Origin of the sequence: Actinocatenispora rupis, assembly GCF_016861975.1 — a bacterium.
Taxonomy (GTDB): domain Bacteria; phylum Actinomycetota; class Actinomycetes; order Mycobacteriales; family Micromonosporaceae; genus Actinocatenispora; species Actinocatenispora rupis.
On record NZ_BOMB01000016.1, the window covers coordinates 1 to 55,589 of the forward strand.

Annotated in this window: 54 protein-coding genes and 1 riboswitch (1 of these 55 running past the window's edge); of the genes, 31 read left to right on the forward strand and 23 right to left on the reverse strand. The window is 72.8% G+C overall.

Annotated elements, in window-relative coordinates; genetic code table 11:
- The first annotated feature begins 1,591 nt into the window (after nucleotides 1-1,591).
- On the forward strand, nucleotides 1,592-2,731 hold the full coding sequence (locus Aru02nite_RS14200) for a tetratricopeptide repeat protein (protein WP_203657979.1): 1,140 nt from the start codon (nucleotides 1,592-1,594) through the stop codon (nucleotides 2,729-2,731).
- Nucleotides 2,728-3,753 (forward strand): HAD-IIA family hydrolase, encoded by a 1,026-nt coding sequence (locus Aru02nite_RS14205; protein ID WP_239076677.1) that lies wholly within the window; start codon nucleotides 2,728-2,730, stop codon nucleotides 3,751-3,753. The genes Aru02nite_RS14200 and Aru02nite_RS14205 overlap by 4 nt, the downstream gene beginning before the upstream one ends.
- Before the next feature lie 248 nt (nucleotides 3,754-4,001).
- Here the strand turns inward: Aru02nite_RS14205 and Aru02nite_RS14210 are convergent, their stop codons facing one another.
- Entirely contained in the window at nucleotides 4,002-4,340 is a 339-nt protein-coding gene (locus Aru02nite_RS14210; RefSeq protein WP_203657980.1) for an SCP2 sterol-binding domain-containing protein, read from the reverse strand.
- Nucleotides 4,341-4,471: 131 nt separating this feature from the next.
- Here Aru02nite_RS14210 and Aru02nite_RS14215 point away from each other — a divergent pair, with 131 nt between their 5' ends.
- From Aru02nite_RS14215 to Aru02nite_RS14270, 12 genes are all read left to right on the forward strand, one after another.
- Nucleotides 4,472-4,954 (forward strand): phasin family protein, encoded by a 483-nt coding sequence (locus Aru02nite_RS14215; RefSeq protein ID WP_203657981.1) that lies wholly within the window; start codon nucleotides 4,472-4,474, stop codon nucleotides 4,952-4,954.
- Nucleotides 4,951-5,307: a hypothetical protein gene (locus Aru02nite_RS14220; protein ID WP_203658098.1), complete on the forward strand. Its 357-nt coding sequence runs from the start codon at nucleotides 4,951-4,953 to the stop codon at nucleotides 5,305-5,307. Before Aru02nite_RS14215 ends, Aru02nite_RS14220 begins: the two co-directional genes overlap by 4 nt.
- 9 nt (nucleotides 5,308-5,316) lie before the next feature.
- Nucleotides 5,317-6,126, forward strand: coding sequence for a TlyA family RNA methyltransferase (locus Aru02nite_RS14225; protein ID WP_203657982.1), 810 nt, complete (start codon nucleotides 5,317-5,319; stop codon nucleotides 6,124-6,126).
- Nucleotides 6,123-7,007, forward strand: coding sequence for an NAD kinase (locus Aru02nite_RS14230; protein WP_203657983.1), 885 nt, complete (start codon nucleotides 6,123-6,125; stop codon nucleotides 7,005-7,007). Before Aru02nite_RS14225 ends, Aru02nite_RS14230 begins: the two co-directional genes overlap by 4 nt.
- A gap of 103 nt (nucleotides 7,008-7,110) precedes the next feature.
- Nucleotides 7,111-8,874 (forward strand): DNA repair protein RecN, encoded by a 1,764-nt coding sequence (gene recN / locus Aru02nite_RS14235; RefSeq protein ID WP_203657984.1) that lies wholly within the window; start codon nucleotides 7,111-7,113, stop codon nucleotides 8,872-8,874.
- 296 nt (nucleotides 8,875-9,170) lie between these two features.
- Nucleotides 9,171-10,352, forward strand: coding sequence for a putative cytokinetic ring protein SteA (gene steA, locus Aru02nite_RS14240; protein ID WP_203657985.1), 1,182 nt, complete (start codon nucleotides 9,171-9,173; stop codon nucleotides 10,350-10,352).
- Nucleotides 10,349-11,275: a copper transporter gene (locus tag Aru02nite_RS14245; protein WP_203657986.1), complete on the forward strand. Its 927-nt coding sequence runs from the start codon at nucleotides 10,349-10,351 to the stop codon at nucleotides 11,273-11,275. Before steA ends, Aru02nite_RS14245 begins: the two co-directional genes overlap by 4 nt.
- Nucleotides 11,272-12,105, forward strand: coding sequence for a hypothetical protein (locus Aru02nite_RS14250; RefSeq protein WP_239076678.1), 834 nt, complete (start codon nucleotides 11,272-11,274; stop codon nucleotides 12,103-12,105). The genes Aru02nite_RS14245 and Aru02nite_RS14250 overlap by 4 nt, the downstream gene beginning before the upstream one ends.
- 562 nt (nucleotides 12,106-12,667) lie before the next feature.
- The gene (locus Aru02nite_RS14255) at nucleotides 12,668-13,777 is read left to right on the forward strand and encodes a glycosyltransferase family 4 protein (RefSeq protein WP_203657987.1); all 1,110 of its coding nucleotides are present in this window, start codon (nucleotides 12,668-12,670) and stop codon (nucleotides 13,775-13,777) included.
- Nucleotides 13,774-15,828, forward strand: a complete 2,055-nt coding sequence (locus Aru02nite_RS14260; protein ID WP_203657988.1) for a hypothetical protein — start codon at nucleotides 13,774-13,776, stop codon at nucleotides 15,826-15,828. The genes Aru02nite_RS14255 and Aru02nite_RS14260 overlap by 4 nt, the downstream gene beginning before the upstream one ends.
- Nucleotides 15,829-16,072: 244 nt before the next feature.
- Nucleotides 16,073-17,794: a CTP synthase gene (gene pyrG / locus Aru02nite_RS14265; protein WP_239076679.1), complete on the forward strand. Its 1,722-nt coding sequence runs from the start codon at nucleotides 16,073-16,075 to the stop codon at nucleotides 17,792-17,794.
- Nucleotides 17,791-18,381, forward strand: coding sequence for an NUDIX domain-containing protein (locus tag Aru02nite_RS14270; protein ID WP_203657990.1), 591 nt, complete (start codon nucleotides 17,791-17,793; stop codon nucleotides 18,379-18,381). The genes pyrG and Aru02nite_RS14270 overlap by 4 nt, the downstream gene beginning before the upstream one ends.
- Before the next feature lie 141 nt (nucleotides 18,382-18,522).
- Here the strand turns inward: Aru02nite_RS14270 and Aru02nite_RS36630 are convergent, their stop codons facing one another.
- Nucleotides 18,523-19,125, reverse strand: coding sequence for a TM2 domain-containing protein (locus Aru02nite_RS36630; protein ID WP_239076680.1), 603 nt, complete (start codon nucleotides 19,123-19,125; stop codon nucleotides 18,523-18,525).
- A 136-nt stretch (nucleotides 19,126-19,261) separates the two neighbouring features.
- On the opposite strand from Aru02nite_RS36630, the gene xerD reads away from it, so the two are divergent.
- The 4 genes from xerD to Aru02nite_RS14295 all read left to right on the forward strand — a co-directional run bounded on the left by xerD (nucleotide 19,262) and on the right by Aru02nite_RS14295 (nucleotide 23,333).
- A complete protein-coding gene (gene xerD / locus Aru02nite_RS14280; protein WP_203658083.1) occupies nucleotides 19,262-20,272 on the forward strand; it encodes a site-specific tyrosine recombinase XerD in 1,011 nt (336 codons plus the stop codon).
- 314 nt (nucleotides 20,273-20,586) lie between these two features.
- Nucleotides 20,587-21,468, forward strand: coding sequence for a ParA family protein (locus tag Aru02nite_RS14285; RefSeq protein ID WP_203658084.1), 882 nt, complete (start codon nucleotides 20,587-20,589; stop codon nucleotides 21,466-21,468).
- Nucleotides 21,469-21,474: 6 nt separating this feature from the next.
- Nucleotides 21,475-22,158, forward strand: coding sequence for a hypothetical protein (locus Aru02nite_RS14290; protein WP_203657991.1), 684 nt, complete (start codon nucleotides 21,475-21,477; stop codon nucleotides 22,156-22,158).
- A 179-nt stretch (nucleotides 22,159-22,337) separates the two neighbouring features.
- Nucleotides 22,338-23,333, forward strand: coding sequence for a segregation and condensation protein A (locus tag Aru02nite_RS14295; protein ID WP_203658085.1), 996 nt, complete (start codon nucleotides 22,338-22,340; stop codon nucleotides 23,331-23,333).
- A gap of 151 nt (nucleotides 23,334-23,484) precedes the next feature.
- On the opposite strand, the gene Aru02nite_RS14300 is transcribed toward Aru02nite_RS14295, so the two are convergent.
- Nucleotides 23,485-23,682, reverse strand: coding sequence for a hypothetical protein (locus Aru02nite_RS14300; protein ID WP_203657992.1), 198 nt, complete (start codon nucleotides 23,680-23,682; stop codon nucleotides 23,485-23,487).
- 240 nt (nucleotides 23,683-23,922) lie between these two features.
- Here Aru02nite_RS14300 and scpB point away from each other — a divergent pair, with 240 nt between their 5' ends.
- A complete protein-coding gene (gene scpB, locus Aru02nite_RS37565; RefSeq protein WP_373324866.1) occupies nucleotides 23,923-25,044 on the forward strand; it encodes an SMC-Scp complex subunit ScpB in 1,122 nt (373 codons plus the stop codon).
- On the forward strand, nucleotides 25,044-25,778 hold the full coding sequence (locus Aru02nite_RS14310) for a pseudouridine synthase (protein ID WP_203657993.1): 735 nt from the start codon (nucleotides 25,044-25,046) through the stop codon (nucleotides 25,776-25,778). The genes scpB and Aru02nite_RS14310 overlap by 1 nt, the downstream gene beginning before the upstream one ends.
- A 20-nt stretch (nucleotides 25,779-25,798) precedes the next feature.
- On the opposite strand, the gene Aru02nite_RS14315 is transcribed toward Aru02nite_RS14310, so the two are convergent.
- The gene (locus Aru02nite_RS14315; RefSeq protein ID WP_203657994.1) at nucleotides 25,799-26,149 is read right to left on the reverse strand and encodes a MerR family transcriptional regulator; all 351 of its coding nucleotides are present in this window, start codon (nucleotides 26,147-26,149) and stop codon (nucleotides 25,799-25,801) included.
- A gap of 78 nt (nucleotides 26,150-26,227) precedes the next feature.
- Here Aru02nite_RS14315 and Aru02nite_RS14320 point away from each other — a divergent pair, with 78 nt between their 5' ends.
- Nucleotides 26,228-27,007, forward strand: a complete 780-nt coding sequence (locus Aru02nite_RS14320; protein ID WP_203657995.1) for an amidohydrolase family protein — start codon at nucleotides 26,228-26,230, stop codon at nucleotides 27,005-27,007.
- Nucleotides 27,008-27,010: 3 nt separating this feature from the next.
- Here the strand turns inward: Aru02nite_RS14320 and Aru02nite_RS14325 are convergent, their stop codons facing one another.
- From Aru02nite_RS14325 to Aru02nite_RS14360, 8 genes are all read right to left on the reverse strand, one after another.
- Entirely contained in the window at nucleotides 27,011-27,751 is a 741-nt protein-coding gene (locus Aru02nite_RS14325; protein WP_203657996.1) for a class I SAM-dependent methyltransferase, read from the reverse strand.
- Nucleotides 27,741-28,088, reverse strand: a complete 348-nt coding sequence (locus Aru02nite_RS14330) for a tRNA-binding protein (RefSeq protein ID WP_203657997.1) — start codon at nucleotides 28,086-28,088, stop codon at nucleotides 27,741-27,743. The genes Aru02nite_RS14325 and Aru02nite_RS14330 overlap by 11 nt, the downstream gene beginning before the upstream one ends.
- A gap of 61 nt (nucleotides 28,089-28,149) precedes the next feature.
- Complete coding sequence (locus Aru02nite_RS14335) at nucleotides 28,150-29,247, reverse strand: hypothetical protein (protein ID WP_203657998.1); 1,098 nt, start codon at nucleotides 29,245-29,247, stop codon at nucleotides 28,150-28,152.
- A 110-nt stretch (nucleotides 29,248-29,357) separates the two neighbouring features.
- Nucleotides 29,358-30,128 (reverse strand): ABC transporter ATP-binding protein, encoded by a 771-nt coding sequence (locus tag Aru02nite_RS14340; RefSeq protein WP_203657999.1) that lies wholly within the window; start codon nucleotides 30,126-30,128, stop codon nucleotides 29,358-29,360.
- Nucleotides 30,125-31,153, reverse strand: a complete 1,029-nt coding sequence (locus Aru02nite_RS14345) for an ABC transporter ATP-binding protein (protein WP_203658000.1) — start codon at nucleotides 31,151-31,153, stop codon at nucleotides 30,125-30,127. Before Aru02nite_RS14345 ends, Aru02nite_RS14340 begins: the two co-directional genes overlap by 4 nt.
- Nucleotides 31,150-32,037, reverse strand: coding sequence for an ABC transporter permease (locus Aru02nite_RS14350; protein ID WP_203658001.1), 888 nt, complete (start codon nucleotides 32,035-32,037; stop codon nucleotides 31,150-31,152). The genes Aru02nite_RS14345 and Aru02nite_RS14350 overlap by 4 nt, the downstream gene beginning before the upstream one ends.
- A complete protein-coding gene (locus tag Aru02nite_RS14355) occupies nucleotides 32,037-33,101 on the reverse strand; it encodes an ABC transporter permease (RefSeq protein WP_203658002.1) in 1,065 nt (354 codons plus the stop codon). Before Aru02nite_RS14355 ends, Aru02nite_RS14350 begins: the two co-directional genes overlap by 1 nt.
- Nucleotides 33,102-33,132: 31 nt before the next feature.
- Nucleotides 33,133-34,893, reverse strand: coding sequence for an ABC transporter substrate-binding protein (locus Aru02nite_RS14360; protein ID WP_203658003.1), 1,761 nt, complete (start codon nucleotides 34,891-34,893; stop codon nucleotides 33,133-33,135).
- Between the two features lie 437 nt (nucleotides 34,894-35,330).
- Here Aru02nite_RS14360 and cmk point away from each other — a divergent pair, with 437 nt between their 5' ends.
- Both cmk and der read left to right on the forward strand, forming a co-directional pair.
- Nucleotides 35,331-36,044 carry a (d)CMP kinase gene (gene cmk / locus Aru02nite_RS14365; RefSeq protein ID WP_239076681.1) on the forward strand — a complete coding sequence of 238 codons (714 nt, stop codon included), beginning with the start codon at nucleotides 35,331-35,333 and terminating at the stop codon, nucleotides 36,042-36,044.
- Between the two features lie 76 nt (nucleotides 36,045-36,120).
- Nucleotides 36,121-37,569: a ribosome biogenesis GTPase Der gene (gene der / locus Aru02nite_RS14370; RefSeq protein ID WP_239076682.1), complete on the forward strand. Its 1,449-nt coding sequence runs from the start codon at nucleotides 36,121-36,123 to the stop codon at nucleotides 37,567-37,569.
- Between the two features lie 37 nt (nucleotides 37,570-37,606).
- On the opposite strand, the gene Aru02nite_RS14375 is transcribed toward der, so the two are convergent.
- On the reverse strand, nucleotides 37,607-38,371 hold the full coding sequence (locus Aru02nite_RS14375) for a DUF427 domain-containing protein (protein WP_203658004.1): 765 nt from the start codon (nucleotides 38,369-38,371) through the stop codon (nucleotides 37,607-37,609).
- A gap of 5 nt (nucleotides 38,372-38,376) precedes the next feature.
- The gene (locus tag Aru02nite_RS14380) at nucleotides 38,377-39,357 is read right to left on the reverse strand and encodes a LysR family transcriptional regulator (RefSeq protein ID WP_373324867.1); all 981 of its coding nucleotides are present in this window, start codon (nucleotides 39,355-39,357) and stop codon (nucleotides 38,377-38,379) included.
- 84 nt (nucleotides 39,358-39,441) lie between these two features.
- Between Aru02nite_RS14380 and Aru02nite_RS14385 the strand changes: the two genes are divergently transcribed.
- Genes Aru02nite_RS14385 through Aru02nite_RS14395 form a run of 3 tightly spaced genes read left to right on the forward strand, consistent with a single transcriptional unit; the run spans nucleotide 39,442 to nucleotide 42,907 of the window.
- A complete protein-coding gene (locus Aru02nite_RS14385; RefSeq protein ID WP_275408637.1) occupies nucleotides 39,442-40,146 on the forward strand; it encodes a succinate dehydrogenase cytochrome b subunit in 705 nt (234 codons plus the stop codon).
- 2 nt (nucleotides 40,147-40,148) lie between these two features.
- Nucleotides 40,149-42,161, forward strand: coding sequence for a fumarate reductase/succinate dehydrogenase flavoprotein subunit (locus Aru02nite_RS14390; RefSeq protein ID WP_203658089.1), 2,013 nt, complete (start codon nucleotides 40,149-40,151; stop codon nucleotides 42,159-42,161).
- The gene (locus tag Aru02nite_RS14395; RefSeq protein ID WP_203658007.1) at nucleotides 42,161-42,907 is read left to right on the forward strand and encodes a succinate dehydrogenase/fumarate reductase iron-sulfur subunit; all 747 of its coding nucleotides are present in this window, start codon (nucleotides 42,161-42,163) and stop codon (nucleotides 42,905-42,907) included. Before Aru02nite_RS14390 ends, Aru02nite_RS14395 begins: the two co-directional genes overlap by 1 nt.
- Before the next feature lie 306 nt (nucleotides 42,908-43,213).
- On the opposite strand, the gene Aru02nite_RS14400 is transcribed toward Aru02nite_RS14395, so the two are convergent.
- Nucleotides 43,214-43,678, reverse strand: coding sequence for a MarR family winged helix-turn-helix transcriptional regulator (locus Aru02nite_RS14400; RefSeq protein WP_203658008.1), 465 nt, complete (start codon nucleotides 43,676-43,678; stop codon nucleotides 43,214-43,216).
- A gap of 172 nt (nucleotides 43,679-43,850) precedes the next feature.
- Nucleotides 43,851-43,977, forward strand: a riboswitch (FMN riboswitch).
- Between the two features lie 64 nt (nucleotides 43,978-44,041).
- Between Aru02nite_RS14400 and pnuC the strand changes: the two genes are divergently transcribed.
- Nucleotides 44,042-44,683 carry a nicotinamide riboside transporter PnuC gene (gene pnuC / locus Aru02nite_RS14405; protein ID WP_203658009.1) on the forward strand — a complete coding sequence of 214 codons (642 nt, stop codon included), beginning with the start codon at nucleotides 44,042-44,044 and terminating at the stop codon, nucleotides 44,681-44,683.
- A gap of 52 nt (nucleotides 44,684-44,735) precedes the next feature.
- Here the strand turns inward: pnuC and Aru02nite_RS14410 are convergent, their stop codons facing one another.
- Nucleotides 44,736-46,340, reverse strand: coding sequence for a phospholipase C (locus tag Aru02nite_RS14410; RefSeq protein WP_203658010.1), 1,605 nt, complete (start codon nucleotides 46,338-46,340; stop codon nucleotides 44,736-44,738).
- A gap of 92 nt (nucleotides 46,341-46,432) precedes the next feature.
- The gene (locus Aru02nite_RS14415) at nucleotides 46,433-46,828 is read right to left on the reverse strand and encodes a VOC family protein (RefSeq protein ID WP_203658011.1); all 396 of its coding nucleotides are present in this window, start codon (nucleotides 46,826-46,828) and stop codon (nucleotides 46,433-46,435) included.
- Nucleotides 46,829-46,872: 44 nt separating this feature from the next.
- On the opposite strand from Aru02nite_RS14415, the gene Aru02nite_RS14420 reads away from it, so the two are divergent.
- The gene (locus Aru02nite_RS14420) at nucleotides 46,873-47,304 is read left to right on the forward strand and encodes a MarR family winged helix-turn-helix transcriptional regulator (protein ID WP_203658012.1); all 432 of its coding nucleotides are present in this window, start codon (nucleotides 46,873-46,875) and stop codon (nucleotides 47,302-47,304) included.
- Between the two features lie 228 nt (nucleotides 47,305-47,532).
- Here the strand turns inward: Aru02nite_RS14420 and Aru02nite_RS14425 are convergent, their stop codons facing one another.
- A complete protein-coding gene (locus tag Aru02nite_RS14425) occupies nucleotides 47,533-48,132 on the reverse strand; it encodes a TetR/AcrR family transcriptional regulator (protein WP_203658013.1) in 600 nt (199 codons plus the stop codon).
- Between the two features lie 353 nt (nucleotides 48,133-48,485).
- Here Aru02nite_RS14425 and Aru02nite_RS14430 point away from each other — a divergent pair, with 353 nt between their 5' ends.
- Together Aru02nite_RS14430 and Aru02nite_RS14435 are read left to right on the forward strand one after the other, a co-directional pair.
- Nucleotides 48,486-49,406, forward strand: a complete 921-nt coding sequence (locus tag Aru02nite_RS14430; protein ID WP_203658014.1) for a sigma-70 family RNA polymerase sigma factor — start codon at nucleotides 48,486-48,488, stop codon at nucleotides 49,404-49,406.
- A gap of 74 nt (nucleotides 49,407-49,480) precedes the next feature.
- Nucleotides 49,481-50,452, forward strand: coding sequence for a TerC/Alx family metal homeostasis membrane protein (locus Aru02nite_RS14435; protein WP_203658015.1), 972 nt, complete (start codon nucleotides 49,481-49,483; stop codon nucleotides 50,450-50,452).
- Here Aru02nite_RS14435 and rhmD read toward each other — a convergent pair.
- The 5 genes from rhmD to Aru02nite_RS14460 are packed head-to-tail and all read right to left on the reverse strand — an operon-like array spanning nucleotide 50,406 to nucleotide 54,996.
- A complete protein-coding gene (gene rhmD / locus Aru02nite_RS14440; protein WP_203658016.1) occupies nucleotides 50,406-51,590 on the reverse strand; it encodes an L-rhamnonate dehydratase in 1,185 nt (394 codons plus the stop codon). The genes Aru02nite_RS14435 and rhmD overlap by 47 nt on opposite strands.
- Nucleotides 51,590-52,612 carry a zinc-dependent alcohol dehydrogenase gene (locus Aru02nite_RS14445; protein WP_203658017.1) on the reverse strand — a complete coding sequence of 341 codons (1,023 nt, stop codon included), beginning with the start codon at nucleotides 52,610-52,612 and terminating at the stop codon, nucleotides 51,590-51,592. The genes rhmD and Aru02nite_RS14445 overlap by 1 nt, the downstream gene beginning before the upstream one ends.
- A gap of 9 nt (nucleotides 52,613-52,621) precedes the next feature.
- On the reverse strand, nucleotides 52,622-53,401 hold the full coding sequence (locus Aru02nite_RS14450; protein WP_203658018.1) for an SDR family NAD(P)-dependent oxidoreductase: 780 nt from the start codon (nucleotides 53,399-53,401) through the stop codon (nucleotides 52,622-52,624).
- Entirely contained in the window at nucleotides 53,398-54,171 is a 774-nt protein-coding gene (locus tag Aru02nite_RS14455) for an MBL fold metallo-hydrolase (RefSeq protein ID WP_203658019.1), read from the reverse strand. Before Aru02nite_RS14455 ends, Aru02nite_RS14450 begins: the two co-directional genes overlap by 4 nt.
- A 36-nt stretch (nucleotides 54,172-54,207) precedes the next feature.
- On the reverse strand, nucleotides 54,208-54,996 hold the full coding sequence (locus Aru02nite_RS14460; RefSeq protein WP_203658020.1) for an IclR family transcriptional regulator: 789 nt from the start codon (nucleotides 54,994-54,996) through the stop codon (nucleotides 54,208-54,210).
- 90 nt (nucleotides 54,997-55,086) lie between these two features.
- Here Aru02nite_RS14460 and Aru02nite_RS14465 point away from each other — a divergent pair, with 90 nt between their 5' ends.
- Nucleotides 55,087-55,589, forward strand: the start of a protein-coding gene (locus Aru02nite_RS14465; protein WP_203658021.1) for a glycosylhydrolase-like jelly roll fold domain-containing protein. The gene runs 3,412 nt beyond the window's last position; only the first 503 of its 3,915 coding nucleotides appear in the window; the start codon lies at nucleotides 55,087-55,089; its stop codon lies off the right edge, out of view.

The following is a 55,589-nucleotide window of genomic DNA, read 5'->3' on the forward strand; positions in this document are numbered from 1 at the left end:
GGAAGGCGCCGGAGAGTTGGAGCTTCAAGCTTCAGCACTCCGGCGCCTTTCTTGTGTCCGTAGGGCGTGACGATGGCCGGTCCATGCGCTGTATGACCGGAGACCGAGTGGTCCGACGGACTGGCGGAGCGAATACTGGAACGTGCCGGGACGACCCGAGGGCGAGCAGCTCTTGGGTGTGGGTCGGGCAGTCGGTGACTAGAGGAAGATGTCGGTCGTGCCATCCAACTTTGAACAGCGCGGCGCGCGCCGTGATCGTGACGACCAGTCCGGTCGTGGGCCGGAACGCCGTAATGGTGGCTCCGAGCGGTGGCGTGGTTCGGGCGCCAACAAGGGACGTTCCTCGGGAACGAGTGGCCGGGATGGGCGTGACGGCGGGGCCGGGCGTCCGGATCGTCGGGATTCCTCGGCGCAGCGCGGCCGACTGACTGGTGGTTCGGGACGGCGCGACGGTTCGGGTGGATCGAACTGGCAGCCACGTGATGGCCGGCATCAGGGCGGCCAGGGTGGTCGCGACGAGCGACCCGTACGACGTGAGTGGAGTCCTCGGCAGGATCGGGACGACCGTCGGGGTGGGCGTCCGGAGACCGGCCAGCGTGGTTACGGAGGCCGTGACCAGCGTGATCGTCCGCGCGAGTCGTGGGGCCGTGACGGTCGGCCGGGCCAGGATCGGCGCCCGTCGTATCGGTCGGGTTCGTCCGGGCCGTATCGGCAGGGTGCGTCCGGCGGTGAGCGGTCGGGCTCGTCGTACCGGGGTTCGGACCAGCGGGATCGCGGGCACGCGTCGGACGGCGGGTACCGGGGTGGCCGCGGTGACGGGCGCCCGACGTACCGGGGGACGGGTGGCGGGTTCCGTGATCGGGACCAGCAGCAGGGCCGGTCGTGGAACCAGGGCGACCGTGGCGCGCGGGACGATCGGCGTGGACAGGGCTTTGGCGGCCGGGGCGAGTCTGACCGGCGGGGGAACGACGCCCGCGGTACGGGTGAGCGCGGTGGATTCCGGCGCGAGGGCGGCGGGTACCGACCGGCTGGTGGAGACCGGGATCGGCGTACGGGTGGGCCCGGGCGCGGTGACGTAGGTCGGGGCGATGCGCGTGGTCGCCGGGACGACGGTCGAAGCCGCCCCGAGGGCGCGCGTGGCCGTCAGGACGACGGCCGGGGTCGCGCGGACGACGGGCGAGGTCGGTGGAACGACGGGCGCGGTCGCCCGGACGGCGCCCGCGACAGGCGCGATGACGGCCGTGGTCGGCGCGACGATGCGCGGGGTTCGCGTGGGCCCGTGCGCGACCAGCGTGGACCTGTGCGCGACCAGCGTGGAACCGGGCGCGACCAGCGTGGCGCACCGCGCGATGACCGCCGCGGGTCGTACCAGGATCGGCGTGGACCGCAGCAGGATCGGCGCGATGACCGGCGTGGGGCGTACCAGGGGCAGCGGGACGATCGGCGGGGTTCGCAGCAGGGCCGGCGGGACGATCGGCGGGGGCCGCAGCAGGATCGACGTGGACCGCGGCAGGACCGTACGGAGGAGCGACGGATCGAGCGCGCGCCGCGGCGTAGCGATGTCAGTTCGGATCCGGAGCTGCCGGATGCCGTGGCCGCGAACGAACTCGACCGTGAAGTACGCGCGGAGCTGCGGTCGCTGTCGAAGACGAGTGCGGACACGGTGTCGCGTCGGCTGGTCGCCTCCGGCGAACTGCTGAACGTGGACCCCGAGCTGGCGCTGCGGCACGCGATGGCGGCGCGGAAGATCGCGTCGCGGATCGCCGCGGTACGCGAGGCGGTCGGGCTGGCGGCGTACCAGTGTGGGCAGTGGCAGCTGGCGATCTCGGAGCTGCGGGCGTTCCAGCGGATGACCGGTCGGCGTACGCACATGGCGGTCATGGCGGACGCCGAGCGCGGGCTGGGCCGGCCGGAGCGGGCCGTGGACATGTTCCGGCACACCGATCGCAAGTCGGTGGCGCCGGCGGAGTGGATCGAGCTGCTGATCGTCGCCGCCGGGGCGCGGCGCGACATGGGGCAGCACGCGGCGGCCGTGACGATGCTGCAGATCCCGGCGCTGGAGGTCAACGGGACCGAGGCGTGGCGGCCGCGGCTGCGGTACGCGTACGCGGACTCGTTGGTGGAGGCGGGGCGGATCGAGGAGGCGTACCGGTGGTTCGCCCGGACGATCGAACTGGATCCGCAGGGCGACACGGATGCGGTGGATCGCCTGCTGGCGCTGGAAGGCGTCGTCATCGAGGGTGACGACCTGCCCGACGACACCGACGACGAGGACGAGGCGGAGCAGCCGGCCGGCCGGTCGCGGTCGACCGGGTCGTACGACGGGGCTCGGGATCGGCGTCCGGTGGATGACGTCGACGATGCCGCACCGGCGGAGTCGGCCGAGGTCAGCGGGTCGGACCGGGCCGAGAGCCGCGACGACGATTCGGCGGACGACCACGCGGTCGCCTCCGCGACGCGGGTCGGCGCCGACTCCGACGAGGTTGGTCCTGGGGCGCGGACCGGCGGCGACTCGGACGAGGTTGGTGCTGAGGCGCGGACCGGCGGCGGCTCCGACGAGGTTGGTGCTGAGGCGCGAATCGACGGCGGCTCCGACGAGGTCGGTCTTGAGGCTCGGGTCGGCGGCGACTCTGACGAGGACGGGGTCGGTTCCGGGGCACGGGTCGACGGAGCGGACGCGGACGGCTCGGGCGGGGCCGCCGGGGAGGGCCGGCCGGAGGGCGGGCGGTGACCGGCGGATCCCTGCTGGGCTGCGACGATCCGCTGGTCCCGGCGTACGACGTGGTGCTGTTGGACCTCGACGGCGTGGTGTACCTGGGGGACGAGGCGATTCCGTACGCGGCGGAGTCGCTCGCCGAGGTGCGGTCCCGTGGTGGCGCCGTGCACTTCGTGACGAACAACGCCGCGCGGCGCGCCGACACGGTGGCGGAGCGTCTACGCGGGTTCGGGGTCGCGGCCGAGCCGGACGAGGTGACCACGTCGGCGCAGGGTGCCGGCGCGCTCCTGGCCGAGCGGTGGCCGGCCGGGTCGCTGATCCTCGTGATCGGCTCGGACGCGCTGGCGGCGGAGATCGCCGACGCCGGCCTGGTGCCGACCCGGACCGCGGACGACAAGCCGGTCGCCGTCGTGCAGGGGTACGGCCGCGAGGTCGGCTGGGAGCAGCTCGCCGAGGCCACCGTCGCGGTCCGCGCCGGCGCGACGTGGGTCGCGACGAACCTGGACAGTACGTTGCCGTCGCCGCGGGGACCGTTGCCCGGCAACGGATCCATCGTGGCGGCCGTGGCACACGCGACCGGCCGGCGGCCCGACGCCGTCGTCGGCAAACCCGAGCCCGCACTGTTCGAACAGGCCGCGCGGCGCCGGCACGCCGACCGCCCGCTCGTGGTGGGCGACCGCCTCGACACCGACATCGAGGGCGGCAACCGCGCCGGCATGGCCAGCCTGCTCGTCATGACCGGCGTCACCACCGCCGCCGAGCTGCTCGCCGCACCACCGGAGCTGCGCCCCTCGTACCTGGCGGCGGACCTGCGCGGACTGCTCGTCCCGCACGAGATTCCGTCGTACGAGGGCGGTGTGGTCGGGTGCGGTGGCTGGTCGGTGCGCCGCGCGAACGGGGAGTGGCGACTCGCCGGGAACGGTGACGAGGTGACGGCGTTGCGCGCGCTGTGCGTGGCGTACTGGAGCGAGGCGGGACGGGTGGTCGGCGCGGACACCGCCGCCACCGACGTACTCACCGGGCTCGGCCTGTCCTGACCCGCGTCGAAGTTTCCTGACCAGCGGCGAATCCGCCTGCCAGCGTCGGATCCGACTGATCGGCGTCGGAGCCTTGAGACGGTCGGCCGGGGACCGTTGGTGGGAGTACCCGGAGCTGGTGGGGCGACGCTCGTGCTCGGCCGTGCTGAGCCGGTGGGTGGAGAAGGCCGGTGCCGTGGACCGGCGTGCGGGGGCCGAGGATTCTGGCTCAGCGAGGGCGGATCCGGCGCTCGCCCGCGGTGGGGCGGTCAGAGGAGTTTGCGGAGCTTCACCAGGTCGAGGACGTTCGCCTTGACGGCGAGGCGGCCGCTGGCCCAGGCGCGGGCGAAGTCGAGATCGCCGGCGACGAGGGCGACGAGGTCGTCACTGGTGAGTTCGAGACTGATCTTGGCGTCGGGGTCGTCGCCCTGCTCGATGTCGACGAACGCGCCGTCCTTGAGCCGGCCGTGGAACGCCTCGCCGAGATCACGCAGCCGGCATGCGATGGGCCGGTCGAGGTTGGCCTTTCCGCGCAGCTCGGCGGCGTGCGCGGTCATGCGCTCGGACAGGGTGTCCAGCGCGGCGCGGCACTCCTCGATGGTGGCCATGGGCACCTCCGGCTCGGGTCGGACACTCGATCGGCACGGTACCGCACGGTGTCCGAGGAACGCCCGGTAGCGTTCAGGGTGGACGAGATCGGATGGACGGTCGGCGAGGAACCCGGCACGAGGGGGCTCACATGCAGCAGGACGCCTGGCGCACGTACCTGGAGCTGGCGTTGGGGTTGACGGAGAAGCCGCGTAAACGGGCGAAGCAGGTCATGGACTCCCTCGCCGCGCAGAGCGGGGCGAGCGTCGAGCAGATCCGTTCGATGACCGAGGAACTGGTGGAGACCAGCCTGGCGAACCGGGAGGCGGTGTCGAAGCTGGTCCGGTCCGAGCTGGACCGTGCGTTGACCCGGGTCGGCCTGGCGAACGCGGAGGAACTCGCCGAGCTGCGGTCCCGGATCGACGACCTGGAGAAGCGGCTCGCCGTGGCCGAGGGTGGTACGGCGCCGGCCGCGAAGAAGGCGGCGCCGGCCCGTAAGGCGGCTGGGGCGGCGGGCGTCGCCAAGGCCGCGCCGAAGACGGCGAAGAAGGCCGCGGCCAAGAAGACGACGGCGAAGAAGGCCACGGCGAAGAAGACGACCGCGAAGAAGGCGACGCCGGGAGCCGACGGATGAGCGGGCCGACACCGCGCCCCGGGCCGCACCTGTTCGGCCGTCCCGCCGTGCCGTCCCCGAGCAGCGCGTCGCCCAGCGACCCCACCGCGGGCACCGTCCATGCGCCCATCGACGAGCCGGCCCCGAACCAGGAGGCCGCGGACCACCAGGCCGACGGCCAGCAGCCCGACGAGCAGCAGGCCGGTGAGCGGTTGGCCGGTGACGCGGTGGTACCGACGGGTGAGGCGCGGGTGGACGAGGCGCTGGCGACGCTGGACGGGCTGGCCGGACGGCCGGTGTCCGAGCAGGTCGCCGGGTACGAGGAGATCCACCGGGCGTTGCAGGACACGTTGGCGACGGTGGACGAGGCGTGAGTACGGGGCATGGCGCGTAGGGCCCGGCTGGACGCGGAGCTGGTACGGCGCGGGTTGGCGCGGTCGCGCGAGCAGGCGGGCGAGCTGGTCGGCTCGGGGCTGGTCGAGGTGGCCGGTGTGGTGGCGCGGAAGGCGGCGACCGCGGTCGATCCGGCGGTGGCGATCCGGGTCCGTGACGCGGGCCCGGTGTACGTGTCGCGCGGGGCGTACAAGTTGATCGGGGCGTTGGAGGCGTTCGGCGTGCCGGTCGAGGGGCGGCGCTGCCTGGACGCGGGCGCGTCGACCGGCGGGTTCACGGACGTGTTGCTGCGCAACGGCGCGCGCGAGGTGGTCGCGGTCGACGTCGGGTACGGGCAGTTGGCGTGGGCGCTGCGTACGGACGAGCGGGTCCGGGTGTACGAGCGGACGAACGTGCGGACGCTGACGGCGGAGGCGATCGACGGCCCGGCGGAGCTGTGCGTGGCGGACCTGTCGTTCATCTCGCTGCGGCTGGTACTGCCGGCGTTGGCGGCGTGCCTGACCGCCGACGCGGACCTGGTGCCGATGGTGAAGCCGCAGTTCGAGGTGGGCAAGGAACGGGTCGGTACGGGCGGTGTGGTGCGCGATCCGGCGTTGCGCGCGGAGGCGGTCGTCGACGTGGCGCGCGCGGCGGGCGAGCTGGGGCTGGGCGTGGCGGGGGTGACGGCGAGTCCGCTGCCGGGCCCGTCGGGCAACGTCGAGTTCTTCCTGTGGCTGCGGCGGGACGCGCCGCCGGTGGACCCGGCGGAGGTGTACCGGTGCGCCGGTGCGGAGCCGCCCGAGACGGCGGAGGACCCGTGAGCCGCGAGGCGCTGCTGATCACCCACACCGGCCGGCGGGACGCCACGGTGCACGCGCAGACCGTGGCGCGGGACCTGCTGGCCGCGGGCCTCCGGGTGCGCGTACTGGCCGACGAGGTCGGTGACCTGGATGTACCGGGGCTGGTGTCGGTGGGTGCGGAGGAGGCGGCGGACGGCGTCGAGATCGTCTTCGCGCTGGGCGGGGACGGGACGCTGCTGCGCGCCGCGGAGCTGGCCCGTCCGGTACGGGCGCCGCTGCTCGGCATCAACCTGGGCCGGGTCGGGTTCCTCGCCGAGGCCGAGTTCGACGACCTGGACCAGGCCGTACGGGACGTCTGCGACGGCGCGTACACGGTGGAGGAGCGGTTGACGCTGGACGTCACCGTGTACCGCGGCGGGGAGGTCGTGGCGCGCTCGTGGGCGCTGAACGAGGCGACCGTGGAGAAGGGCACCCGGGAGCGGATGCTGGAGGTGCTCGTCGAGGTCGACGGCCGCCCCCTCTCCCGGTACGGCTGCGACGGCGTGGTGTGCGCGACCCCGACCGGCTCGACGGCGTACGCGTTCTCGGCGGGCGGGCCGGTGGTGTGGCCGGGCGTGGAGGCGCTGCTGCTGGTACCGGTGAGCGCGCACGCGTTGTTCAGCAAGCCGCTGGTGGCGGCGCCGACGTCGACGTTCGCGATCACGGTCGAGCCGTACGCGTCGTTCGCGATGCTGAACTGCGACGGTCGCCGCATGGTCGAGCTGGATCCGGGCAGCCGCGTCGTGGTCGAGCGCGGCGAACTCCCGGTCCGGGTCGTACGACTGCGCCCGCAACCGTTCACGGACCGGCTGGTGAAGAAGTTCGCGTTGCCGGTGGACGGTTGGCGGGGCGCGCCGCGCTGACCGGCACGTACCTGGGCGTGTCGGGTGTGGTGGTCGGGCTGCTCGACCGGCGTGGCCGTCACCGACTCGCCGAACTGTCGCCCGGGGCGGCTAAGGTCGTCGTGTGCTGGAGGAGCTGCGCATCACCGGGCTGGGTGTCATCGACGACGCGACGTTGCCGTTGGACGCCGGGCTGACCGTGATCACCGGGGAGACCGGCGCGGGCAAGACGATGGTGGTGGCCGGTCTCGGCCTGCTGTTCGGCGGGCGGGCGGACGCCGGCCGGGTGCGCGCGGATCCGGGTCGGGCGGTCATCGAGGGCCGGTTGCGGTGCTCGGGCCGGGTGGCGAAGGCGGTCGCGGCGCGGATCGGCGACGCCGGCGCCGAGCCGGACGAGGACGGCGCGGTGTTGCTGTCCCGGTCGGTCAGCGCGGAGGGGCGGTCCCGGGCGCACGTCGGCGGCCGTTCGGTGCCGGTCGGTGTGCTGTCCGACATCGGCGGCCGGGTGCTGGCCGTGCACGGCCAGTCCGACCAGATGCGCCTGTTGCAGCCGCTCGAACAGCTCGCCACCCTCGACCGGTACGCGGGGCCCGAGCACGAGAAGCTGCTGGACACGTACCGGGAGGTGTTCGCGTCCTGGCGGCGGTGCGACGAGGAGCTGACCGAGCGCCGGGCGCACGCGCGGGAGCGTAACCAGCAGGTCGACCTGCTGCGGTTGGGGCTGGACGAGATCGCGGCGGTGGACCCGCAGCCGGGCGAGGACGTCGAGCTGCGTTCGCTGGCGCAGCGGCTGGAGCACACCGAGGGCCTGCGGAGTGCGGTGGCGGCGGCGCAGCAGGCCCTCGCCGGCGACATGGACGACCCGTCGGCCGGTGCGGACGCGTCGACGTTGCTCGGTGTGGCGCGGCACAGCCTGGAGAGCCAGCTCGACGTGGACGAGTCGCTCGGCGATCTGGCCGGGCGGGTCGAGAGCGCGGCGCGGCTCGTGGCGGACGTGTCGAGCGAGCTGACGACGTACCTGGCGAGCCTGGACGCGGATCCGGCGAAGCTCGCCGAGGTGCACGAGCGGCGGGCGGCGCTGCGCGCGCTGACCCGGAAGTACGCGGAGGACGTCGACGGTGTGCTGGCCTGGGCGCAGGATGCGCAGCGGCAGCTGACCGAGTTGGACTCGTCGGACGAGACGCTGGCGGCGTTGGAGGCGGAGCGGGACCGGTTGGCCGCCGACGTGGTCGAGCTCGCCGGGCGGTTGGGCGAGTCCCGCCGGGAGGCGTCGGAGCGGTTCGGGGTGGCGGTGAGCGCGGAGCTGGCGGGTCTGGCCATGCCGCACGCCCAGGTCGTCGCGCACGTCGCGGCGCGGCCGGTCGTAGCGGGCGCGCCGACGGCGTCGGTCGGCGGAGAGCCGGGCGGCGTCGGCCCGGACGGCGCGGACGAGGTGGAGCTGCGGCTGATCCCGCACCCGGGCGCCCCGGCGTTGCCGGTGCAGCGCGGCGCGTCGGGCGGTGAGCTGTCCCGGGTGATGCTGGCGGTCGAGGTGGTGTTCGCGGGCGCGGGCGGCCCGCCGACGCTGGTGTTCGACGAGGTGGACGCGGGTGTGGGCGGCGAGGCGGCGGTGGAGATCGGCCGCCGGTTGGCGAAGCTGGCCCGCCGCCACCAGGTGCTGGTGGTGACGCACCTGCCGCAGGTGGCCGCGTTCGCGGACCGGCATCTGGTGGTACAGAAGGGATCCACCGGTTCGGTGACGACCAGCGGGGTGCGGGTCGTGGAGGACAGCGACCGGGCGCGCGAGCTGGCCCGGATGCTGGCCGGTCTGCCCGACTCGTCCCTCGGCGTCGCACATGCCGAGGAACTGCTGGCGATGGCCCGGTCCGCGCGTACCCGGAAGCGTTGACCGGCGGGCAGAAACGTTGCGCGGCGAGCAGAAGCGTTGCGCGGCAGGCACCAGCGTTGCGCGGCGGGCACCGGCGTTGCGCGGCGGGCACTAGCGTCGTGCGGCGGGCACCGGCGTTGCGCGGCGGGCACTGGCCTTGAGCGGCGAGCACCCGGGCGGGGTGGGTGACCGTGCCGGGGAGTACCGGGATCGGGTCGGTTGTCCGGTGTTCGCGGGGCCGGCGGTGTCGGCGCTGATAGATTTGCGCGCATGTCGCGGTCGGGGTTACCGGCATCCCGGTGTCAGTATTAGTAGCGATGCGGCTACCTACCCTCCGTCGCAACCGGACGGCAGAAGCAGGCGCGGTCACGGGACCGGCCCGGCTTGATCGGCGCACGAAGCGGCTGACCGGTCGGCTCCGGCCCGGTGACATCGCGATCATCGATCACCTCGACCTCGACCGGGTCGCGGCGGACTCCCTGGTGAGCTGCGGCGTGGCAGCGGTCGTCAACGCGAAGCCGTCGATTTCCGGGCGGTACCCCAACCTCGGGCCGGAGGTGCTGGTCGCGGCCGGCATTCCGCTGGTCGACGACGTGGGTGAGGACGTGTTCCGCCGGATCCGCGAGGGTGACCCCGTGCGGATCGACGGCGGCACGGTGTTCGTCGGCGACGACAAGATCGCGACGGGCGCGCGGCAGGACGCGGAGACCGTCACGGCGGCGATGGCCGACGCCCGCGAGGGGTTGTCGGTGCAGCTGGAGGCGTTCGCCGGCAACACCATGGAGTACCTGCGGCGCGAGCGCGATCTGCTGCTCGACGGGGTCGGCGTGCCGGAGGTGGCGACGCGGCTCGCCGGCCGGCACTGCCTGATCGTGGTCCGGGGGTACGACTACAAGGCGGATCTGGACGTGCTGCGGCCGTACATCCGGGAGTTCAAGCCGGTGTTGATCGGCGTGGACGGCGGGGCGGACGCGCTGGTCGAGGCGGGGTACACGCCGGACATGATCGTCGGGGACATGGATTCGGTGTCCGACGACGTGCTGCGGTGCGGCGCCGAGGTCGTCGTCCACGCGTACGCGGACGGGCGCGCGCCGGGGCTGGCCCGGGTGGAGCGGCTGGGTGTGCCGGCGGTGACGTTCCCGGCGGCGGCGACCAGCGAGGACCTGGCGATGCTGCTGGCGGACGAGAAGGGTTCGTCGCTGATCGTGGCGGTCGGCACGCACGCGACGCTGGTCGAGTTCCTCGACAAGGGGCGCGGCGGGATGGCGTCGACGTTCCTGACCCGGCTGAAGGTCGGCGGCAAGCTGGTGGACGCGAAGGGCGTGTCCCGGCTGTACCGGCAGAACATCTCGACGTCGTCGCTGCTGTTGCTGGTGCTGGCGGCGATCGCGGCGCTGGCCGCGGCGGTGGCGGTGTCCACGATCAGCCGGTCCTATCTCCAGGTTCTCGCCGAATGGTGGGACAACCTTCTGTTCCAGGTGCAGAGGCTGTTTTCGTGATCAACTTCCGGTACCACGTCGTCTCGCTCACCGCTGTCTTCCTGGCCCTGGCCGTCGGGCTCGTGCTCGGCACCGCGGCGCTCAACGGCACGCTCACCGACAACCTGAACGACCAGGTCGGCGAGCTGCGCAAGTCGAACGAGCAGTACCGGGGGCAGGTGCAGCACCTGACCCAGGAGGCCAACAAGAAGGAGGACTTCGACCGGCAGTTGGCGCCGCGGATCCTCGCCGACACGGTGAAGGGCCGTTCGGTGCTGGTGTTGGCGCTGCCGGGCGCGGACGACAAGGCGGTCAGCGGCACCGAGCAGATGCTGGGGTACGGCGGGGCGACGGTGACCGGAGAGGTGAAGCTGACCGCGACGTTCACCGACCCGGCCAATTCGGACGCGTTGGGTGATCTGGCGTCGGCGAAGCTGCCGGTGGACATCCACACCACGCTGCCGAACAACGCCGACGGGGTCGAGTCGTCGGCGGCGCTGCTGGCCGCGGTACTCATGAAGCAGAAGCACGCGGTGTCGAAGGACTCCCGCACCACGGTGCTCACGGCGTACTCGACGGGGCAGAACCTGACGGTGGGCAAGGCGGTGACCGGGCCGGCCGAGGCGGTCGTGGTCGTGTCGGGCACGCCGGCCACGGACACGGACGCGGCGAAGCGCAACGCGGCGTCGTTGACCGTGGTGCGCCAGTTCGCGAAGGCGGGGCAGGCGGTCCTCGCCGGCCCCGGCACGTCGGGCGACGGCAACGTGATCGCGGCGGTACGCGGGGACGGCGCGCTGTCCTCCTCGGTGTCCACTGTGGACACCCTGAACCTGGTGCAGGGGCAGATCACCACGGTGCTCGCGCTGGCCCGCCAGTTCGGTGGCACGACCGGGAAGTACGGGCTGGGCGACGGAGCGGCGGACCTGCTGCCGACGGGCCAGTGACCGGCCGCGGCGTACTGCGCGGGCTGCTCGCGGCCGGTGCCGGTGCGCTCGCGGCGCGCGCCGTACTCCGGGCGGTGACGTCCAGCCCGGCCGCGGTCGCGCTGGAACGTACCAACCACCGCGGTCGTACGGTGACGCTCGCCGCGGGGCCGGCGCTGGCCACGGCGGCGGCGTCGGGCGCGGCGCTCGGCGCCGGTGACGTACGGCTGGGGGCGGCGGCGCTCACCGTCGGCCTGTCCGCCGGTGCCGTCGGCCTGTACGACGACATCGCCGGGCAGCGGCCGGATCAGCGCAGTACCAAGGGATTCCGGGGTCATCTCGGTGCGCTGCGCGAGGGGCGGGTGACCAGCGGGCTGGTGAAGATCGCGGGCATCGGCGTCGCCGGCCTGGCCGCCGCAGCGCTCGCCGAGAAACGCCCGTCCGTCGTCGACACCCTGCTGTCGGCCGGGGTGATCGCCGGCGCGGCGAACCTGGCGAACCTGTTCGACCTGCGTCCCGGACGGGCGCTGAAGGTCGGCCTGGCCACCGGCGCGCCGCTGCTGCTCGGCCCGGCCGGTGCCGTCGCCGCCGGTACGCTCGGCGCCTCCGCCGCGCTGCTACCCGACGACCTCGGCGAACGCGTGATGCTCGGCGACGGCGGAGCGAACGCGATGGGCGCACTGCTCGGCCTCGCCGCCACCCGCGCGACCGGTCGCGCCGGCCGGATCGCCCTGCTCGCCGGCATCGCCGGGCTCACCCTGGCCAGCGAGAAGGTCAGCTTCACCCGCGTCATCGAGGCCACCCCGGCCCTTCGCGCCGTCGACGAGTGGGGCCGCCGCCCCGCCGACTGACCGCCCCGCGGTTGTGGGTCGGACGGAGTCTCCGGCGCTCTGGACCCGCGCGGTGAGGTGCGTTGACCACTCCGCTGACCAGACCGGCGCCGCGCGCACCGTGGGCTGCGGCATCCGGTGTTCGCGTCCGGCGCTCCGACCGCCCGGTGACCAGACCCGGCGCGTCATCGACGAGTGGCGCCGCGCCCCGCCGACTGACCGGCCGCCGCGGGGTTGCGGGTGGGACGCCGGAGTCTCCGGCGCTCTGGACCCGCGCGGTGGCGAGGTGCGTTGACCACTCCGCTGACCAGACCGGCGCACACCGTGGGGTCTGCGTACGACGTGCTCGCTTCCGCCGCTCCGACCGCCCGGCGACCGGGCCCCGCGCCGTCAACGGGTGGCGCCGCGCCCCGCCGACTGACCGCTCGGCGACCGGACCCGGAGCGGCGCGGAGACCGGTTCGTACGGCGCCTGGGATGTTCCCGGCGTATCGGCCGGACGGTGCGGCGGACGGTCACCCGATCGTCGCGTACCCGGTCGGACCTGACACAGTGGTGTCCTGGCGGCGACGGGGAGACGTGCGGTGGGCGAACGGAGTCGGGTGGCTCTGGTGCTCGGCACCAGTACCGGTGGGATCGGCCGGCATGTCCGGTCGCTGGCGGCGGGGTTGTCGGCGGACGGGTACCGGGTGACGGTGTTGGGGCCGCCGGACACCGAGGTGCGGTTCGGGTTCACGGCGGTGGGTGCCGGGTTCCGGCCGGTGGGCATCGCGGCGGGCCTCGATCCGGTACGTGACGGCGGTGCGGTGGCGGCGTTGCGTCGCGGGCTGCGGGACGCGGATGTGGTGCACGCGCACGGGATGCGCGCGGGGCTGCTGGCCGCGGTGGCCCGCCCGCGTACCGCGCCGCTCGTGGTCACGTGGCACAACGTACTGATGGCCGGTGGGTTGTCGGGCCGCGTCCTGGGCGTACTGGAGCGGGTGGTGGCGCGGTCGGCGACGGTGTGCCTGTGCGCGTCGGACGACCTGGTGGGCCGGCTGCTCGCGCTGGGCGCCCGGGACGTACGGCCGGCGCCGGTGGCCGCGCCGGTGCTGTCCGAGCCGACGACCGCGGCCGCCGACGTACGCCGGGCGCTGGGTGCGAGCGACCGTCCGCTGGTGCTGTCCGTGGGCCGCCTGCACCCGCAGAAGGGGTACGACCTGCTCGTCGACGCGGCGGCCGGGTGGCGGGACCGCGATCCGGTGCCGCTGGTGGCGATCGCCGGCAGCGGCCCGGCCGAGGAGGATCTGGCGGCGCGGATCGCCGCGTCGGGCGCGCCGGTGGTACTGCTCGGTCACCGCGACGACGTGGCGGACCTGCTGGCCGCGTGCGACGTGGCGGTGGTGTCGAGCCGGTGGGAGGCGCGGCAGCTGTTCGCGCAGGAGGCGCTGCGGGCGGGCCGCCCGCTGGTGACGACCGCGGTCGGCGGGGTGCCGGGGCTGGTCGGTGACGCGGCCGTGCTGGTACCGGTGCGCGACGACGCGGCGACCGTCGCGGCGCTGTCCGCGGCGGTGACCGGCGTACTCGACGATCCGGACCGTGCCGGCACGTACGCGGCGGCGGGTCCGCGTCGCGCCGCGACCTGGCCCACCGAGGCGGACACGCTGAGCCGGGTCGAGGCGGTGTACGCCGAACTGCTCGGCTCGGACGGATGACCCTGGCCCGCTGGCTTCGTACGCTGGCGGCGCTGCTGCTGGCGGCCGTCGGCGTACTGGCGCTGCCTGGTCCGGCCGGTGCGGTGACGAGTAGCGACCGGGTGATCGTCGTCGGCGTACCGGGGCTGCGGTGGGACGACGTGACCGCAGCGGACACCCCGGCGCTGTGGGGGCTCGCCGCGCACGGCTCCGTCGGTACCCTGACCGCCCGGTCGACGCAGTCGCTGACCTGCGCGGACGACGGTTGGTTGACGTTGGGCGCGGGCAACCGGGCGCAGCGCGGTCCGCACCGGCTGGTGTCGGGGGACTGCCCGCGTACCCGGGTGGGTCTGGCGGTGCACGGCGACGGTTCGGCGGTGCTGGGCGATCAGCCGGCGGTGGTGCTGCGCAACCAGCCGGCGCGGTCGCGTCCCGGCGCCCTGGCCGAGGCCCTCCGCTGTACGACCGCGATCGGTCCGGGTGCGGCGATCGCGGCGGCCCGCCCGGTGGGCCGCATCAACCAGTACCTGCCGCGGCCGCCGGCGGACCTGCGCCCGGCGTTCGACCGCTGCCCGTTGACGGTGGTCGACGCCGGTACGGTGGCCGGCCCGGACCGTACTGCGCAGGCGCGCGACGCGGACCGGGTACTCGCCGAGGTGCTGGCGGACCGCCCGGAGCACTCGACCGTACTGGTGGTCGGCGTGGCGGACACGGACGCGCCGGCGCGGTTGCATGTGGCGGTCGCCGACGGCCCCGGGTTCGCCGACGGCTGGCTGTCGTCCGGCACCACCCACCGCACCGGGTACGTGCAGCTGTCGGACGTGGCGCCGACGGTGACGGCGGCGCTGGGGTTGCCGCGGCCGGTGTCGTTCGCGGGGCAGGCGTGGCAGCGCAGCACCGACCGTGGCCAGCCGCTCGCCGCGGCACGGCAGCGGATGATCGGCGCGGACCAGCTCTCGGTGACGACGGCGCGCAACTCCGGCCGGTTCGTCGCCGTACTCGTCGCCGTGCAGTTCGCCCTGTACCTGCTCGCCGGCGTGGCGCTGGTCCGGCTGGCGCGCCGGCCCGCGACCGACGGCCCGTCCCGCCGGATCCGGCCGGCGGTGGAGACGGGGGCGAGCGCGGCGGCGCTGATGGTGCCGGCGATGCTGCTGGCCGACCTGGTGCCGTGGTGGCGCGCGCCGCGTCCCGGCCTGGTACTCGTCCTGGTCGTGGCGGCCGTCGTGGTCACCCTGACCGCCGCCGTACGGCTCGGCCCGTGGCGCAGGCACCGCCTCGGGTGTACCGCCGCGACGGCCGCGGTGGTGGTGCTGGTGATCGGAGCCGACGCGCTCACCGGCGCCCATCTCGAACTCGACAACGTCGTCGGCTACGCGGCGGTCACCGGCGACCGGTACACGGGGCTCGGCATGGTCGGGCTGGGTGCGTTCGCCGCGGCGATCCTCGGGCTGGCCGGCTGCGCCGCGCGCGGCATGACCCGGCGGTACCGGTCGGTCGCGGTGGCGTTGCTCGGCGCCATCGGCGTGGTGATCGTGGGCAGCCCGTACCTGGGGGCGGATCCGGGTGCGGCGGTGGCGATGACGGCCGGCGTCGCCGTCGCCGCGGTACTCGCCGGCGGAGGTTGGCTGACGCTGACGCGGCTGGGCTGGGCGGTCGTCACGGGCGTGGTGGTGGCCGGCGCGTTCGCGCTGCTGGATCTCACCCGGCCGGCGGACCAGCGCGGCCATCTGGGGCGGTTTCTGGCGAACCTGTTCGGCGGGACGGCCCGCCCGGCGCTGAGCCGCGTCGCCGAGGCGAACACGGTGGCCACGCTGACCAGCCTGCTGACCGTACTGGTGGTCGTGGTGGCGCTGTTCACCGCGCTCGTACTGCTCAGCCCGGCGGGTGGGCTGCGCCGCGTGTACGGGTTGTTCCCGTCGCTGCGCGGGGCGCTGGTGGGCACGGCGGTCGCCGGCGTACTGGCGGGGTTGTTCGACGGTGCTGGGCTGATCGTGGCGGGCGCCGCCGCGTCGGTCGCCGTACCGCTGGCGATCCAGTACTGCCTGCAGGTGGTCCGGCCCCGGACGGACTGAAAAGTCCCGGTATCGCCGCCGGTAGCCGGACCCGCCGACGGGTAGGGCTCTTCGGCGCGCGCAGACCTGCTGTTACTCTGGAATCCCGTGGATCGCGTGGCGTTTTTTCGCGGACGGCCCGATGTCGGGACCGGCCAGCGGCCCCACCACCAGCGGCCTCACCACCAGCGGCTCGGCTCGGGCCAGGTCGGTGCGGCCGCCGTTGTTTTCACCGCATTCGCTGCACTCACCACGGGAGTCCGTTTTGGCCGCTTCGGCGCGAACGACCAAACACATCTTCGTCACCGGGGGCGTCGCCTCGTCGCTGGGTAAGGGCCTCACGGCGTCCAGCCTGGGCAACCTGCTCACCGCACGTGGGCTGCGGGTGGTGATGCAGAAGCTCGACCCGTACCTGAACGTCGACCCCGGCACCATGAACCCGTTCCAGCACGGCGAGGTGTTCGTCACCGAGGACGGCGCCGAGACCGACCTGGACGTCGGCCACTACGAGCGGTTCCTCGACTCGCCGCTGTCCGCCTCCGCCAACGTCACCACCGGCCAGGTGTACTCGACGGTCATCGCCAAGGAGCGCCGCGGCGAGTACCTGGGCGACACGGTGCAGGTGATCCCGCACATCACCAACGAGATCAAGGAACGCATCACCGCGATGGCCGCGCCGGACGCGCGCGGTCGCGCCCCCCACGTGGTGATCACCGAGGTCGGCGGCACGGTCGGCGACATCGAGTCGTTGCCGTTCCTGGAGGCGATCCGGCAGCTGCGGCACGAGATCGGCCGCGACAACTGCTTCTACCTGCACGTCTCGCTGGTGCCGTACCTGGCGCCGTCGGGTGAGCTGAAGACGAAGCCTACGCAGCACTCGGTGGCCGCGCTGCGCAACATCGGCATCCAGCCGGACGCGGTGGTCTGCCGCTCCGACCGGGAGATCCCCGAGGCCGTCAAGGCCAAGATCGGCCTGTACTGCGACGTCGACGCCGAGGCGGTCATCGGCTGCCCCGACGCGCCGAGCATCTACGACATCCCGAAGGTGCTGCACCGCGAGGGCCTCGACGCGTACGTGGTGCGGCGGATGAACCTGCCGTTCCGGGACGTGGACTGGACCAGCTGGGACGACCTGCTGCACCGGGTGCACCGGCCGCGCGGCACGGTCACGGTGGCGCTGGTCGGCAAGTACATCGACCTGCCCGATGCGTACCTGTCGGTGACGGAGGCGCTGCGGGCGGGCGGCTTCGCGCACCGGGCGCGGGTGGAGATCCGCTGGGTGCGCAGCGACGACTGCGAGACGGCGGCGGGCGCGGCGACCGCGCTGCGCGGCGTGGACGGCATCCTCGTTCCGGGCGGCTTCGGTGTCCGCGGCATCGAGGGCAAGATCGGCGCCGTGCGGTACGCGCGGGAGAACCAGATCCCGGTACTGGGCCTGTGCCTGGGCCTGCAGTGCATGGTGATCGAGGCGCTGCGGGACGTGGCCGGCCTGGTCGGTGCGGACTCGGCCGAGTTCGACGAGGACGCGGCGCATCCGGTGATCGCGACGATGGCCGACCAGCGCGACGTGGTCGCCGGCGAGCGCGACATGGGCGGCACGATGCGGCTCGGCGCGTACCCGGCGACGCTGCAGGCGGGTTCGCTCGTCGCCGAGGCGTACGGGGACACCGCGGTGAGCGAGCGGCACCGCCACCGGTACGAGGTGAACAACGCCTACCGGGACAAGCTCGCGGAGGCCGGCGTGATCGTCTCCGGCACGTCGCCGGACGGTCGGCTGGTGGAGTTCATCGAGATGCGCCGGGACGCGCATCCGTTCTTCGTCGCCACGCAGGCGCACCCGGAGTTCAAGTCCCGGCCGACGCGGCCGCACCCGCTGTTCCGCGCGTTCGTCGCCGCGGCCGTGGCGTACGCGGAGGCGGAGCGGCTGCCGGTGGACCTGCCGGACGACGAGCCGGCCGAGCTGAGCGCCGCCGAGGCCGCCGTATGACCAGCACCGACGCCGGCTACGAGGTGCTCGCGCACCGGGAGCAGCCGGTGAACAAGGTCTTCCGCCTGGTCTCCGACGACGTACGGATGCCCGACGGTGCGGTCGCCACCCGCGACTACCTCGGCCACACCGGCGCCGTCGCGGCGGTCTGCGTCGACCCCGACGGCCGGGTACTGCTGCTGCGCCAGTACCGGCATCCGGTCGGGCGGACGATGTGGGAACTGCCCGCCGGGCTGACCGACGAGCCGGGGGAGAAGCCGGTCGACGCGGCCCGCCGCGAGCTGGCCGAGGAGGCCGACCTCACCGCGGACCGCTGGGACCTGCTGCTCGACCTGCACACCACGCCCGGCTGCTCCGACGAGCTGATCCACGTGTACCTGGCGCGCGACGTCGCCGAGGTCCCGGCCGCCGAGCGGCACCAGCGGGTCGCCGAGGAGGCCGGGCTCACGACGAGCTGGGTCCCGCTCGACGACGCCGTACGCATGGTCCTGGCCGGCGAGATCACCAACGCCACCTGCGTGGCCGGCGTACTGGCCGCCGCGCGTGGCCGCGACACCGGCTGGGCGGACCTGCGCCCGGTGGACTGAGCGCGGACGTGGCCCGGCCGCCGCGCCGGGCCACCACCTCCCGCGACGGGGCGCTCCGCCGGTGGCGTACCGGGGGCATAAAAGGACCGGTGGGCAGGCCCGGAGCCGGGCCGACCCACCGGTCGGATGGTGGTGCGGAAGTCAGTTGTCGCGCAGCCGGCGGCCGTCGGAGTCGGTGCCCCCGTTGACGAGGATCATGATCCCGTCGATGAGGCCCCAGATCCAGCCGGCCATACCGCAGGTGACGACGGTGACGGCGATCTGGCCGATGGCCAGGCCGATGTGCCCGGTGTAGAAGCGGCCGACCCCGAACGAGCCCAGGAAGATGCTGAGCAGACCCGCGACCATCTTCGTCTTGTCGGACAACGGCTGACCGGTGGCCGGGTCGATCGCACCCGGGCCGGCCTGGTAGCCACCCGCGTCGTACCCCTGGTAGCCGCCGGCCTGGTACGCGCCCTGCTGCCCGTAACCGGCCTGCTGACCGTACGGGTCGCCCTGCTGCGGGTACGGCGCGCCGCTGGCCGGGGTGGCCGGCAGGTTGCCGCCCTGGTACTGCCCGGGCTGCTGTTGCTGCTGGTAAGGGTCGCCGCCCTGCGGCGGATAGGGCCCGCCGCTCGACGGTGCGGCACCACTGGTCGGGTAGCCAGCGCCGCTGGTCGGGTAGCCGGGCCCGCTCGCGGGGTAGTTGCCGGCGTTGGGGTCCTGGTTGGGCGGAGGATACTGACCGTTGGGGTCGTACGTCATGGCGGCGACGGTATCTAATGGACGCCACGCTGCCAATCGCAGGGGGTCAAAACCCACCGTAATGGCGAGGCGCTTCCAGTAGCACACCCGGGCCGTGTCCCGGTTGATCACCCTCCGTGCCGAGTGGGCGTCTACGATGTGGGCGGCCGATGGAGGTGGAGCGATCGACGCGGCGTCGACGAGCCCGACCGGCACCGCAGCCGAGGCGGAGCCGTCCGCAGAGCTGCGCGGTGCGGTCCGGGCCTACCTCGACCACCTGCTCGTCGAGCGGGCGCTCGCCCGCAACACCCTCGCCTCGTACCGGCGGGATCTCGCGCGCTACACGGCGTGGCTGGCCGGTGCGGGAGTAGGCACGCTCGCCGCGGTCGGCCCGACCGACGTCAGCGCCTTCCTCGCGGTACTCCGGGAGGGTGGCGCGGGTCATCCGCCGCTGTCCGCCGCCTCCGCCGCCCGTACGGTCAGCGCGGTGCGTGGGCTGCACCGGTTCGCGGCGCGCGAGGGGCTGGCGCCGACCGACCCGACCCGGGACGTACGGCCGCCGGTGCCGGCGCGGCGGCTGCCGAAGGCGCTGTCCGTACCGGAGGTGGAGCGGTTGCTGGACGCGGCCGGTCCCGGTCCGGACGCAGGCCCGTTGGCGTCGCGCGACCGCGCCCTGCTGGAGTTCCTGTACGGCACGGGTGCCCGCATCTCCGAGGCGGTCGGCGCCGCCGTCGACGACCTCGACCTGGCCGGGAGCACCGTCGTCCTGCACGGCAAGGGCGGCAAGACCCGGCTCGTCCCCGTCGGCGGGTACGCCTGCCGAGCGGTCGCCGCCTACCTGACCCGTGCCCGCCCCGCCCTCTCGGTACGCACCGGCGACGGTCACGGAGCGCTGTTCCTCAACGCGCGCGGTGGCGCGCTGTCGCGGCAGAGCGCCTGGACGATCCTGCGCCGGGCGGCCGACCGGGCCGGTCTCGGCGGCTCGGTCTCGCCGCACACGCTGCGCCACTCGTTCGCCACGCACCTGCTCGACGGTGGCGCCGACGTCCGCGTCGTGCAGGAACTTCTCGGGCACGCCTCGGTCACGACCACCCAGGTCTATACGCTGGTGACGGTCGACAGACTGCGTGAGGTGTACGCCACGACCCACCCTCGCGCGCGCGGTTGAGTCGACCCGTACCGTTTCCGGAGGTGCAGGCAGGATGCGGCCGTACGGCCGAGAAGGACCTGTCGGCACATCAGGGACGCATCGGATGCAGGAGCGGTGTCCGGTGACCGACAGGAGCGTGCCGCGCTCGCGACACGCCGGGGATGATGGCGGACGGCTGCACCGTGCGTGGCGTACAGTCGGGCGACGGCCGCCCCTCTTCCCCGGTGGTGCCGGGGCGGCGCCGGAAAACCGGGCAGCCGGCGGGAAGGGTGTTGACCATGACGAGTCTCAGCGGGGACGCCTGGGACAAGCTCCGGCAGGAGCCGCCTCCCATGGAGCTCGGCGCTGAGGCGGAGCTGGGTCCTGCCGATCCGTCGGCGTACACGATCAAGCGCCCGATCCTGCAGCCGCCGCCGATCGACCGGCACGGTCCCGCGCGGATCATCGCGATGGCGAACCAGAAGGGTGGCGTGGGCAAGACCACGACCACCATCAACCTCGGCGCGGCGCTCGCGGAGTACGGGCGACGGGTGTTGATGGTCGACTTCGACCCGCAGGGCGCGCTGTCCGTCGGGTTCGGCGTCAACCCGCACAACCTCGACCTCACCGTCTACAACCTGCTCATGCAGCGTGACGTGTCGCTGGACGAGGTGCTGTTCAAGACGAACGTGGACGGCCTGCACCTGCTGCCGGCGAACATCGACCTCTCCGCGGCCGAGATCCAGCTGGTGAACGAGGTGGCGCGGGAGCAGACGCTCACCCGCGTACTGCGGCCGGCGCTGCGGGAGTACGACTACATCCTGATCGACTGCCAGCCGTCGCTCGGCCTGCTCACGGTCAACGCGCTGACCGCTGCGCACGGCGTGGTCATCCCGCTGGAGTGCGAGTTCTTCAGCCTGCGCGGGGTGGCGCTGCTGCTCGACACCATCGACAAGGTGCGCGAGCGGCTCAACTTCGACCTGGAGCTGGAAGGCATCCTCGCCACCATGTACGACTCGCGCACCACGCACTGCCGGCAGGTGCTGCAGCGGGTGGTCGAGGCGTTCGGCGAGCGGGTCTACCAGACGGTCATCACCCGTACCGTCCGGTTCCCGGAGACCACGGTGGCCGGCGAGCCGATCACCACGTGGGCGCCGTCGTCGTCGGGTGCCCGCGCGTACCGGCAGTTGGCCCGTGAGGTCATCGGGCAGCAGTCGGCGCGGCAAGGGTTGTAGTACCCGGTGCTGTTCGCTCTCGTCCAGCCGTTCTCGCTGCTGGGCATGGTGGCGGCGTTCCTGCTGGGCGTGGTGGTCCGGGCGGTCGGACAGCACCTGCTCGCCCGGTGGCTGACCGGCAGCACCCGCGGCCAGGTGTACGGTCTGCGCGGTCTCGCGCGGTGGCTGCTCGACCCGTTCGGCTGCATCGCCGCGGTACTGGGCGGCACCGGTTGGGGGCACGCCGCGCCGGTTCCGCCGCTGGTGTTCGCGACCCGGTCGGCGGTCCTGCGCAGGCTCGCGGTGTACCTGGCCGGTCCGGTCCTGCCGATCCTCGTCGGCGAGGCCGTCCTCGGCATCTACTCGGCGCTCTACCCGGCGTCGCTGGGCCTGGCGCTGTACCGGCCCTCCGACGTGCTGCACGGCATCCCCGGAGTACCGGCGGAGCAGGTGTTGCTGTCGCTGGGTGTCGGGCTACTGTCGTTCGGGATCTTCGCGATCCTGCCGCTGCCACCGTGCGACGGCTGGGGCCTGCTGTGGCTGGCCTGGCGCCGGCCGGGTGAGCGCGCCCGCCGCGCCCGGTACTGGCTGGAGGAGCGGAACCTGGGCGTGGCGATCCTGCTGCTGCTCATGCTGCCGCTGGGTATCACCGGCTCCATCGGGTACATCCCGCTCGATGCGCTGGGTACTCCACTGGTGCGACTGTGGTGACCGACGCATCGTCCGATAACGGGCTGAGCTACGTTCAGGTGGTGAGATCGTCCGTACCGTCCGAACCCGGCACGTCACCGAACGCCGATGGTGCCGTGCCCGCCGCCGACCCGCCGTCGCCTGACCCGACGGGTACCGGGGACGCGGTGGACTCCGGGGACGCCGTGGCTTCCGGGGACATGGTTTCCGGGGATGCGGTGACCTCCGGGGAGACGACGGCGGCTGCCGGGGCGGAGGGCGCCGCGCCGGAACCGGGTGTGGGCGGGGACGCGCCGGCCGGTGAGGGCGAGCCGGCCCGGGTCGCCGGGTTCAGCGTGCGGCTGGACAACTTCGAAGGCCCGTTCGACCTGCTGCTCCAGCTGATCAGCAAGCACAAGCTGGACGTCACCGAGGTGGCCCTGTCCAAGGTCACCGACGAGTTCATCGCGCACATCCGCAAGATGGGCGCCGAGTGGGACCTCGACGAGGCCAGCGAGTTCCTGATCATCGCGGCGACGCTGCTGGACCTGAAGGCGGCCCGGCTGCTGCCCGCCGCCGAGGTCGAGGACGAGGAGGACCTGGCGCTGCTGGAGGCGCGGGACCTGCTGTTCGCCCGGCTGTTGCAGTACAAGGCTTTCAAGGAGGCGGCGGCGTACCTGAACCGGCTGGAGCAGAGCGCGTCGCGGCGCTGGCCCCGCGCGGTCGGCCTGGAGCCGCGGTACGCCGAGGTGCTGCCGGAGATCGTCCTCGGCATCGGCGCCGACCGGTTCGCGCAGCTCGCCGCGAAGGCGATGACGCCGAAGGCGCCGCCCACCGTCGGCATCGACCACGTGCACATGGTGCGGGTCAGCGTGCGTGAACACGCGGCGATCCTCACCGAGCGGCTCCAACGCATCGGCGTCGGTACGTTCCGGGCGCTGTGCGCGGACTGCGGTTCCACGCTGGAGATGGTGGCGCGCTTCCTCGCCCTGCTGGAGCTGTACCGGGAGAACCTCGTCGGGTTCGAGCAGCTGCAGGCGCTCGGCGAGCTGACCGTCCGGTGGATCGGCGGGCAGCACGACGGCGACATCGAGATCGACGAGTACGCCGGCGCACCACCCGCCACACCCGCCGACGGGCCCAGCTCGCCGGCCACGGGGTCCGACGACGGACCCGCCGGTACCGAACCGTCCGCGACAGAGGAGACCAGCACGTGACCGCCCGCAGCGTACGACCGGCCGTGGAGGCGGCGGCGTGAACGACCCGAACCCCGGTACGGACCGGTCCTCCCTCGCCGACAGCGTCGCCGCCTGGACCCCGCCATGGGCCCGCTCCGCCCCTTCGGTACCCGGGCCGGCGGACGCCGGGTCAGTGCACGACGCTGGTGACGAGCCCGCGGAGGACGCCGACGCGTCCGGTACCGAGGGCGCCGAGTCGCCGGCCGCCGATCCCGTTGCCGTCACCGGGCCCGCCGAGGTACGGGGGAGTGCGGAGCCGGGATCCGTTACGTACACGGGAAGTCCGGCGGCCCCGCTCGCCGAGGACGGCGACAGTCTGGAGCCTCACGCCGCCGAGCGTGTGGCGAGCCCGGAGGCCGTACCTGCCGGCGACGTGGACGGCGTCGAGCCCGAGTCCGCGGGCGACGTGGACGACACCGGGCCCGCCGGTGGTGCGGTAGACCCGGCGCCCGAGTCGGCCGAGGACGCGGATGAACCGGGAGCCCGGTCCGCGACGGCGGAGGACGGCGCCGTGGAGTACGCGGCGGCCCCGGTTGCCGAGGACGGTGCGGGCAGTACGACGGCGTCCGTGGACGGCATCGGGAACGTCGGAACCGTGGCGGATGCGCCGGACGAAGCCGGGAGCGACGAAGCCGGGAGCGACGAAGCCGGGAGCGACGAAGCCGGGAGCGACGAAGCCGGGAACGGCGAGGCCGGGAGCGTCGCGGCCTCCGCCGACACCGGGGCGGGGGACCTCGACGCCGCTGAGACCGGCGCCGTCGCCAGGCCCGAGGGCGTTGACGTGCCTGTCGTCGACGCCGGGGCTGGGGACGTTGACGCGGCTGAGGCCGGCACCGTTGCCGCTGAGACCGGCACTGTCGGTGAGTCCGAAGGCGTTGACATCCGTGGGACCGACGCCGGGGCGGGAGACGTCGACGCGGCTGAGACCGGCGCCGTCGCTGGGTCCGAGGGCGTTGACGTGCCTGGGGCCGACGCCGGGGCGGGGAACGTTGACGCTCCTGAGATCGGCACCGTCGACCCGGCGGACAGCGGCCCCGTCGAGGGGGCCGACAGCGCTGCCGTTGGGGAGGCTGCGGCGGATGGCGCGGGCAGCGACGATGTGCCGAAGCCCGGCGCGGACGGCGACGCTGGGCCGGCGGCGCTGCCGGAGCTGGACGATCCGGACGTACTGCGGGCCGCGCTGGAGGCGATCCTGATGGTCGTCGACGAGCCGGTACCGGAGGTGATGCTGGCGCAGGTGTTGGAGCGGCCGACGGGGACGGTGACGGCAGCGCTGCGCGCGCTGGCGGAGTCGTACACGGTGGAGCGGCGGGGGTTCGAGCTGCGGCAGGCGGCGGGGGGTTGGCGGATCTACACGCGTGCCGACTTCGCGCCGTACGTGGAGCGGTTCGTGTTGGACGGGCAGCAGGTGCGGCTGACGCAGGCGGCGTTGGAGACGCTGGCGGTCGTGGCGTACAAGCAGCCGGTGAGCCGGGGTCGGGTGTCGGCCATCCGCGGTGTCAACTGCGACGGCGTGATGCGTACGCTGGTGACGCGGGGGCTGATCGAGGAGTGCGGCGCCGAGCCCGACTCGGGCGCGTACCTGTACCGGACCACCGTGCTGTTCCTGGAGCGGATGGGCATCAACTCGGTGGACGAACTGCCCGAGCTGGCCCCGTTCCTGCCCGACGACCTGCCCGAGGAAGCGTGATGACCGAGCCCGGCGGACCGCAGCGGCTGCAGAAGTTACTGGCCGCGGCGGGCCTCGGTTCGCGGCGTGCCTGCGAGGAACTGATCGCGGACGGCCGGGTCACCGTGGACGGCACGGTCGTGGACCTGGGCGCGCGCGCCGACCCGCGTACGTCGGTGATCCACGTGGACGGCCGGCGCCTGGTCACCGACGACCGGACGGTACTGCTCGCGTTGAACAAGCCGCGCGGGGTGCTGTCGGCGATGTCCGACGACCGCGGCCGCCCGACGCTGGAGCAGTACGTGCCGGACGGGGTGGCGCGGCTGTTCCACGTGGGGCGCCTCGACTCCGACAGCGAGGGTCTGCTGCTGCTCACCAACGACGGCGACCTGGCGCACCGGCTGATGCACCCGTCGTACGAGGTGGCGAAGACGTACCTGGCGGAGGTGCCGGGGCCGGTGCATCCGTCGGTCGGCCGGCAGTTGCGCGCGGGTGTGGAGCTGGAGGACGGGCAGGTCACGGTGGACCGGTTCCGGGTGGTGCAGGCCGAGGGCGGCCGGGCGCTGGTCGAGGTGGTGCTGCACGAGGGGCGCAAGCACATCGTGCGGCGGCTGCTGGCGGAGGTGGGGCACCCGGTGAGCCGCCTGATCCGTACCCGGATCGGGCCGGTGCGGTTGGGTGAGCTGCGGCCGGGGACGACCCGCCGGCTGACCACGGAGGAGACCGGCGAGCTGTACCGCGCGGTCGACCTCTAGCCCCGGGATCCGTTGCGGCGTCAGGCGTTCCGGGCTTCGGCGATGGTACGCACCAGCGCGGCGCGGTGCGCGGCGATCTCCGCCGACCGGGCGTCCAGCGTACGCAGCTGGGCGTGCAGCGCGTCGAGTACGCCGGGGCAGGCGGTGACGGTCGCGTCCTCGGCGGTGCAGGGCAGGATGCCGCGGATGACGCGGGTCGGCAGGCCGGCGGCGAGCAGCGCCCGGATCCGGCCGACCGTGTCCACCGCGTCCTCGTCGTACGTGCGGTAGCCGTTGGCGCGACGGTCCGGGTGCAGCAGCCCGACGCGCTCGTAGTACCGGAGCAGTCGTTCGCTGGTGCCGGTCCGTTCGGCCAGTTCGCCGATCAGCATGGCGCCTCCCTTGACCTTCGCACTGTGTCAGGGGGCAACAGTGGGCGGGCCGATCGTCGTACCCGCCCGGAGGAAACTGTGATCATCGATGCGCACGGCCACGTCCACGATCCGGCGTCCCGGCACGTCGCCGACCTGACCGAGGCGGGGGTGGATCGGGCGGTGCTGTTCGGCACGCGGCCGCACCCGGAGCGGGCCACCGACCTCGCCGGACTGCGCCGCGAACTCGGTGCGCTCGACGCGGCGCTGTCCGGTGAGCGCACCGACGGGTACGCGGCGGCGTACCGGGAGTTGGACGCGGCGCTCGCGGCGTACCCGGGGATGTTCGTGGGGTTCGGGTCGGTGCGGCTGGACCTGCCGGCCGACGAGGTCGCCGCCGCCGTCGACCACGACGTGGTACGCCGCGGGCTGCGCGGCGTCGGTGAGCTGACCCCACCGCCCGGCCGGGCCGACCTCGTCGAGCCGGTACTGCGGGCCGCGGCCGACCACGGTGCGCTGCCGGTGGTGGTGCACGGATCCGCCCCGACCACCGCCGACGACCTGCACACCCTCGCCACCCCGTCGCGCCGGTACCCGGGGGTGCCGCTGATCGTCAGCCAGCTCGGCGGTGCGCACTGGCTCACCGCGGTGGAGCTGGTCCGCGACACCCCCGGCCTGTACCTGGAGCTGTCCACCGCGCCGCTGATCCTCGCCGTACGCCTGGCCGTGCGGGAGGTGCCGGACCGTACGCTGTTCGGCTCGGACGCACCGTACGGCGACCCGGTGCTGGCCCGGACCGCCGTCGAACGCGTCACCCGGCCGGGCGCGCTGCGCGACCGGGTCCTCGGTGGTACCGCCGCCGAACTGCTCGGACTGTGACGCTCAGCGGTGCAGCCGCCCCAGGTAGCCGACCGCGAACGGGGTGAGCCGCACGGTCGTCACCTGGTAGCCGAGGTCGGCGAGCCAGCCGGTCACCGTGTCCTGGGCGTACGCCGCGGAGAAGAAGCCGTCCTCGCCGCGGAACACCAGCCGGTCCGGCCCCTCCCGCCACGACCCACTGAACCCGCACTTCAGGTAGTACTCCAGGCGCACGTCGCGGGCCGCGTCGCCGTCGTCGTACGTGAAGACGGCGATGTCGGAGCCGATCGCGGCGGTCGCGGCGAGCGCCTCGGTCGGGTCCGGCCGCAGCTCGCCGAGCAGGTTGAACGGGTACGCGGTGAGCACGCCGGTCGCCGGCACCCCCAGCGACGGGGCCAGCCGCGCCAGGTCCTGCACGTCGGCGCAGACGATCCGCACGTCGCGGCCGGCGCGCCCGGTGCCGGCCAGCATCCGGTTGCCGGCGGCCACCGCCGTCGCCGCGATGTCGATCCCCAGGTACGCCGTGCCGTGGTGGCGCAGCACCTCGGGCAGCAGCAGGTCGCCGTCGGCGCAGCCGGCCTCGACGACCAGCCGGGGTGACAGCGCCGCGAGCCACGCCGCCATCTGCTCGCGCTCCGCCGCCAGGTACTGCCGGATGTGCTCGGTACGGGTCTTGACGATGGGGTGCCAGTATCGGTCGAAGAACCTGACGCGCTCGGCGCCGGTCGTCATCGGGGTGGTGTCGATCGAGGTGTCAGTAGACACGGGCGCCCACTTGGCCGCCACGACCCGGTACGAGCAGGGACAGCTCGCCGTCCGGGCCGGGCACGCCGAGCAGCAGCACCTCGGACGAGAAGCCGGCGATGTTGCGGGGAGGCAGGTTCACCACGCCGACGACGGTCAGCCCGAGCAGATCCTGCGGATCCGGGTACGCCGTCTTGGCCTGCGCGCTGGACCAGCGCTCGCCGACCTCGGCACCGAAGTCGACGCGGACCCTGTAGCTCGGGGTCCGGGCGCGCGGAAACTCCTGCACCTCGACGATGGTGCCGGCGCGCATGTCGACCTTGGTGAAGTCGGTGAAGTCGATGTGATCGTCCGGCATTCCCACTCCTTCGGCACCGGAATGCGTGGTCACCGGCGGGGCATTGCCCGCCGACGGGGCATCACACCAGGTTATCCGCGTCCCGGGCGAGGATCCCAGCCGGGGCGTGGCCGTCCGGTACGAGACGGATCACCACGTCCGGGGCGTGTCCGTACTTCAGGACGAACAGGTCGCGGATCTCGCCGCGCTGCGGCTCCACGACCACCGGGTCCACCCGGTAGCCGGCGGCGGTGACCGAGGCGCCGGGCAGGTCGCAGCGCACCATGATGCCGTCCCGGCCCAGCTTGACGACGTGGTTGACCAGCACCGGGGTGTCCACGTAGAACGTGCCGTCGGCGAGGACGAAGTCGGCGCGGCAGTCGCCGAGCGCGGAGCCGTGGTGCGACAGCGCCATCCGCATCGTCATGAACGCGTCGAGCCGGCGGGTGTCGCGCGCGGCCCACATCTCGTCGAACCGGTTCTGGACGAACTCGCCCCACGGCGTCGCCATGAACGCCTCGATCTGCGGCGTGTCGTACGCGAGCTGGCCGAGCGGGTAGAAGGAGATGAACGCCTTGTCGTCCCAGCGGTACAGCTGGACGGAGGGCATCGCGTCGTAGACCCGGATGTCGACGAGCCGGCGCACCTCGGGGTCGAGCACGGTGCGCCAGAACGAGTACAGGTCGCGGAGGTTGGTGAGGATCGCGCTGCGCACGTCGTGGCCGCCCAGCTCCTCGGTGCGCTGGACCGCGGCGTTCGAGTCCGGGTCGAGCAGCAGGATCTTGACGGCGACACCGCGGCCGGCGGCATGCCGCACCGCGTCGAGGAACCCCTCCAGGTACGGCGGCTCCAGCAGGCCGGTCCACGTCTCCAGGATGTCGACCCGGCCGTGCGCGTGCTCGACCTCGTGGATGAAGCGCGAGTAGTCGAGCCGGTGGTGCTCCCGGATGTTCGCCGCCTGCAGCTCGGCGAACAGCGGGTTGAAGATCAGGTACGTGGCGATGACCAGCACCAGGCTGGCCCCCACGTTGAGGGACAGGTCGTACCAGTAGCCCTGGAGGGCGGCGGCGCCGGCGAGCATCGCCACCGACAGCGCGGCGAGCACCGCCACGACCACGGCGTGCCGGGTGCGCCGGCGGATCGAACGGACCATCGTGCTGAACAGGTCGGTGCCGGCCATTGCCTCCCCCGTGGACGGTGCGCGCGAGCCGCCCAGTCCGGACGAAACCGGGCGCGACCGCAACTCTACCGTCCGGTATCGAGCCCGTCCCGTCGCCGCGCGCGACCCCGTCAGCCGTGCAACCGCGGCACATCCGCCAACAACCGCCGGGTGTACTCGTGGGTCGGCGCGAAGATCACCTCGTCGGTCGGCCCGGACTCCACGACCCGGCCGCTGCGCATCACGAGTACGCGGTCGGAGACGTAGCACGCCTGGCCGATGTCGTGGGTGATGAACAGGATCGCCAGGCCCGTCTCGGCGCGCAGGTCGGTGAGGACGTTGAGGATGGTGGCGCGCAGCGACGCGTCGAGCATCGAGGTCGCCTCGTCGGCGATCAGTACGCGGGGGCGGACGAGCAGGGCGCGGGCGATCATCACGCGCTGCCGCTGACCGCCGGACAGCTGGTGCGGGTACCGGCCGAGTACGTCGCCGGGGCGCAGGCCGACCTGTTCCAGCGCCTCGGCGACGCGGGCGTCGGTCAGGTCGGGGCCGAGCAGCCGGCGGGCCCGCGCCATCAGCCGCCGTACCGTGAAGAACTGGTTGAAGGCGCTGAACGGGTCCTGGAACACCGCCTGCACGTCCCGCCAGTACGCGGTGGTGTCGGAGGTGCGGGTGACGTCGCGGCCGTCGAGCAGGAGCCGGCCGGCGGTCGGGGTGAGCAGTCGCAGCAGCAGCCGGGCCAGGGTCGACTTGCCGCTGCCGGACTCGCCGACCACGGTGGTGATCTCGCCGGGGCGCAGCGCGAGCGACACGTCGTCGACCGCGCGGACGGCGTCCCGGCCCCGGCCGAACACGCGGGTGAGGTGCTCGCCGGCGAGCAGCGGTACGTCCTCGGTCGTCACAGGCTCGGCTCCAACCGCTCGTCCGGATGGTCCCTGGTCCACCAGCAGGTCGCGTACCGGTCGGGGTCGCCGACCGCGGGCGGGTCGTCGGTGCACGCGTCGGTGGCGAGGCTGCACCGCGGACGGAACCGGCAACCGGCCGGCGGGTCGGCCAGATCCGGTGGGGCGCCACGGATCCCGCCGATGCGCCGCCGTCGTACCTGGGGCTCGGGCACGAGTACCGAGGACAGCAGCGCCGCCGTGTACGGATGCCGCGGGTCGTCGACGAGCGCCGCGGTCGGGCCGGTCTCCACGATGCGCCCGGCGTACATGACGGCGATGCGGTCGGCCACGGCCCGCAGTACGGGCAGGTCGTGGGTGACGAACACGATGCCGCCGACGAGGCCGCGGCCGACGAGTTCGCGGAGCAGCTCGACGAGCGCGCGCTGGGTGGACACGTCGAGCGCGGAGGTGGGTTCGTCGGCGATCAGCAGCCGCGGGTCGAGCAGCGTGGACAGTACGGTGACGACCCGCTGGCGCATCCCGCCGGACAGCTGGTGCGGGTACGCGCCGATGACGCGGCGCGGCAGGTCGAGCGCGTCGAGCCGGTCCGCGAGCAGGTCGAGGGCGACGGACCTCGGCACCCGGCCGCGGTGCGCGCGGACCACGTCGACGGCCATGTCCCCGACCCGCGCGGTCGCCGACAGCGCGTTCATCGCGCCCTGCGGCAGCAGCGACACGACCCCGCCCCGCCAGGTACGCGGGGGTCGGCCGGCGAGGTCGAGGTGCTGGCCGTCGACGGTGAGGTCGCCGCCGAGCACGGTGAGCGGGGGCCGGGCCGTCAGCGACAGGACCGCGGCCAGGGTGGACTTGCCGCAGCCGGACTCGCCGGCGATGCCGAGTACCTCGCCGGTGCCGACGGTCAGCGCCACGTCGTCGACCGCCACGGTCGGCCCGTACGCGGCGCGCAGCCCCCGCGCGGTCAGCAGCTGCCCGGCGGCGGCGTCGGCGGGGGCGAGGTCGGTCGCGGGACCTTCGGTGCTCATGCCGCCTCCGCCTTCCGTACGGCCGGGGGTGGGGCCGCGACGGTGGTACGGCGGCGCCGGACGAACCGGCGCAGCCGCGGGTTGAACACCTCGTCGAGGCTGGACTGGAGCATCAGCAGCGCGAACGCCAGCAGCGTCAGCAGTACGGTCGGCGGGACGAACGCCCACCACGCGCCGGTGCGTACGGACTCCCAGGCGAGCGCCCAGTGCAGCATGATGCCGAGCGACACGCCGCCGGACGGGCCGAGGCCGAGCATGGACAGCGCCGCCTCGTTGAGTACCGCGCTCGACACCTGCAACACGAACGCCATGCACAGGTACGACAGCATGTACGGCACCACGTCGTAGCAGATGAGCGAGAACGTGCCGGCGCCGGACAGCCGCGCCACGTCCAGGTGCTCCCGGGTACGCACGCTGGCGGCCTGGGCGCGGACGGCGCGCGCCGTCCACGGCCAGCTCGTGACGCCGAGTACGACGGCCATGGCGAGCGTGGAGCGGGTGCCGAGAGCGATGGAGATGAGGATCAGCACCACGATCGACGGGATGGCCAGGATGACGTTGGTGACGCCCATCAGCGCCTCCTCGACCGCCCCGCCGCGGTACCCGGCGAGCGTGCCGACGACGACCCCGATGAGGGTGGCGAACAGGCCGGCGACCAGCCCGATCGTCAGGGAGGTACGGGTGCCGTACATGAGGTTGGTGAACACGTCGTGGCCGATGTTGTCGGTGCCCAGCCAGGCCGAGCCGGACGGGTGGTCGTACAGGCCGCCGACGACCGCGCCGAGCGCGTGCCCGCGGAACACCAGCGGCCCGAGGAGACCGAACAGCAGGACGGCGGCGACGATGCCGGCGGCGACGTGGAAGCGGGGGGTGAGTCTCGTCATCAGCGCTCACCCCGGCTCGCGGCGCGGATCCGCGGATCGATGATGCCGTAGGCGATCTCGACGCAGAAGTTCGCCACCAGGACGGCGACCGCGATCAGCAGCGTCAGCCCGGCCACCACCGGGTAGTCGTTCTGGCTGATGGCGGTGAACAGCAGCGTGCCGACCCCCGGGTACGAGAAGACGATCTCGGTGATGAGCGCGCCGCCGACCAGCGTGCCGATCGACAGCGCCAGTCCGGTGACCTGCGGCAGCATCGCGTTGCGGAAGATGTACCGGACGATGGTGCGGTCCCGCAGGCCCAGCCCGCGTCCGTAGTTGACGTAGTCGCTGCCCAGCTCGTACACGGCCATCGAGCGCATGCCGACCGCCTGGCCGCCGACGAACACGAGTACCAGGGACAGGAACGGCAGCCAGTAGTGGGTGAGCGCGTCGAGGACGAAGTCGGCGGACAGTTCGGGGGAGTTGCCGAAGGAGTACCCGCCGGTGGGTGGCAGCACCGGGACCGCGACGGCCAGCAGGTACAGCAGCAGGATCGCCAGGCAGTAGTACGGCATGGACGAGGTGAACAGCGAGCCGAGGAACGCGCCGCGGTCGAACCAGCCGCCCCGGTACGCGGCGACCGCGCCGAGGCCGTTGCCGACCAGCCAGCCGATCAGGATCGCCGGCAGCTGCAGGGCGATGCTCCACGGCAGCGCCTGCGCGATGAGCCCGCTGACGCTCGCCGGCGACTGCGCGAACGACGTACCCAGGTCGCCGTGCACCAGATGCCCCAGGTGGACGAGGAACTGTTGCCACAGCGGCTTGTCCAGGCCGAACTCGTGCACGTAGTGCGCGTGGATGGCGTGCAGCTGGCTGCCCTCCACGCCGCCGCGACCGAGCCCGGCGACGATCGCGTCGACCGGGTTGCCGGGGATCAGCCGCGGCAGCAGGAAGTTCAGCAGGACCGCGACCAGCAAGGCGCCCAGGTACCAGGCGGCCTTGCGGCCGAGGTAGCGCAGCAGTCCGGAACGGGCGGGCGCCTCGGCCTCCGCGGTCCCGGCGGTGAGGTCGGCGGTCAGTGCCATGGAGCGCCCCGTCCGCCGACGGTGCGGGCGGTCATGACGTCGCGGGTTTCAGGTCGTACAGCCAGTCGATGCCGGCGCCGCGGAACTGCGGCGGCCCGGACGGGTTCCGGCTCGTCGGGAAGCCCGTCCAGGTGCCGTGGTTGAACTCGTAGAAGTCCACCGGCCGGTACATCAGCGGGATCATCGGCGCGTTGGCCATGAAGATCTGGTCGAGCTGGCCGTACACGGCCTTGGCGGCGGCACCGGTGAGCGTGGCGGCCCGGTCGATCAGCGCCGGTACGTGCGGGTTCGAGAAGCGGCCGTAGTTGTAGAACGCGGACACGCCGAGCTTCGGTACCGCACGGTCGTCGAGTACGTCGCGGAAGCGCTGCCACGGTGACGCGGGACTGACGCCGGCCACGTACCAGCAGGCGAGGTCGAAGTCGCCGTTCTGCACCGCCGTCGTGGTCTGCGCCGCCTGCGGGAACTTGGTCGCCACGTCGAACCCGGCGGCCTTCGCGTTCTCCGCGACGACCTGCAGCGCCGTCTGCCAGTCCGACCAGCCGGTCGGCGTCTGCGCGGTCCACGGGCCGAGCCGCGTCCCGTCCGGCAGCCGGTACACGCCGTCGGAGCCCTTCCTCGCGTGCAGCTCGTTCTCCAGGATCGACCGCGACTTCGCCGGGTCGTACGACCAGCCGTGCTGCGCCACGTTCTGCGCGTCGAAGTACTGCTGCTCCACGCCGCGCGGCAGGATCAGGCTCGACTTCGCCGGATCCGAGTACTGCGACATGGCGGTCTTCGCGATCCGCCCGTAGTCGATGGCGTACGCGAGGGCGCGGCGGACCCGCGGGTCCGACAGGCCCTTGCGGGTGGTGTTGCAGACGAGCATCGGGATGCTGCCCGGCACCTGGTAGGGCGCCGTGTCGTACCAGGTGCCGATCGGCTCGTGCTTGTCCTGCCACATCTTCCAGATCTGCGGCGTGAACTGCTGCATCACGTCCACCTCGCCGCGTTCGAACGCGAGGTCGCCGGCCGCGTTGTCCTTGAAGATCGGATGCACCACGTACTTCGGCGCCGGCAGCTTGCCGCGCACCGCCTTCCCCCAGTACCCGTCGTGGCGGGTGTAGGAGACCTGCGCCGCGCTGTGCTTGTCCAGCTTGTACGGCCCGGACCCGACCGGCGTCATGTTCGGTACCTGGCTGATCTGCTTGTTCTTCGCCGCGATCGGCGCCCAGACGTGTTGCGGCAGCACGTAGTTCGCGGCCAGCAGCGACTTGACCATGGCCGGGTTCGGGTGCGCCGGGTCGAGCGCGATCGTCACCGTGTGCGCGTCCGTCGCCGTGATCGACTTCGCGAACTGGAAGAACGACGCGAACGGCACCTCCGGGTGCGTACGCGCCAGGCTGAACGTGAACACCACGTCGTCGGCGGTCACCGGTTTGCCGTCGTGCCACGCCGCCTTCGGCTGCATCGACACCGTCAGCGTGTGCGCGTCGGGCGCGGCGATGCCGGTCGCCAGGTGCGGCTCCAGCTTGCCGTCGAGCAGGTTGAACCCGAACAGCGACTCGTACAGCAGCTGCATGTTGTCCTCGGCGGTCGGCCAGCAGCCGTTGGGGTTGAGCGGGTTGAACGAGGTCGGCGGCGCCCACTGGAACCCGGCGACGAACAGGGTCTGGGCGCGCTTGCCGCCCGTGGCCCCGGTACCGGTGCACCCGGTGAGCAGGGTGCCGCCGAACCCGGCGCCCGCGCCGGCCAGGGCGACCCCGGTGAGAAACCGTCTGCGGCTGGTCCGTGGTACGGATTCGTCGGTCATCGTGCTGTCTCCTCACGCGGGAGTCCTACGGCTTCGGATTGGCCGGTTCAGCAACGAGAAAAAAGGCACCGCAAATCGCGCGTCCGCGGCGCGTGCCGCGGGCCGTACAGGCGTCGGAGCAGGGTCGGATCCGCGCTCGGGCAACGCCGTACGGACTGTTCGGCGGTGGCCCGGAACGGACCGGTAGAAGGAGATTAGAACTGCGGTGGTCGGTGCGCAATCCCACTGTCAACCCGATTTCACGGAACTGGAATGTGCACTGTCACGCATTGTGGTGAACCGGTTTGGTCGGTGAGTTCGAACGGGCCCGAGGAATTGCGTTCCTTCGCCGGGGCCGGCCGCGGTGTGGGCGCCGTCGGTGCGCTCCGTAGACTCGTGGGGTGGTGCCGTGTCCGGAAGGCGGTGCCGACGGGGCCGGTTTCGCAGGGAGGGCAACGGTGCAGACCGACAGCAAGCGGGCGGATGAGTCGTTCCGTGGCGTGATCGCCGTCGACGGGCCGTCCGGCTCCGGCAAGTCCACCGTGAGCAAGCGACTGGCCGGCGCGCTGGGCGCGGGATACCTCGACACCGGCGCGATGTACCGGGCGGCGACCTGGGCCGTGCTGCGGTCCGGCGCCGCGCTGACCGACCCGGCCGCCGTCACGGCCGCCGTGCACGCCGCCGAGCTGACCATCACCACCGACCCGACCGCCGTCGCCGTCCGTGTCGACGGCCAGCCGGTGGACGCCGAGATCCGCGGCGAGACCGTCACCGCCGCCGTCTCCGCGGTGTCGGCCGTCCCGGCGGTCCGGGCCGAGCTGATCGCCGCGCAGCGCCGCATCATCGACGCCGCCCGCGACACCACCGGCATCGTCGTCGAGGGACGCGACATCGGCGCGGTCGTCGCGCCCGACGCCGACCTCAAGGTCTTCCTCACCGCCGACGCCACCGAGCGCGCCCGCCGCCGGAGTACGGAGAACGCGACGGCGCTGGCCGCCACGCAGGCCGACCTGCACCGGCGGGACCAGGCCGACTCCAAGGTCACCAAGCCGTTGGAGGCGGCTGCGGACGCGGTCACCGTCGACACCACGCACGATCCGATCGACGCGGTCGTGGACCGCCTGCTGGTGCTGCTCGCCGAGCGGGACGGCGCGCGGGTCGAGACGTCATGACCGTACGGCACGACCACCGGCCGACCGAGGGCCGGAGCGAGACGGCGGCGTACCGCCGTGGAGGGCAGGAGACACCATGAACCCGGGTGAGCAGGAGATGGTGGCGCACGGGTTCGACGAGGCGGACTTCGAGCCGGCCGGCGACTGGCTGGACGCCGACGGGTTCGGCGCGCCGGGCCTGTCGCTGCCGGACGCGCCGACCGGTCCGGTACCGGTGGTGGCGGTGGTCGGCCGGCCGAACGTCGGGAAGTCGACGCTGGTGAACCGGATCATCGGTCGCCGGCAGGCGGTCGTACAGGACACGCCGGGTGTCACGCGCGACCGCGTGGCGTACGACGCGAACTGGAACGGTCGGCCGTTCACGGTGGTGGACACCGGCGGTTGGGAGCCGGACGCGAAGGGTCGTGCAGCGGCGATCGCCGCGCAGGCCGAGACCGCGATGCAGGCGGCCGACGCCGTACTGCTGGTCGTGGACGGCGTGGTCGGCAGTACGGACACGGACGAGGCCGCGGCGCGGGTGCTGCAGCGCGGCGGCAAGCCGGTGATCCTGGTGGCGAACAAGGTCGACAGCGCCCGGCAGGAGTCGGACGTCGCGTCGCTGTGGTCGCTCGGCCTCGGCGAGCCGTTCCCGGTGTCGGCGCTGCACGGCCGCGGCTCGGGCGACCTGCTCGACCTGGTGCTCGCCGCGCTGCCCGAGCAGACCGCCGTACCGCAGCCGTCGGCGGGCGGCCCGCGCCGGGTGGCGCTCGTCGGCCGGCCCAACGTCGGCAAGTCCAGCCTGCTGAACAAGCTGGCGAAGGAGGAGCGGTCGGTCGTCGACGACGTCGCCGGCACGACCGTCGACCCGGTGGACTCGATGGCCCAGATCGGCGGCGAGACCTGGCGGCTCGTCGACACCGCCGGTCTGCGCAAGCGGGTCGGCAACGCCAGCGGCACCGAGTTCTACGCCAGCCTGCGTACCAAGGGCGCGATCGACGCGGCCGAGGTGGCGCTGGTGCTGCTGGACGCGTCGGAGCCGATCAGCGAGCAGGACCAGCGGATCCTGACGAAGGTGGTCGAGTCCGGCCGGGCGCTGGTGATCGCGTTCAACAAGTGGGACCTCGTCGACGACGACCGGCGCTACTACCTGGCCCGCGAGATCGACCGGGACCTGCGCCGCATCACCTGGGCGCCCCGGGTCAACATCTCGGCGCTGACCGGGCGCGCGGTGGACAAGCTCGCCCCGGCCCTGCGTACGGCGCTGGCCGGGTGGGAGACGCGGGTGCCGACCGGCCGGCTGAACCAGTGGGTGACCGAGTTGGTACAGGCGCATCCGCACCCGGTGCGCGGTGGCAAGCAGCCGCGCATCCTGTTCGCCACCCAGCCGGGTGTCTGCCCGCCGCGGTTCGTCCTGTTCACCACGGGCCTCCTGGACGCCGGCTACGTGCGGTACGTGGAGCGCCGGCTCCGCGAGGACTTCGGCTTCGTCGGCAGCCCGATCCAGGTGTCGGTACGGCCGCGCAAGCGCCGGGAGAAGAAGCGCTGAGTCATGGGAGCCGGTGTGTGCCGGCGCCCACGGCCGCTCAGTGCGGTAGGGCCGGGCGGTGGAAGCCGGTCCGCGGGCGGGGCAGGCGTTCGCCGTCGACGACCAGGTCGACGTCCTCGTTGTAGAAGCAGTACAGGTCGCGGATGGCGGCCGTGTTCGGCGTCGGGTCGGGGTAGCTCCACACCAGGTTGGTGATCTCGCGCCCGCCGACCCGGACCGACCAGTACGACGCGACGCCCTTGTACGGGCAGCCTGTGTGCGTCGGCGACGGTGTCAGCAGGTCCCGGCGTACGTCGGCGGCGGGCAGGTAGTAGCGGATCGGCAGGCCGGTCTCGAACAGCAGCACCGGGTGCCGCGTGTCGGCGAGCACGTCGCCGTCGACCTCGACGACCACGTGCCGCGAGCTGGGGAGTACGTCGACGCGTTTGTGCGGGTCGCGCGGGTGGACGAAGATCTCCTCGTCCTCCTCGTACCAGTGCTCGACGCCCTCGCCGGCGCGTTCGGCCCAGGCGAAGCCGACCGTGTCGGCCAGCTCGTCCACCGGGTACGTCCAGGCGGCGTTGGCCAGCGTCCGCCCGCCGACCGTCAGGTCGTAGTACGTGCCGGCGGTGTCGGTGGGCGGGTCGGCCGCGGGGGTCAGCAGGTCGGCGCGGACCTCGCCGCGCGGGAACACGTACGCGGGGACGGGCACGCCCGGCGCCCACACCAGCCGCGGATGCCGGCTGTCCACCACGGTCGTGTCGCCGATGCGGCCGCGCACCCACCGTTCGCTGGGCTCCCAGCGGTACTCTCCGCTGCTCATGCGCGTCACCCTTCCGTACGGGGTTCCGCCTCCAGCGTGGCACGGGCCGCAGCGCCGGTCCGGCGTACGGGGCGGGTGCCGGGGGGCAGCGTGCCGGCCCGGGCCGCCTCGTCCAGGTAGTCGAGCAGGACGGCGCGGAGGGCGCGGGCGGCGCGCGGCGGCTGGACGTCCTTGCGGTGCGCGAGGCCGATGGTGCGCGACAGGCCGGGCCCGGCGAACGGGGTGATCCGGAAGCGGTTCCCGACCACCATGCTGGGTACGACGGCGAGGCCGAGCCCGGCGGCGACGAACCCGAGTACGGCGTCCATCTCGCCGCCCTCGATCGCGAACGTGGGCTCGAACCCGGCGTTCTGGCAGGCGGTCATCGTGAACTCGCGCAGGTCGTACCCGCGGCGGAACATCACCAGCGGCTCGTCCTCCAGGTCGGTGACGCGCATCCGGTCCCGCGTGGTGGGCGGGGGAGCGGCGGCGGACGAGGCGACGACCAGTTCCTCGCGCAGCAGCGGCGTGGTGGCCAGCGCCGGCCCGGTACTCGACACCGGCAGGATGATCAGCGCCAGGTCGAGTTCGCCCTCGGCCAGGTCGTGCACCAGGTCGCGCGAGCCGGACTCCTCGATCAGCAACCGGATCCCCGGGTACTGCGCCCGGTAGGCCCGGAGTACGTCGGGCAGCAGGCCGGTGAGCAGGCTGGGCGTGGCGCCGAGCCGTACCCGACCGGAGCGCAGCATCGCCAGTTCCTGTACCTCCAGGCGCGCGGTGTCGACGTCGGCGAGGATGCGGCGGGCGAGTGGCAGCAGGGTCTCGCCGGCGGGGGTGAGCGCGATGTTGCCGCGGGCCCGGCTGAACAGCGCGGCGCCCAGTTCGTGCTCCAGCGCCCGGATCTGTTTGGACAGCGAGGGTTGGGCGACGTGCACCGCCTCGGCGGCGCGGGTGAAGTGGCGCGTGTCGGCCACCGCCAGGAAGTACGCGAGCTGCTGCAACTGCACGGTGACACGATAGCCTCTGGCTATCGAGTCCAGCGCGATCATGTCTTGGACCTTATGCCCGGTCCGGTCCTACCGTTGACGGACGTGGCACTAGCGACCCGGGCGGCCCGCCCGTCACCCCTCCGTACGCTGTGGCGCTCGACCGTCGGCAAGAAGGCCGTCATGGCGAGCACCGGCGTGATCATGCTGTTGTTCCTGATCGTGCACATGGCCGGGAACCTCAAGATCTTCTTCGGCCCGACCGACTTCAACAGCTACGCCGCCTGGCTGCGCACCATCGGCGAGCCCGTCCTCCACGAGACCTGGTACCTGTGGGTCCAGCGGGTCGTGCTGCTCGCCTGCCTGGTCGCGCACGTGACGTCGGCGATCCAGCTCACCCACCGCGACATCCACGCCCGCCCCCAGCGGTACCGGTCGAAGCGGCCGTGGCGCGCCACCTTCGCCACCAACACCATGCGGTACGGCGGGGCGATCCTCGCGCTGTTCGTGATCTGGCACATCCTCGACCTGACCGTCGGTGCGGTGAACCCGCGCGGCGAGGCCGGCCACCCGTACGAGAACGTGGTGGCGGACTTCGGGGTCTGGTGGATCGCGCTGATCTACGTGGTCGCGATGCTGGCCCTGTGCCTGCACATCTACCACGGCTTCTGGTCCGCGGCGCAGACCCTCGGGGCGAACAACGCCGCCCGCAACGTCGTCTTCAAGACCATCGCGACCGTGCTGGCGCTCGCCATCACGGTCGGCTTCCTGTCCGTACCGATCGCGGTCATGACCGGGCTGGTGAGGTGACCATGTCGAACCCGAAGAAGCAGAACGCCGCCAAGCGGAGCACCGGCGGGCGGAACGCCGGGAAGCCGAAGGACTCCGTCGGCGCGTACACGGTGGGCGACGCGATCGTCGACACGAAGGCGCCGGCCGGTCCCGTCGAGAAGCGTTGGGACACCAGGCGTTTCGAGGCCAAGCTGGTCAACCCGGCGAACCGGCGCAAGCACCGGGTCATCGTGGTCGGCACCGGGCTGGCCGGCGGCTCCGCCGGCGCGACCCTGGCCGAGCAGGGGTACCACGTGATCCAGTTCTGCTACCAGGACTCGCCGCGGCGGGCGCACTCGGTGGCGGCGCAGGGCGGCATCAACGCCGCGAAGAACTACCGCAACGACGGCGACTCCATCCACCGGCTGTTCTACGACACGGTCAAGGGCGGCGACTTCCGTTCCCGCGAGTCGAACGTGTACCGGCTGGCGCAGATCTCGGTGGAGATCATCGACCAGTGCGTCGCGCAGGGCGTGCCGTTCGCCCGGGAGTACGGGGGGCTGCTGGACAACCGGTCTTTCGGCGGCGTGCAGGTGTCCCGGACGTTCTACGCGCGGGGCCAGACGGGGCAGCAGCTGCTGCTCGGCGCGTACCAGGCGCTGTCGCGGCAGATCGAGGCCGGCAACGTCGAGATGCACGCGCGTACCGAGATGCTCGACCTGGTGGTCGTGGACGGGCGGGCCCGCGGCATCGTGGCGCGCGACCTCGTCACCGGCAAGATCGAGACGTACCTGGCGGACGCGGTGGTGCTGGCGACCGGCGGCTACGGCAACACGTTCTACCTGTCGACCAACGCCAAGGGCTCCAACGCCACGGCGATCTGGCGGGCGCACAAGCGCGGCGCGCACTTCGCCAACCCGTGCTACACGCAGATCCACCCGACCTGCATCCCGCGCTCCGGCGACCACCAGTCGAAGCTGACGCTGATGAGCGAGTCGCTGCGTAACGACGGCCGCATCTGGGTGCCGAAGACCAAGGGGGACAAGCGATCCCCGGCCGACATCCCCGAAGACGAGCGCGACTACTACCTGGAGCGCATCTACCCGTCCTTCGGCAACCTGGTGCCGCGGGACATCGCGTCGCGCGCCGCGAAGAACGTGTGCGACGAGGGGCGTGGCGTCGGCCCCGGCGGGCTCGGCGTGTACCTCGACTTCGCCGACGCGATCCAGCGCATGGGCCTGGACAAGGTGTCCGAGAAGTACGGCAACCTGTTCGAGATGTACGAGCGGATCACCGGCGAGAACCCGTACCAGGTGCCGATGCGCATCTACCCGGCGATCCACTACACGATGGGCGGGCTGTGGGTCGACTACGACCTCCAGTCGACGATCCCCGGCATGTTCGTGATCGGTGAGGCCAACTTCTCCGACCACGGCGCGAACCGGCTCGGCGCGTCCGCGCTGATGCAGGGCCTCGCCGACGGGTACTTCGTGCTCCCGTCGACGATCAACGACTACCTGGCGCGCGGCGGTCTCGATGCGGTCGGCGCCGACGACCCGGCGGTGACCACCACGGTCGCCGAGGTGGAGGACCGGATCAAGCGGCTGCTCGCCGTGGACGGCGACCGTACGGTCGACTCGTTCCACCGGGAGCTGGGCACGCTGATGTGGGACGAGTGCGGCATGGCCCGCAACGCCGAGGGCCTGAAGAAGGCGCTGGCGCGCATTCCCGAGCTGCGCGAGGAGTTCTGGCAGCGGGTCAAGGTCCCCGGCACCGGGTACGAGCTGAACCAGTCGCTGGAGAAGGCCAACCGGGTCGCCGACTTCCTGGAGCTGGCCGAGCTGATGTGCCTCGACGCCCTCGTACGCGAGGAGTCGTGCGGCGGGCACTTCCGCGAGGAGTCGCAGACCCCGGACGGCGAGGCGAAGCGCGACGACGAACGGTTCAGCCACGTCGCCGCGTGGGAGTACACCGGCGTCGGGGAGCCCCCCGTACTGCACAAGGAAACGCTCGACTTCGAGTACGTCCACCCGACCCAGCGGAGCTACGCCTGATGAACCTCACCCTTCGCATCTGGCGGCAGTCCGGGCCGGACGAGTCCGGCGAGATGGTGACCTACCAGGTCACCGACGTCAGCCCGGACATGTCGTTCCTGGAGATGCTGGACATCCTCAACGAGGACCTGATCCTGCGCGGCGAGCAGCCGGTGGCGTTCGACCACGACTGCCGCGAGGGCATCTGCGGGTCCTGCGGCATGGTCATCAACGGCTCGGCGCACGGGCCGGTGCAGACCACCACCTGCCAGCTGCACATGCGCTCGTTCAACGACGGCGACGTCATCGACATCGAGCCGTGGCGGGCCGCCGCGTTCCCCGTCATCAAGGACCTCGTGGTGGACCGGTCGGCGTTCGACCGGATCATCCAGGCCGGCGGGTACATCAGCGCGCCGACCGGCACCGCGCCGGACGCGCACGCCGTACCGGTGCCGAAGCCGGACGCGGACCTGGCGTTCGAGAACGCCACCTGCATCGGCTGCGGCGCCTGCGTCGCCGCCTGCCCGAACGGGTCGGCCATGCTGTTCACCTCGGCCAAGATCAACCACCTGAACGTGCTGCCGCAGGGCCAGCCCGAGCGGGAGTCCCGGGTGCTCGACATGGTCACCACCATGGACGCCGAGGGCTTCGGCGGCTGCACCAACACCGGCGAGTGCGCCGCGGCCTGCCCGAAGGGCATTCCGCTGGCGTCCATCGCCACGATGAACCGCGAGTTCCTGCGCGCCGCCCGCAAGGCCCCGCGCTGAGGCGGGCGTGACGTTCCCCAGCCGCCTGGTGTCCACAGTGGACGCCGGGCGGCCGGATACGTTGCGGGGCAGGCGATGCGCTTCGTACGCGTGTAGCGGTGTGGCGCTCGGCGGTTGAGCCGCGGCGTTCGTGCCGGGCCGGTCGGGGGTGCCGTTCGGGTCGCTGCGGCGGTCGTGCCGGGCGGTCGGGGCACCGCCGCACGGTCGCCGGCGTGCGCTTTGCGTACCCGGCGATGCAGTCGCGCAGTGGTCCTCCGCTGCTCCCTGCTCTGCACGTCGCCGGTGCGTGCCCGGCGATGCGGCGGGTCAGCGTACGGGGCGGCGGGCGAGCATCCGGGTCAGCAGCCGCGTCGCGGCCGTACCGTCGCCGGCGAAGAACTCGGCGTCCACCGCCTCGACCGCGTCGATCGCGCGCCCGGCGAGCCGCGTACCGGCGGGGGTGAGGCGCAGGCTGCGGGCGCGCGTGTCGGCCGGGTCGACCTCGCGGCGCAGCAGCCCCTTTGCCTCCAGGCGGCGCACCACCTGCGAGGTCATCTTGACGTCGGTGCCGGCCTGCCTCGCGAGGCCGAGCTGGTTCGGCGCCTCGCCCCGTTCGCCCATCGACCACGCGCACGCCAGCAGCACGAACTGCACGTGCGTCAGGTCGTACGGCGCGAGCGCGGCGGTCACGGCGCGCTGCCAGTCGAGGGTGAGCCGCCAGAGCAGGAACCCGGGGCTGTCGGCCGGTCCGTCCGGGTGGCGCGTCACCGTCGACCGCCCGTACTCCGGCATGTCCGCTCCCGCCGCCCGATGATCTGTGCGCAGACCAAATGCCGGTACGCCGGCGCCGCAACCGACCCGCCCGCGCGACTGGTCCGGTCCAGCCGGCGCGGGGCGCCGTCTGGTTGATCACAGGGTGGTGTGGAACATCCCGGGCTGTGCCAGGGTTGATGGTGATCGAAACATGCGCTCCGGGGCTCGGTGAAAGTCCGAACCGGCGGTGACAGTCCGCGACTCGCCGATCAGTGTCGGCGATTGAACCGGTGAGATTCCGGTACCGACGGTGAAAGTCCGGATGGGAGGACGCGCACGCGGTCCGCGGCGTCTGCCGCGGGCCGTGCGTTCGGGATGCCCCGGTGTCGGAAAGGGGCACGCATGGGGCACGGGCTGTTGGCGTACGGGGTGAGCATCCTCGGCCAGCGCATCTCGTACGCGGAGATCGTCGGGCAGATCGCGGCTCTCGCGGTGGTGTTCCTCGCGCAGCGGCGGACGCTGTGGACCTGGCCGGTCCAGGTGGTGGCCACCGTCCTGCTGTTCGTCGTGTACACGTCGGCCGATCTCGGCGGTCTCGCCGCCCGGCAGGTCGTCATCCTCGCCATCTCGGTGTACGGCTGGTGGGCGTGGTCGCGCCGCCGCGACCCGGTGTACGGGGTGGTCGTGCGGACGGCGACGTGGGCCGAGCGGGCCGTCATCGCCGGCGTACTCGTGGCGGGCACGGTCGTGATGGCGCTGGTGCTGGACGCGCTGCACGCCTCGTGGGCGCCGTGGCCGGACGCGTGGATCTTCGTCGGCACGGTCGTCGCGTTCGCCGGGCAGGGGCGGGGTCTGGTCGAGTTCTGGCTGGTGTGGCTGGCCGTCGACGCGGTCGGCGTCCCCCTCCAGATCCAGTCCCACCTGTACTTCTCGGCCGCGGTGTACGTGGTGTTCGCGGTGCTGGTGCTGATCGGCGTACGGGACTGGCTGCGCAGCGCCCGGCGTACGGCGCACGAGCCGGTGGCGGAGCGCGCCGGCGTCTGACCGTACGACGGAGGGCCCCGTCGTACGCGGGGCCCTCCGTGATGTGCGGCGGTCAGGGCTGGACGGCGCCGGTACCCGGGTCGAGCAGCAGCGGCGTGCTGTCCGGTGCGTGCCGGAAGTCGAACATCCCGCCGAGCGGTCCGGCGGCCGCGTCGTACGAGTGGTCGCCGATCCGGCCGGCCCGCCAGTTGTCCTCGATGAACCGCAGGATCGACGTCTGGTCGGTACGGGCGTGGTCGACGTGGTTGCGCTTCGCGTACGGGGAGAGGACCAGCATCGGCAGGCGCGGACCGTACCCGCAGCGGTCGTTGTAGCCACCGGCCGCCGGCTTGGACCGGCACGCCGCGCTGTCCGTCGCGGCGTCCTGGGAACCGTTGACGATCGGCGGCATCACGTGGTCGTACCAGCCGTCGGAGTCGTCGTACGCGAGGACCACGGCGGTCGAGGACCACTGCGGCGACTTCTGCAGCTCGTTCAGGGTGCTGGCCACGAACCGCTGCTCGTCCAGCGGGTCGGAGTTGCCCGCGTGCCCGTTCTGGTACGACGGGGCCTTGAGGAAGCTCACCGCGGGGATGTTGCCGGCGGCGACGGCGTCGTGGAAGTCGGCCAGGTCGTACTGGTGGTTGGCCTGGTCGGTGGCGCCGATCGCGGCGACCGACGACGGCGGCAGGTGCTTCGGGTTCGCCGTGGACTTGTAGTACTGGAAGGGCTCGTGGTGCGGGGTGTAGTCGGTGACCGCGTTGCCGCCGATGTTGGTGTGGCTGCTGCCGCACACCGCGTACCCGTTGGCGGTGCCGGTGGGGCGGAAGCCGCCCTGGAACCAGCCCCACGTGACGCCCTGGTCGTTGAGCAGGTCGCCGACGTTGCGGCCGGTGAACGCGCCGAGGTTCTCCTTGGCGGTGTGGTTGCGGTCCGAGCAGTCGTCCCAGGCCGGGTCGGGGTCGTTGGTCATCGTGCCGACGCCGTCCGCGTCCGGCGACGAGACGACCGCCGGGTCGTCGACCTTCTCGTGCGTCACCGGGTCCACGGCGTAGATGCCGTGGGTGTTGCCGGACACCAGGTCGATCGCGCCCGGCGAGGACGGCCCGTACACCGCGTCGAACGAGTTGTCGCTCATCGAGTACCGCTGCGCGTAGTTCCACATCGCGGTGACGGTGTTGCCGTCGTAGTAGTCCATCACCAGGCCCGGCTCACCGAACAGGATCGGCTGCCCCGTGCACGTGTCCTTCTCCGTGTACTCCACGAACTTGTCGGCCTTGCCGCCGTCGTATGCCTTCTGCTCCGCGGCGTACGAGTGGTTCTGGTCGCAGGTCAGCGCCTGCTCGTGGGTGAGCCGCTTCGGGTTGTACTGGTTCGGGTTGTGCGTCAACAGGTCGGGGCTCAGGCCGTTCACCTTCGGCGTGTTCTTCGCCGCGTGGAACGGCGTGCCGTCGGTGTTCGCCGCGTTCGGGTACGTGCCGAAGTAGTGGTCGAACGAGATGTTCTCGCCGAAGATCACCACGACGTGCTTGATCGGGGTCTGCGTCCGCATCGCCGCCGCCGGATGCGCCACGACGGGGCGGACGTCCTGCCCGGCCGCGCCGGCCGAGGTGAGCAGCGCGGCGGCGAGCAGCGCGACTCCGGCGGCGGCGACTCCGGTGGCCCTGTGTCTGCGCATGTCCCGGTACCTCCCCCTTCCGGCGCACCGTCCGGTACGCGACGGGGGAGAGTATGGCACCGATTTTCGGTGAACGACAGGTTGCGTGAAGGTTAGTACTGCTGGATTTCGACCAGGTTGCCCTCCGGATCGCGCAGGTGCGCAGACCGCAACCCGTACGCCTTGTCGGTGGGGCCGGCGACCAGCGTGCCCCCCGCCGCCACCGCCGGCGGTACGCAGGCGTCGACGTCGGCCACGCGCAGTACGACCATCAGCCGGTCGCGGGTCGGCTCCGCGGCGCCGACCGTGCCGACCTCGGCGGCGATCTCGTCGGCGGCCAGGATCGCCAGCGCGGTGGACTCCGCGGGCGTGCCCGCGTGCAGGTCGAACGACACGTACTGGTCGGCGACGGTGCGGGCGGGCACCAGGCCGAGACCGTCGGAGTAGAACGCGGCGAGCGCGGTGACGTCGTGGGCGAGCAGGCGCGGATAGCTGTCGAGAGGCTGCATGATGGGAGAGTACCAATCGTTGGTAGTCACCTATCATTCCCGGTATGGAGACGGTGCCCTCGCTGCGCGCGATCGACGTGTACCTGCTGTCCCGCGTCGGCAAGGCCGGCCGGCGCCGGCTTGCCGAACGGCTCGCCGGGATCGGCTTCACGTTGCGGCACATGGCGATCCTGAGCTACCTCGCCGACCGCGGACCGTCCGCCCAGCGCGAGATCGGCCGCGCCCTGGCCATCGACCCGAGCGACCTGGTCGGCGCGCTCGACGAACTCCAGGGCCGGGACCAGGTCCGCCGCGAACGCGACCCGGACGACCGGCGGCGGCACCGGGTCAGCCTCACCCCCGCCGGGCGTACGGCCCTGCGCCGGTGCCGGCGGCACGCCGCCGCCGTGGACGACGAGGTCCTGGCGCCGCTGTCGGCCGGCGACCGCCGGAAGCTGGGCGAACTGCTCGGCCGCCTCTTCGACGACCTCGACTGACCGCACCGGCCACCACGCCGGCCTCGACCCACGCTGCCCCGGCGCCGCCGGCCGAACGGTGCACCGCGCCGCCACCCCAGCCCTCCCGACCGGCTGCGCCCACACTTCCGGCCGGGCACCGTGTACCGCGCGAGCGGCGCGTGTCCGCCGGCTGGACGCCGCGTACCGCGCAGGCGCAAGGCCCGCCGGCTGGCACCGCGTACCGCGCGAGGTCGGCCTGTCGAGCGGTCAGTGCGCGGGGGGCGCGAGCCCCGACTCCAGGTACGCGAAGGCGTCGTCGATCAGCCGCGCCGGGTCGGTGCCGTCCGGCGCGTCGGTCCACGCCTGGATCGCGGTACGGATCGCGGCGACGGACGCGGCGGCGGTGACCGCCACGTACAGGTGGTCGGTGGCGAGGCCGGTACGGCGGGCCACGCCGGCGGCGAGCGCCCGCTGGACGGAGCCCATCACGGCGACGAACCGGCCGATCAGGCCGGGCTGTTCGCGGATCAGTTCCATCCGGTCCTGCCACATGTCCATGCCCATCGCGTCGCCGACGGCCGAGGCGAGGACCGCGCGGATGGCGCGTACCGGGGACTCGGCCGGTGGGCGCTCGGCGACCGCGGTCGTCACGAACGCGTCGATCTCGGCGTCCCAGTCGATGATCGCCTCCTCCTTGCTGGTGAAGTAGTTGAAGAAGGTCCGCGGGGACACGCCCGCGCGGGCGCAGATCTCCTCGACCGTGACCGCGTCGGGTCCGTTGCTGCGCACCAGTTCCAGCGCCGCGCGTTGCAGCGCGTCCCGGGTGGCCAGCTTGCGGTGTGCCCGACGGCCCCGGACCATCGCCATGGCGCCCCCTCACAACACCGCGACCAGTGTCGTCTTGGATGCTATGTCCGTGGGGCGGCCGTCACCGGCGGTCCACCGCAAACTCGCCGCGGCGCCACCGGTCGGTGGGCCCGGCATGATAGCGGGACGGGAGCGGGCGGTATCACATTCGTCGATATCTTTGCAGCGACTGCACCGTTTCGATAGTTTGCAGTCAGTGCAAGGAATGCCGCCCGCGCCCGGCCCCCGCGCGGACGGCGTACCGGACACCGAGGGTGGACGGCGTCACACGGCGCCGCGGGCGCGAGTCGCCGACCCGACGCGCGGTGGCGCTCACCGCGCGTGAGGCCGACGGGGATTCGGTGGGTGACCTGATGACCGTGGAAGCGGAACGATGCGGTACGGACGGGGCGGCGGGTACCGACGATCCGTCGACGGCCCGGGTACGGCGGCTCGCCGACGCACCGGACCACGAGCGCGCGGCGGTGCGCGGCGAGGTGATCGAGTCGTTGCTGCCGCTCGCCGACCGGCTCGCCCGGCGGTACCGGGGGCTGGGTGTGCCGTTGGAGGATCTGCGGCAGGTGGCCGCGACGGGGCTGATCAAGTCGGTGGACGGCTACCGGCCGCACGTCGGCGCGTTCATCGCGTACGCGGTGCCCACGATCACCGGGGAGCTGCGCCGGTACCTGCGGGACCGGGCCTGGGCGGTCCGCCCGCCGCGGCGCCTGCAGGAGTTGGCGCTGCGCATCCACCACGCCGCGGAGGCCCTGTGCGTACGGCTGGGGCGGTCGCCGAGCGTGCCGGAACTGGCGGACTCGGTGGGCGAGCCGGTGGAGCAGGTGGGGCACGCGGTCGCGGCGTTCCGGGCGTACATGGCGGTGTCGTTGGACGGGGCGCCGGGTGACACGCCGCTGTCCGACCTGTTGCCCGGCTCGGACTCCGGTATCGACGCGGTGGTGGACCGGTTGGCGCTCGCCGAGGCGTTGACGACGCTGCCGCGGCGGGAGCAGGCGATCATCCGGATGCGGTTCCTGGACGAGCTGACGCAGCAGGAGATCGCGGAGCGCTTCGGCATCTCGCAGGCGCACGTCTCCGGCATCCTGTCCCGTACGTTGCGGGCGTTGCGGGCGGAGCTGTCGGCGGAGGAGCCCGAGCCGGCGCCGACCGTACCGGCGCCGCGGACTCCGGCGCGGATGGCGTGCGGCACCCGGAGTACGCGGCGGACGGTGCGGGCGCCGCGCCCGGCGTACGGGCGGCCGCCGTGCCGGCGACGCGACGGGGGACTGCCCGGCTGATCTCCAGGTTCGTGTCAGCTTTCCCCGCCATACTCGACGCGTAGCCGGTCTGTCGCGCGGGCGAGGGGGGATGCATGGCGGTTCCGGTATGGGTATGGCTCGCCACCGTCGCCGGAATCGTCGTGCTCGTCGCCGTGGACGTGCGGCACGCGCGCACCCCGCACGAGGTCGGCTTCCGGGAGGCCCTCACCTGGTCCGTCGTGTACGTGGCGGTTGCCGTGGCGTTCGGTGTCGGGGTGCTGGTGTTCGGTGGGCGCGAGGCGGGCACCGAGTACTTCGCGGGCTATCTGGTCGAGAAGAGCCTGTCGGTGGACAACCTGTTCATCTTCGCGCTGATCCTGGGCCGGTTCGCGGTGCCGAAGCAGTACCAGCAGCGGGTGTTGCTGATCGGGGTGGTCGGCGCGCTGGTGATGCGCGCGGTGTTCATCGCGGTGGGCGCGGCGGTGGTGAGCCGGTTCGCGGTGGCGTTCGTGGTGTTCGGCGCGTTCCTGATCTACACCGCGGTGAAGCTGGTGCGGCCGCAGACGGAGCAGCCGGAGGTGTCCCGGTTCCGGTCGGTACGGCTGATGCGCCGGTTCGTGCCGCTCACCGAGGACTACGGTGACGGCCGCCTGGTCGTACGACGGGACGGGCGGCGGCTCGCGACACCGCTGCTGCTGGTCGCGGGGACGATCCTGTCGGTGGACCTGGTGTTCGCGCTGGACTCGATTCCGGCCATCTTCGGCATCACCGACAACGCGTACCTGGTGTTCACGGCGAACGCGTTCGCGCTGCTCGGCCTGCGCGCGCTGTACTTCCTGCTGGTGGGGTTGCTGGCGCGGCTGGTGCACCTGCACTACGGGCTGGCCGTGATCCTCGCGTTCATCGGGGCGAAGCTGGTCCTGCACTACCTGCACACGGTGTGGCCGGCGGTGCCGGAGATCCCGACGTGGCTGTCCCTGCTGGTCATCGTCGCGGTACTGGCGGTCGTGACGGTGACCAGCCTGCGGGCCACCCGCCTCAGCGCGGGTACGGGCGGTGCAGCGGAAGACCGGGATCCAGCCTGACCCCGAACCCCGGTTTGTCCAATGTGGACACCGAGAGCCGCCCGTCCGTCGGTACGGGTTCGTCGAGCAGCTGCGGGTGGAACATCGGCACCACCTCGTCGGCGGCCGGCGCCATCATCAGGAACTCGGAGAACGGGCTGTTGTGCCGGGTCACCGCGAAGTGGTACGAGTACACGCTCGATCCGTGCGGGACGACGAGCAGGCCGTGCGCGTCGGCGATCGCGGTGATGCGCAGCAGTTCGGACAGGCCGCCGCACCAGCCGACGTCGGGTTGCAGGATGTCCGCGCAGCCCATCTCGGCGAGCATCCGGAAGCCCCAGCGGGTCGCCTCGTGCTCGCCGGTGGTCAGCAGCGTCCCGGGCGGCAGCGCCTTCCGCAGCTTCTGGTACCCCCAGTAGTCGTCCGGCGGGAGCGGTTCCTCGATCCAGCGCAGCCCGTGTTCGGCGGCGCCCCGGGCGAGCCGCAGCGCGTAGTCGGTGTCCAGCGACATCCAGCAGTCGTACGCCAGCCACGCGTCGGGGCCGGCGGCGGCGCGCATGTCGGCCAGCAGCGCGAGGTTCGCGGCGAGGCCCTCGGCGCCCTCGGCGGGACCGTGGTGCAGCGGCAGCTTCCCGCCGAGGAACCCCATCCGTACGGCGAGGTCGGGGCGGGCGCCGGTGGCGTAGAACCGTTGCTCGTCGCGGACCGCGCCGCCGATCATCTCGTGCACGGGCTCCTGGCGTACCGCGCCGAGGAGGTCCCAGAGGGCGAGGTCGACGCCGCTGATCGCGTTGAGTACCAAGCCTTTCCGGCCGTAGAAGAGGGTGGCGGAGTACATCTGGTCCCAGATGCGTTCGAGGGCGGTGACGGGGGCGCCGAGGACGAACCGGGACAGGTGGCGTTCCACGATCCAGGCGGCGGGCTCGCCGCCGGTGGTGACCGCGAACCCGGTGCTGCCGTCGGACGCCTCGACCACCACCACGAGCGTGCCGAGGACGTTGAGCCCGAAACTGCGCCGCGACTCCCGGTACTCCGGGTACCGGGACATCGGCGTGGCGATGTGGTCGTCGATCCAGTGCGTACCCTGCTGGTCGTGGTAGTCGGCGCCGCCGCCGCGCAGCACGTACGCCCGGATGTCGGTGACGGTGGGCTGGGCCATCAGGCGTCCTCCTCGAACCGGACCAGGATCTTGCTCGCCGTACTCTCCCCGCGGGCCAGCGCGGTGAACGCGTCGGGCGCCGCGCTCAGCGGCACCCGTTCGGTGACGAGCGGGGCGACCACGTCGGCCGCGGTGCCCACCCAGGCCGCCGTCTCGGCGAACTCGGCGGCGGTGTAGCAGAAGCTGCCGATCAGCGCGCGCTCGTCGGTGCTGAGCGCGTACGCGGAGAGCTCGACCCGGGGCGCGCCCATGCCGACGAGGACGACCCGGGAACCCGGTGGGGTGGCGGCGAACGCGTCCGCGAGCGTGCCGGCGACCCCGACGGCGTCGACCGCGACGGTCGGTGGGCCACCGAGCGCGTCGGCCGCGGCGGCCGGCAGTTCGTCCGGCGCCACCGCGTACGCGCCGAGCGCGGTGCACAACGCGCGGCGGTCCGGATCCGGTTCGGAGACGGCGATCCGGGTCGCGCCGAGCCGCCGGGCGCCGAGTACGACGGCCTGGCCGATGGGGCCGCCGCCGACGACGAGTACCCGGTCGTCGGGGGTGACGTCGCCGCGGCGGGCCGCGTGGTAGCCGACGGCGAGCGGTTCGACGAGCGCGCCGAGGTCGATCGGCAGGCTCGCCGGCAGCGGTACGACGTTGGCGGCCGGGAGTACGAGCCGGTCGGCGAATGCCGCGCTGCGGGCCGGATCCACCCCGATCACCGTCCGATGTGGACAGACCTGCGGCCGGTCCGCGGCGCACGCCGGGCAGGCGCCGCACGCGAGCACCGGGTACACGGTGGCGGGAGTACCGAGGGGGAGATCGACGCCGGGGCCGACGGACTCGACCCGGCCGACCGTCTCGTGCCCCATCACCTGCCCGGGACGGCGCCGACCGTTCTCCCCGGTGAAGCCGTGCAGGTCCGAGCCGCAGATCCCGGTCGCCGCGATCCGCAGCACCACCTCACCCGGCCCCGCCACCGGGTCGGGCCGGTCCTGCACCGACAGCGCCCAGAAGTCGTCCAGTACCAGCGCGCGCACACGTACTCCTCACTGAAGGTTGACGAACATGCCGCCGTCGACGAGCAGTTCCGCACCGTTGACGTACCCGGCTTCGGGGCGGGTCAGCAGCCAGACGGCGCCGGCGATGTCCTCGGGCACCCCGGTCCGGCCGACGGGGATGCGCTGCTGGAACATCTCCCGCTTGCCCGGCTGCGCCAGGTCCGCGCGGTTGATGTCGGTCTCGATCGTGCCCGGCAGTACCGCGTTGCAGGTGATGCCGTGCGGGGCGAGCACGATGGCGAGGCTCTTCATCAGCGAGCTGACACCGGCCTTGGTCGCGCAGTAGTGCACCTGCTGCGCGCCGCCGACCCAGGCCGAGATCGACGACACCGACACGACCCGGCCGCCGCGCCCGTCGGCGACCATCCGGCGGGTGAACGCCTGCGTGACGAGGAAGACGCCGCGCAGGTTCACGTGATGGGTACGGTCCCAGGTCTCCACGTCGATGTCGAAGAAGTCCCGGAACGGGCAGATGCCGGCGTTGTTGACGAGGACGTCGATGGTGCCCAGCTCGGCGTGCACGGCCTCGGCCATCCGGGTCACCGCCGCCGGGTCCGCGACGTCCGCCTCCACCGGGTACGCCGTGCCGCCGGCGGCGCGGACCTGCCGTGCGGTCTCCTCCGCGTGGTCGGCCTCGCCGGGCGGGTGGTTGATCGCGACCCGGGCGCCCTCGGCGCCGAACCGTACGGCGGTGGCGCGGCCGATCCCGCGCGCCGCACCGGTCACCAGCACCGTACGCGGCGGTGCTGGCTGCTGCGTCTCGCTCATGCGATCCTCCCGTTCGGGTACCGCTCGAAGTTGGCCGGGTCGTACAGCCCGACGACGTGGTCGGCGGTACGGCGGACGCGGTCGTGCGCGGCGAGGCACTCGTACATGTTCTCGGAGATGCCGATGGGGTGGTCGGTGTCGACGTTGTCGCGCAGGAAGAACGTGTCGGACAGGGCGACGACGCCGGCGGCGGTGTCGACCTCGACGACCATCGACGCCCGGTGGTGCCCGCCGCTCCACCACGTACGCAGGCCCGGGGCGACGGTGTCGGAGTCGCCGAGCAGGCGTACCCGGGGCCAGGCGTCGGTGACCAGGTGGACCAGGATCTCGTCCGGGATCGACGTGGCGCGGTCGTCGTGCGGGTGCGCGTGCGTGGTGTGGAAGTGCGTCCACCCCCGCTCGGTCAGGCAGATCTCCGCGTTCCGGAACGCCGGCACGTTGCTGACCGTGTACAGCTGGAGCGGGGTCAGCAGCACGTGCGTCACCTCGTCGGGCGTGACACCGTGCGCGGACAGCTGGTCGAGGACGAACTCGCCCGGCTCGCGCCGCAGTACCGCGCGCTCGCCGAGCACCTGGGTCCACTTCTCGTTCATGGGGCCGATGTCGGCGGCCGGGCCGGTGTTGACGAGCGCGGTGACGCCGTGGCCCCGGATCAGCGCCACCTGGAAGCGCAGCGGCACCCACTCGTCCCACCGGCTCATCCAGTACGCCTCGGGGCCGGGCACGTCGCCGCGGCCCATCGACAGCATCGTCACCTCGTACTGCGGCACGGGCGCCGCCTCCTCTTCGCGCGGTGGAAGGACCGGTCAGGACCTCTCGGATCGGTGGCCGAGTTCGGTGGAGAGCGCGGATCCGGCCTCCCGCAACAGATCCAGCGCCCGTTGCCGCAGCGGCCGGCGGAACCGGATGGTCGGCGCGGACACGCTCATGCCGGCGACGACCCGGTCGTTGCCGTCCCGCACCGGCACCGCCAGGCACCGCACCCCCACCGTGTACTCCTCGCCGTCCGCGCCGTACCCGCGGCGGCGTACCTGGCGGAGGACGGTGACGAGGTCGGCGAGGTTGGTGACCGTGTGCGGGGTGAACGAGGCCAGCGTGACCCCGCGGAACCGTTGCGCCAGTTCGGAATCCGGCAGGCCGGCGAGCAGGACCTTGCCGAGCGCGGTGGTGTGCGCGGGCAGCCGGCGGCCGACCTCGGACGCCAGCGCGAGCGCCTGCCGGCCGTCGACCTTCGCCACGTACACGTTGTCGACGCCGTCGAGTACGGCGAGCTGGACCGTCTCGTTCAGCTCGTCGCGGATGGCGCGCATGTGCGGCAGGGCGCGGTCGGCGAGCCCGAGCGTCCGCCCGTACGCGTTGCCGGCGGACAGCGTACGGATGCCCAGCGAGTACCGCCGGGTGCGGTCGTCGAGGTGCGCCCAGCCGCTGTCGACGAGGGTGCGCAGCAGGCCGTGCAGGCTGGACTTGGGGTAGCCGAGCCGGTCGGCCAGCTCGGTGAAGCCGAGCGGTTGCTCCTGCTCGGTGAGCAGCTCCAGGATGGCCAGGGCGCGCCGCGCCGACTTGACCGCGTCGCTCGGTGGAGCGTTCACGTTCATGAACTTTCTTTCCGACTCTTGAACCGACGCCCGGGACGCTACTACGTTTCCCCCCGAAACAGAACCGTCACATTCCTGACGGGAGCCGGCATGACGTGGGTACATGCGGCGGAACGGGCGTTCGCCGAGCCGGACCCGGCGTACGGACCGGTACCGATCTGGTGGTGGTCCGGCGACCGGCTCGACGTCGAGCGGTTGTGCGACCAGCTGCGGCGGCTGGCCGACGGCGGCGTACGCGCGGCGGTGGTGCTCAACCTCGCGCCGTCCGGCCCGCTGCACGGCTCGCTCGCCGACGACCCGCCGTTCCTCAGCGCCGCGTGGTGGGAGATCTTCCGCGCGGTGTGCGCCGAGGCCGACCGGATCGGCTTCCGCCTCTGGTTCTACGACCAGCTCGGCTTCTCCGGCGCCAACTTCCAGGCCGAACTCGCCAGCGCGCGCCCGGGGTACGCCGGCTGGGACCTGCGGCGCGTGGTGGCCCGCGGGAGCGGCCCGCTGCGGGTGACGTGCCCGCCCGACGGTACGCCGGTGGCCGCCGCACTGGTGCACGCCGAGGGCGCCGTCGAGGTGCCCGTGGTGGACGGAAGTGCTTGCAC

Excerpts from the sequence above, each read along its gene's own strand:
- Aru02nite_RS14210 (WP_203657980.1), bottom strand. The coding sequence starts at position 4,340 with ATGGCCACCATCGAGGAGTGCCGCGCCGCGCTGGACACCCTGTCCGAG.
- Aru02nite_RS14215 (WP_203657981.1), top strand. The coding sequence starts at position 4,472 with ATGCAGCAGGACGCCTGGCGCACGTACCTGGAGCTGGCGTTGGGGTTG.
- Aru02nite_RS14220 (WP_203658098.1), top strand. The coding sequence starts at position 4,951 with ATGAGCGGGCCGACACCGCGCCCCGGGCCGCACCTGTTCGGCCGTCCC.
- Aru02nite_RS14225 (WP_203657982.1), top strand. The coding sequence starts at position 5,317 with ATGGCGCGTAGGGCCCGGCTGGACGCGGAGCTGGTACGGCGCGGGTTG.
- steA (WP_203657985.1), top strand. The coding sequence starts at position 9,171 with ATGCGGCTACCTACCCTCCGTCGCAACCGGACGGCAGAAGCAGGCGCG.
- Aru02nite_RS14260 (WP_203657988.1), top strand. The coding sequence starts at position 13,774 with ATGACCCTGGCCCGCTGGCTTCGTACGCTGGCGGCGCTGCTGCTGGCG.
- Aru02nite_RS14270 (WP_203657990.1), top strand. The coding sequence starts at position 17,791 with ATGACCAGCACCGACGCCGGCTACGAGGTGCTCGCGCACCGGGAGCAG.
- Aru02nite_RS36630 (WP_239076680.1), bottom strand. The coding sequence starts at position 19,125 with ATGACGTACGACCCCAACGGTCAGTATCCTCCGCCCAACCAGGACCCC.
- xerD (WP_203658083.1), top strand. The coding sequence starts at position 19,262 with ATGTGGGCGGCCGATGGAGGTGGAGCGATCGACGCGGCGTCGACGAGC.
- Aru02nite_RS14285 (WP_203658084.1), top strand. The coding sequence starts at position 20,587 with ATGGAGCTCGGCGCTGAGGCGGAGCTGGGTCCTGCCGATCCGTCGGCG.
- Aru02nite_RS14295 (WP_203658085.1), top strand. The coding sequence starts at position 22,338 with ATGGTTTCCGGGGATGCGGTGACCTCCGGGGAGACGACGGCGGCTGCC.
- Aru02nite_RS14310 (WP_203657993.1), top strand. The coding sequence starts at position 25,044 with ATGACCGAGCCCGGCGGACCGCAGCGGCTGCAGAAGTTACTGGCCGCG.
- Aru02nite_RS14315 (WP_203657994.1), bottom strand. The coding sequence starts at position 26,149 with ATGCTGATCGGCGAACTGGCCGAACGGACCGGCACCAGCGAACGACTG.
- Aru02nite_RS14330 (WP_203657997.1), bottom strand. The coding sequence starts at position 28,088 with ATGCCGGACGATCACATCGACTTCACCGACTTCACCAAGGTCGACATG.
- Aru02nite_RS14335 (WP_203657998.1), bottom strand. The coding sequence starts at position 29,247 with ATGGCCGGCACCGACCTGTTCAGCACGATGGTCCGTTCGATCCGCCGG.
- Aru02nite_RS14345 (WP_203658000.1), bottom strand. The coding sequence starts at position 31,153 with ATGAGCACCGAAGGTCCCGCGACCGACCTCGCCCCCGCCGACGCCGCC.
- Aru02nite_RS14350 (WP_203658001.1), bottom strand. The coding sequence starts at position 32,037 with ATGACGAGACTCACCCCCCGCTTCCACGTCGCCGCCGGCATCGTCGCC.
- Aru02nite_RS14355 (WP_203658002.1), bottom strand. The coding sequence starts at position 33,101 with ATGGCACTGACCGCCGACCTCACCGCCGGGACCGCGGAGGCCGAGGCG.
- Aru02nite_RS14360 (WP_203658003.1), bottom strand. The coding sequence starts at position 34,893 with ATGACCGACGAATCCGTACCACGGACCAGCCGCAGACGGTTTCTCACC.
- der (WP_239076682.1), top strand. The coding sequence starts at position 36,121 with ATGAACCCGGGTGAGCAGGAGATGGTGGCGCACGGGTTCGACGAGGCG.
- Aru02nite_RS14375 (WP_203658004.1), bottom strand. The coding sequence starts at position 38,371 with ATGAGCAGCGGAGAGTACCGCTGGGAGCCCAGCGAACGGTGGGTGCGC.
- Aru02nite_RS14390 (WP_203658089.1), top strand. The coding sequence starts at position 40,149 with ATGTCGAACCCGAAGAAGCAGAACGCCGCCAAGCGGAGCACCGGCGGG.
- Aru02nite_RS14395 (WP_203658007.1), top strand. The coding sequence starts at position 42,161 with ATGAACCTCACCCTTCGCATCTGGCGGCAGTCCGGGCCGGACGAGTCC.
- Aru02nite_RS14400 (WP_203658008.1), bottom strand. The coding sequence starts at position 43,678 with ATGCCGGAGTACGGGCGGTCGACGGTGACGCGCCACCCGGACGGACCG.
- pnuC (WP_203658009.1), top strand. The coding sequence starts at position 44,042 with ATGGGGCACGGGCTGTTGGCGTACGGGGTGAGCATCCTCGGCCAGCGC.
- Aru02nite_RS14410 (WP_203658010.1), bottom strand. The coding sequence starts at position 46,340 with ATGCGCAGACACAGGGCCACCGGAGTCGCCGCCGCCGGAGTCGCGCTG.
- Aru02nite_RS14415 (WP_203658011.1), bottom strand. The coding sequence starts at position 46,828 with ATGCAGCCTCTCGACAGCTATCCGCGCCTGCTCGCCCACGACGTCACC.
- Aru02nite_RS14420 (WP_203658012.1), top strand. The coding sequence starts at position 46,873 with ATGGAGACGGTGCCCTCGCTGCGCGCGATCGACGTGTACCTGCTGTCC.
- Aru02nite_RS14425 (WP_203658013.1), bottom strand. The coding sequence starts at position 48,132 with ATGGCGATGGTCCGGGGCCGTCGGGCACACCGCAAGCTGGCCACCCGG.
- Aru02nite_RS14430 (WP_203658014.1), top strand. The coding sequence starts at position 48,486 with ATGACCGTGGAAGCGGAACGATGCGGTACGGACGGGGCGGCGGGTACC.
- Aru02nite_RS14435 (WP_203658015.1), top strand. The coding sequence starts at position 49,481 with ATGGCGGTTCCGGTATGGGTATGGCTCGCCACCGTCGCCGGAATCGTC.
- rhmD (WP_203658016.1), bottom strand. The coding sequence starts at position 51,590 with ATGGCCCAGCCCACCGTCACCGACATCCGGGCGTACGTGCTGCGCGGC.
- Aru02nite_RS14450 (WP_203658018.1), bottom strand. The coding sequence starts at position 53,401 with ATGAGCGAGACGCAGCAGCCAGCACCGCCGCGTACGGTGCTGGTGACC.
- Aru02nite_RS14460 (WP_203658020.1), bottom strand. The coding sequence starts at position 54,996 with ATGAACGTGAACGCTCCACCGAGCGACGCGGTCAAGTCGGCGCGGCGC.